This window comes from Polyangium jinanense (assembly GCF_028435265.1).
Lineage (GTDB): Bacteria > Myxococcota_A > Polyangia > Polyangiales > Polyangiaceae > Polyangium > Polyangium jinanense.
Genome location: NZ_JAGTJK010000039.1, coordinates 57672 through 100252, shown reverse-complemented (window position 1 = coordinate 100252; position 42581 = coordinate 57672). Strand labels below are relative to the sequence as shown.

At 69.5% G+C, this 42581-nt stretch carries 31 protein-coding genes and 4 tRNA genes (1 of these 35 only partly in view); 21 read left to right on the top strand and 14 right to left on the bottom strand.

All coding sequences use genetic code 11. The annotated features are described in order from the left end of the window. From KEG38_RS40560 to KEG38_RS40540, 5 genes are all read right to left on the bottom strand, one after another. On the bottom strand, positions 1 to 386 hold a 386-nt coding region (locus KEG38_RS40560), incomplete at its 3' end, for a GTP-binding protein (protein WP_272425196.1). 64 nt (positions 387 to 450) lie between these two features. Continuing rightward, positions 451 to 526 (bottom strand) — tRNA-Thr (locus KEG38_RS40555). Between the two features lie 18 nt (positions 527 to 544). Beyond that, a tRNA-Gly gene (locus KEG38_RS40550) sits at positions 545 to 617 on the bottom strand. 88 nt (positions 618 to 705) lie between these two features. Next, positions 706 to 788 (bottom strand) — tRNA-Tyr (locus KEG38_RS40545). A gap of 121 nt (positions 789 to 909) precedes the next feature. Then, positions 910 to 985 (bottom strand) — tRNA-Thr (locus tag KEG38_RS40540). 283 nt (positions 986 to 1268) lie between these two features. Here KEG38_RS40540 and KEG38_RS40535 point away from each other — a divergent pair. After that, positions 1269 to 3164, top strand: coding sequence for a serine/threonine-protein kinase (locus tag KEG38_RS40535; RefSeq protein WP_272425833.1), 1896 nt, complete (start codon positions 1269 to 1271; stop codon positions 3162 to 3164). A 282-nt stretch (positions 3165 to 3446) separates the two neighbouring features. Further along, positions 3447 to 3713, top strand: coding sequence for a hypothetical protein (locus KEG38_RS40530; protein ID WP_272425832.1), 267 nt, complete (start codon positions 3447 to 3449; stop codon positions 3711 to 3713). A gap of 107 nt (positions 3714 to 3820) precedes the next feature. On the opposite strand, the gene KEG38_RS40525 is transcribed toward KEG38_RS40530, so the two are convergent. Further along, a complete protein-coding gene (locus tag KEG38_RS40525; RefSeq protein ID WP_272425831.1) occupies positions 3821 to 5578 on the bottom strand; it encodes an MXAN_5187 C-terminal domain-containing protein in 1758 nt (585 codons plus the stop codon). A 4-nt stretch (positions 5579 to 5582) separates the two neighbouring features. Next, the gene (locus KEG38_RS40520) at positions 5583 to 6344 is read right to left on the bottom strand and encodes a hypothetical protein (protein ID WP_272425830.1); all 762 of its coding nucleotides are present in this window, start codon (positions 6342 to 6344) and stop codon (positions 5583 to 5585) included. A 96-nt stretch (positions 6345 to 6440) separates the two neighbouring features. On the opposite strand from KEG38_RS40520, the gene KEG38_RS40515 reads away from it, so the two are divergent. The 6 genes from KEG38_RS40515 to KEG38_RS40490 all read left to right on the top strand — a co-directional run bounded on the left by KEG38_RS40515 (position 6441) and on the right by KEG38_RS40490 (position 13777). After that, a complete protein-coding gene (locus tag KEG38_RS40515) occupies positions 6441 to 7952 on the top strand; it encodes a prolipoprotein diacylglyceryl transferase (RefSeq protein ID WP_272425829.1) in 1512 nt (503 codons plus the stop codon). A 3-nt stretch (positions 7953 to 7955) separates the two neighbouring features. Next, the gene (gene hisIE, locus KEG38_RS40510; RefSeq protein WP_272425828.1) at positions 7956 to 8618 is read left to right on the top strand and encodes a bifunctional phosphoribosyl-AMP cyclohydrolase/phosphoribosyl-ATP diphosphatase HisIE; all 663 of its coding nucleotides are present in this window, start codon (positions 7956 to 7958) and stop codon (positions 8616 to 8618) included. Positions 8619 to 8683: 65 nt separating this feature from the next. Continuing rightward, entirely contained in the window at positions 8684 to 9580 is an 897-nt protein-coding gene (locus KEG38_RS40505) for a hypothetical protein (protein WP_272425827.1), read from the top strand. 45 nt (positions 9581 to 9625) lie between these two features. After that, a complete protein-coding gene (locus tag KEG38_RS40500; protein ID WP_272425826.1) occupies positions 9626 to 11563 on the top strand; it encodes a hypothetical protein in 1938 nt (645 codons plus the stop codon). Between the two features lie 40 nt (positions 11564 to 11603). Continuing rightward, positions 11604 to 13097 (top strand): BamA/TamA family outer membrane protein, encoded by a 1494-nt coding sequence (locus KEG38_RS40495; RefSeq protein WP_272425825.1) that lies wholly within the window; start codon positions 11604 to 11606, stop codon positions 13095 to 13097. Then, positions 13094 to 13777, top strand: a complete 684-nt coding sequence (locus KEG38_RS40490) for a hypothetical protein (RefSeq protein WP_272425824.1) — start codon at positions 13094 to 13096, stop codon at positions 13775 to 13777. The genes KEG38_RS40495 and KEG38_RS40490 overlap by 4 nt, the downstream gene beginning before the upstream one ends. Positions 13778 to 13784: 7 nt before the next feature. Here the strand turns inward: KEG38_RS40490 and KEG38_RS40485 are convergent, their stop codons facing one another. After that, positions 13785 to 16019, bottom strand: a complete 2235-nt coding sequence (locus KEG38_RS40485) for a sigma-70 family RNA polymerase sigma factor (RefSeq protein WP_272425834.1) — start codon at positions 16017 to 16019, stop codon at positions 13785 to 13787. A gap of 202 nt (positions 16020 to 16221) precedes the next feature. On the opposite strand from KEG38_RS40485, the gene KEG38_RS40480 reads away from it, so the two are divergent. The 3 genes from KEG38_RS40480 (at position 16222) to KEG38_RS40470 (ending at position 19222) form a co-directional block, all read left to right on the top strand. After that, entirely contained in the window at positions 16222 to 16827 is a 606-nt protein-coding gene (locus KEG38_RS40480; RefSeq protein WP_272425823.1) for a precorrin-2 dehydrogenase/sirohydrochlorin ferrochelatase family protein, read from the top strand. 122 nt (positions 16828 to 16949) lie between these two features. Next, complete coding sequence (locus KEG38_RS40475) at positions 16950 to 18233, top strand: PEGA domain-containing protein (protein WP_272425822.1); 1284 nt, start codon at positions 16950 to 16952, stop codon at positions 18231 to 18233. Positions 18234 to 18244: 11 nt separating this feature from the next. Then, positions 18245 to 19222, top strand: coding sequence for a hypothetical protein (locus KEG38_RS40470; protein ID WP_272425821.1), 978 nt, complete (start codon positions 18245 to 18247; stop codon positions 19220 to 19222). Between the two features lie 56 nt (positions 19223 to 19278). Here KEG38_RS40470 and hflX read toward each other — a convergent pair whose 3' ends face one another. Further along, positions 19279 to 21102 (bottom strand): GTPase HflX, encoded by a 1824-nt coding sequence (gene hflX, locus KEG38_RS40465; protein WP_272425820.1) that lies wholly within the window; start codon positions 21100 to 21102, stop codon positions 19279 to 19281. Positions 21103 to 21221: 119 nt separating this feature from the next. On the opposite strand from hflX, the gene KEG38_RS40460 reads away from it, so the two are divergent. The 6 genes from KEG38_RS40460 to thiL all read left to right on the top strand — a co-directional run bounded on the left by KEG38_RS40460 (position 21222) and on the right by thiL (position 28159). Further along, entirely contained in the window at positions 21222 to 22205 is a 984-nt protein-coding gene (locus tag KEG38_RS40460; RefSeq protein ID WP_272425819.1) for a homoserine kinase, read from the top strand. Positions 22206 to 22291: 86 nt separating this feature from the next. Beyond that, positions 22292 to 23185 (top strand): M48 family metallopeptidase, encoded by an 894-nt coding sequence (locus tag KEG38_RS40455; RefSeq protein ID WP_272425818.1) that lies wholly within the window; start codon positions 22292 to 22294, stop codon positions 23183 to 23185. 13 nt (positions 23186 to 23198) lie between these two features. Next, complete coding sequence (locus tag KEG38_RS40450) at positions 23199 to 24968, top strand: dynamin family protein (RefSeq protein ID WP_272425817.1); 1770 nt, start codon at positions 23199 to 23201, stop codon at positions 24966 to 24968. Positions 24969 to 25013: 45 nt separating this feature from the next. Continuing rightward, entirely contained in the window at positions 25014 to 25745 is a 732-nt protein-coding gene (locus KEG38_RS40445) for a GTP-binding protein (RefSeq protein ID WP_272425816.1), read from the top strand. After that, entirely contained in the window at positions 25742 to 27190 is a 1449-nt protein-coding gene (locus KEG38_RS40440; RefSeq protein WP_272425815.1) for an ATP-binding protein, read from the top strand. The genes KEG38_RS40445 and KEG38_RS40440 overlap by 4 nt, the downstream gene beginning before the upstream one ends. 9 nt (positions 27191 to 27199) lie before the next feature. Beyond that, positions 27200 to 28159: a thiamine-phosphate kinase gene (thiL, locus tag KEG38_RS40435; RefSeq protein ID WP_272425814.1), complete on the top strand. Its 960-nt coding sequence runs from the start codon at positions 27200 to 27202 to the stop codon at positions 28157 to 28159. 15 nt (positions 28160 to 28174) lie between these two features. Here thiL and KEG38_RS40430 read toward each other — a convergent pair whose 3' ends face one another. The 3 genes from KEG38_RS40430 to sppA all read right to left on the bottom strand — a co-directional run bounded on the left by KEG38_RS40430 (position 28175) and on the right by sppA (position 34470). Continuing rightward, on the bottom strand, positions 28175 to 28639 hold the full coding sequence (locus KEG38_RS40430) for a hypothetical protein (RefSeq protein WP_272425813.1): 465 nt from the start codon (positions 28637 to 28639) through the stop codon (positions 28175 to 28177). Between the two features lie 166 nt (positions 28640 to 28805). After that, entirely contained in the window at positions 28806 to 32150 is a 3345-nt protein-coding gene (locus KEG38_RS40425; RefSeq protein ID WP_272425812.1) for a vitamin B12-dependent ribonucleotide reductase, read from the bottom strand. Between the two features lie 589 nt (positions 32151 to 32739). After that, entirely contained in the window at positions 32740 to 34470 is a 1731-nt protein-coding gene (gene sppA / locus KEG38_RS40420; RefSeq protein WP_272425811.1) for a signal peptide peptidase SppA, read from the bottom strand. 199 nt (positions 34471 to 34669) lie between these two features. On the opposite strand from sppA, the gene KEG38_RS40415 reads away from it, so the two are divergent. The 3 genes from KEG38_RS40415 to KEG38_RS40405 all read left to right on the top strand — a co-directional run bounded on the left by KEG38_RS40415 (position 34670) and on the right by KEG38_RS40405 (position 38459). After that, a complete protein-coding gene (locus tag KEG38_RS40415; RefSeq protein ID WP_272425810.1) occupies positions 34670 to 36367 on the top strand; it encodes a ribonuclease J in 1698 nt (565 codons plus the stop codon). Continuing rightward, on the top strand, positions 36364 to 37302 hold the full coding sequence (locus KEG38_RS40410; protein WP_272425809.1) for a CHAD domain-containing protein: 939 nt from the start codon (positions 36364 to 36366) through the stop codon (positions 37300 to 37302). The genes KEG38_RS40415 and KEG38_RS40410 overlap by 4 nt, the downstream gene beginning before the upstream one ends. 89 nt (positions 37303 to 37391) lie before the next feature. After that, complete coding sequence (locus KEG38_RS40405) at positions 37392 to 38459, top strand: hypothetical protein (protein WP_272425808.1); 1068 nt, start codon at positions 37392 to 37394, stop codon at positions 38457 to 38459. Between the two features lie 55 nt (positions 38460 to 38514). Here the strand turns inward: KEG38_RS40405 and KEG38_RS40400 are convergent, their stop codons facing one another. Together KEG38_RS40400 and KEG38_RS40395 are read right to left on the bottom strand one after the other, a co-directional pair. Beyond that, positions 38515 to 39084, bottom strand: a complete 570-nt coding sequence (locus KEG38_RS40400; RefSeq protein ID WP_272425807.1) for a peptidylprolyl isomerase — start codon at positions 39082 to 39084, stop codon at positions 38515 to 38517. A 44-nt stretch (positions 39085 to 39128) separates the two neighbouring features. Next, positions 39129 to 40352, bottom strand: coding sequence for a thiolase family protein (locus KEG38_RS40395; RefSeq protein WP_272425806.1), 1224 nt, complete (start codon positions 40350 to 40352; stop codon positions 39129 to 39131). A 289-nt stretch (positions 40353 to 40641) separates the two neighbouring features. On the opposite strand from KEG38_RS40395, the gene KEG38_RS40390 reads away from it, so the two are divergent. Beyond that, positions 40642 to 42581 carry the 5' portion of a GAF domain-containing protein gene (locus KEG38_RS40390; protein WP_272425805.1) on the top strand. Its footprint extends 1384 nt past the window's final position, so only the first 1940 of its 3324 coding nucleotides appear in the window; it begins with the start codon at positions 40642 to 40644; the stop codon falls past the right edge of the window.

Genomic DNA, 42581 nt, shown 5'->3' with positions numbered 1-42581 from the left:
CCGACCTGGCGCGCGAGAAGCACGTGCTCGCGGGTCTGCGGCATGACGCTGTCGAGCGAGCTGACCACGAGGATCGCGCCGTCCATCTGCGCGGCGCCCGTGATCATGTTCTTGATGTAGTCGGCGTGGCCGGGGCAGTCGACGTGCGCGTAGTGGCGCTTCGGCGACTCGTACTCCACGTGCGCAGCCGCGATCGTCACCGTCTTGGTCTCGTCGCGAACGGTGCCGCCCTTGGCGATGTCGGCGTACTTGATCTCTTTCGCAAGCTTCTGCTTGGACTGGACCTTAACGATGGCCGCCGTGAGCGTCGTCTTACCGTGATCGATGTGACCGATCGTGCCGACGTTCACGTGGGGCTTGGTTCGACTGAATTTCTCCTTGGCCATCGTTCTGTCTCCTGACGGTTGCCGACCGGAACGGTCGCGCGCGCTGTCCTTTCCTTACGGTTGCTGGAGCCCACCATCGGGATTGAACCGACGACCTCGTCCTTACCAAGGACGTGCTCTACCAACTGAGCTAGGTGGGCATGGAGCCGGTCCGGCGGAGCGGGCGACCGGGTTCGAACCGGCGACGTTCAGCTTGGAAGGCTGACGCTCTACCAACTGAGCTACGCCCGCAGATAAAGGTCGGGAGGTGATCCCCCCGATCTCGTCTACGAACCGACTTTCCGGCTCCGCGGGTCGAGACGCCTCATCGGCGTCTCGGTGGAGGGTGATGGATTCGAACCATCGAAGGCAATTGCCGGCAGATTTACAGTCTGCTCCCTTTGGCCACTCGGGCAACCCTCCAGATTGTCAACGTCTCGCGAGATCCAAGGGCTCGCGGGTCCCCTCTCTACTCTGTTTCGGTCGGTTCGTCTCCTGAGATTTTACTCTCGTTCGTCCGAGCCTTCCGCCCCTGACAGTCCGGTGGAGCTGACGAGGGGACTTGAACCCCTAACCCCCTGCTTACAAGGCAGGTGCTCTACCGGTTGAGCTACGCCAGCGAGTTCCTCCCTCGAAGACAGACGTGTCCCGTCAAAGGGGAGCAGGCTCTTAGCCCCTTGCTTTTGACATGTCAAGCCGGATGGAAGGTTTTGTGTTTGGAGCGGGCCGGACGCCGCGCTCCGAAGGCCGGAATCTCCGGCATCCCCGGCAGGGGCCCCTCCCCCGGCAGGCTGGATCGCGAACCCGCATGTGAGAAGACAGGCCGGGCACGATCCTCGCGAGGAGTCCTTCCGCAACTTCTTGCACCACCCGCGCGCCTCTTGCGATGCTCCGCGCCGCATCATGGAGTGTCCCGCCTGTCACCACGCGAATGTCGATGGAGCTCGCTTCTGCGCCAAGTGCGGAGCGCCGCTGCCGTCGGCGCCTTCCGAAGAAGACCCGTTGATCGGCTCGATCGTGGGCGGTCGTTACCGCATCACGGGCGTGCTCGGCGAAGGCGGCATGGGCCGCGTCTACACCGCCGAGCAGCAGATGGGCACGACGGTCCGAAAGGCCGCAGTCAAGACGCTCCTCGCGCAGTACGCGAAGGATCCGCAAGTGCTCGCGCGCTTCAACCGCGAGTGCGGCACCGTCGCCGAGCTCAAGCACCCGAACACGATCCAGGTCTGGGACTTCGGGCAAACGAATACCGGCGAGCTCTACATCGCGATGGAGCTGCTCGAAGGAAGTCCGCTCGAGGACGAGCTCGTGCAGCGAGGGCCGATGCCGCCCGAGCGCGTCGACAAGATCATCGGGCAGGCCGCAGGCTCGCTCCAGGAGGCGCACAGCAAGGGGATCGTGCATCGCGATCTCAAGCCCGCGAACCTCTTCCTCACGAAGATCGACGGTGACGACTTCGTGAAGGTGCTCGACTTCGGCATCGCCAAACGCGGCGAGCGGCCCGACTCGAAGGAGCAGAAGCTCACGCAGCAAGGCACGGTGCTCGGAACGCCGCCGTACATGAGCCCCGAGCAGTTCCGCGGGCAGGAGCTCGACTCGCGCAGCGACGTCTACTCGCTCGCGATCGTCGCCTACGAGATGCTCACCGGACGCTTGCCGTTCGAGGCAGACACGCCGTGGGCCTGGGCCACGCAGCACCTCACCGCGCAGCCCTCGCCCTTCGAGGTGACGCAGCTCGGCGCGCAGGTGCCGCCGAAGATGAAGGCCGCGATCATGCGCGCGCTCGAGAAGGACAAGAACAAGCGCCAGTCGTCCGTGCGCGAGTTCTACGAGGAGCTCTCGATCGGAGCCGGGCGCGCGTCGATCGTTGGTGGTGCGACGGGTCAGCAACAGATCGCTGGCACCGCGGCGATGCCAGGCCTGCCGAGCGGGCAATACGGGATGCCGAGCGGGCAATACGGGATGCCGAGCGGGCAGATGCAAGGCATGCCGAGCGGGCCGATGCCCGCACGTCCCGGCGGGACGCAGATCGGCGAGCCGCTCTTCACGCAGGGAGCGCCGAGCGCGCCGGGCGGGCGAACGATGGTCGACACGGGGCCGAGCGCGGCCGCGATGACGCCCGGCCCGATGCCCATCGTGCCGATGCCCCCGCAGCACGGCCACGCGCCCGTGCCGATGGGCGGACCGGCCTACCCCGCGCCGCCGCCTCCGCCGATGGGCGGCAGGCAGCAGCAGAAGAGCAGCCCGATGCCGATCATCGCGGGCATCGGCGTGCTCGTCGTGCTCGGGATCGTCATCGCGATCTTCGCGACCCGAGGCGGCAAGAGCGGCGGCGACGGCGAGGTCATCCTCATGCCGTCCGCGGCTCCGACGACCGTCGTGGTCGCCTCCGATCCGACGGCCACGCCGGCCGACAGCGCGGGCACCGCGGGGACGGCCTCGTCGGCAGGCGGCTCGACGCAGTCCGGACAAACCGCGGGCACGAACACCGGATCGGGCTCCGGGTCGGCGGCCACGACGGCCTCGGGCTCGGGCGGCGGCGGTACGAAGGTCGACGCCGCGGGCGACAAGGCCTGCGACGCGGCGATCACGTATGCGTACGGCGGCAACACGACGATGGCGATCAGCCAGTACCGCTCGTGCACCGGGCCGAAGCGCAGCAAGGCGCTCTCGGCGATCGACGCCTCGGCCGCGCGCGAGGTGAAGTCGAAGGGCTGCGCGGGCAAGCCCATCGCCGACGCGGCTGCGGCGATCGGCGCCAGCAGCGGAAAGGCCGCGCTCCCTCCGCGTTGCAAGTAGCGCGGCGCGTCTTGCGCGGCCCCCTCGACATGCACGAGCGACGGCCCTAGATGGGAATTCGCTCGTGTGTCACCGCGTTTTGACGCGCTTGACGCCCGTTCGACGCGGGTGCTAGATGGACCTTGCGAGCGATGACGCTCGGTCGCAGAAGCCTCTGCTCGACGGTACGGCGCAGCGTGTCAAAGGTCACGAGCTGCACTTCGCAGCCCACGTCGGCGCCGATGCCAGAGGTGCAGAGGAGAAGGTCGTTCACGGGCAATGGGCAGTAGACGCCGCGAAGCCATGCGGATGACGTGGCTCGATATGTGCCGCTCCGACGAGTATCGGGGGCGGTGGGTCGCACTGGACAACATCGATTACGAGGACGGCTCGTCCCAACCCCAGCAGGCGGATGTCGTCGACAGCGACGAGGACCTCGGGGAGTTATGCAGCCGGATGCGCGAGTCCGACAGGACGGCATGCGCGATCCTGTACTGCGAGGATGACTCGTTCGCGCCGCCCGTCGCCAGGCGGGCCGCGATGCCGACGCGAGGTGCCGTGCACCGCTAGCAAGCTCGGCGCCGTTCCCGCCTCGATTCCCCCTCTTTCTTCCCCACGAAATCAGCCGCCACGAAGGACGCGACCGAAGCCGCGCCTCGGGCCGATGCTTTGAGCTCCTAGCGAAGGATCGGCTTGAGCGTGGGTTTGCCGTCCTTCATCACCACGTTGTAATCGACCGATTTTTGCGGGTGAGAGGCCTTGAGCTTCTCGGCCTGCTGGCGGAGCTGCTTGGCGAGCGCCTCGTACGTGACGCCCGCGGTCGACTCCTTCGCGGCGCGCTTGGCCTCGACGTACTGCGCGTAAATCTGGCGGATTCGCGCGTCGGAAAGGTCCTCGGACGAACCTTGTGACGGGCGAGGTCGCGCGGGTTGCAGGCGTGGCTCGGGCTGCGGGCGCGGCTCGGGGGAGGCCGCAGCGTCCGTGTCCGGAGGCGACGGCGCCTCGGTCGGAGGATCGGGCGGCGGCGTCGGTGTGACGACCGCGCGCATGTTTCGGCTGCTCTTTCGTCGCGAGGGCGGCGCAGGCACGCTCGGCGCGGGTTCGTCGGACACGTTCGGGACGTGGACGGCCCGCGTGCGTGTGCTCGAAGGCCTGCGTCGCGAGGGCGGCGCTTGCTTCGCGTCGAGGTCGAGGTCGAGGTCCAGCGGGCGCGCCGAGGCCGGGCCGCTCGGGCCGGTTTTGCCTTGTTTCGCCTGGGCTGCGAGCTCGGCGACGCGGCGCTTGCCGAGGTCGGGCGAGGAAGCCTGCGGGCGTTGCGCAGCCGGCGCTTCCTCCCGCGGAAAAACCTCGGCGGGCTTCGTTTCGGCGGGTTTTGGGTCCGCGGGCTTCGCAACCGAGGCCTCGACCGGCCGGCGCATCATCATCATCAGCGGCACGGGTTCCGGCTTCTTGGCGGGCTCCGGCTTGGCAGGCGGCGGCGCGGGCTCGGCCGATTTTGCTGCAGGCGCAGGCTCGGGCGGAAGCGCGGACGAACGATCGATCGGCGTCGAAGGGAGCGGCGGGCGCGGCGGCGGCGGCGGGGCCTTCGCGGCGAGCGGAGGCGGCGGCGCAGCGGGTTTGCCCGCGGGAGGCGGAGGCGGCGCGGCGGGTTTGCCCGCGGGAGGCGGAGGCGGAGGTGCGGCCGGTTTCGTGGCCGCAGGCGGCGGAGGCGGCGCCGTGGGTTTGCCCGCGGGCGGCGGCGGAGGCGCTGGCGGTTTTCCGATCGCCGGCGGCGGCGGAGGCAGCGCGGAGATCCGTCCTGGATTCGAAGGCGCCGGCGGAGGCGGCGCAGCCGGCTTCGTGGCCGCGGGCGGCGGCGGCGGGGCCGCGGGCTTCGGGGGCGGCGGCGGCGGGGGCGCGGCCTTGGCCGGCGGCGGCTCTGCGGTCGTGAATTCGAGCGCGTCGTCGGCGAGCTCCTCGTCGGCGAAATCCTCGACGTCGTCGGCGAGGAGATCCTCGTCGGCGAGCGTCTCTTCGTCGATCGTCAGCGCTTGTTTGCGGATGCGGGCGCGGCGCTCTTCCTGCGCGGCGGCGAGCTTCGCGTACTTCTCTTTTTGCTTCTTGCCGACGATCGTCAGCGCGTCCTTCGCGCCGAAACGCGCGGCCGCGCGGAGCACGTCGCGCTGGTAGGTGCCGTTCTCGATCTCGCGCGCGACCCGGCCCCAGTACTGCTGGAACGTGTTGTAGCGCTGGATCAGCGTCTGAAACTTGAAGCGCAGCGCCGTGTTCCGGATCTGCTCGCGGCGCAGGAGCATGATGCGCCGCTCGAGCTCCTTGCGCGGCACCAGCGGCTCGAGCCTTTCGATGCCGAGGAAGTACTGCTCGTAGAGCGCCCGCAGCCGTTCGATTCGGCTGTCGAGATCCTCCAGGGCGCGTTCGACCTCGGCGTGTTCCATGCGGTCAGAGCGGCGTGACCTTCAGGTTGTCGAAGCAAACCGGGACTTCCCAATCGTTGAAGCCGAAGTGCTCGTGCCCAGGACCCGCGAGTGGATCGGGGTCGGTGAGCGTGAAGTACTCGACCCCGTTGATGGACCAAACGATCGTCTTTCCGTCCGCGCGCTCGATGCGGAATCGATAGGCCTGACCCACGGAGACGGGGCGCTCGCGCTCGTCGTCGCTCTTCGGATCGACGTCGATCTCCAGCCGATCGTCGCCGTGCTCGTCGAGGCGCGCGAGGACGTGCTTGGAGTTGCGCCAGCCGCCGAAGATCGCGATGTAGCTCGTGGCGTTCGTGTAGGACGTGCTCGTGGCGCCGCTCTGCCCGTCGCCCCAGAGCTCGACCTTGAGGTCGCCGATCGCGTTCTCGGCATAAGCGTCGAACTCGATGCGCGCGTTCACGGGGAGCCGGCGGCGCAGCCAGACGCCGCGGTTTCGCGCGTTCTTGCCGCAGAGGCGGCCGTTTTCGATGCGCCAGCCGGGCGAGAGCGCGTTCCAGTCCTCGCCGAGAACGGCGCGGTCGAAGGTGTCCTCGAAGGGCGCGAGGATCGGGGGGCCGGGCGGGACCAGGGGGGCGGTCGGGGCCGTGGTTTGTGGGCGCGGGGCCGCCGGGCGGGCGGGCTGCGCGGGGCCGGCGTCTGCCGTGGGCGGTCCCTCGGGCACACACGAAACGAGCGTGAGCGAGAGGAGGGCGCACGCGCCGATCGTGGTCGCTCGTCTGAGCACGCCCGCATCGTAGCAGCAGGTGCCCCTCGACCAAAAGGGCCGCGATCAGCGGCGACGCTTGCCCGGCCCTTGGGGCAAGCGTAAGGAAGGGCGGCCATGCATCCGATCCTGTTCCGCGTGCCGCTCCCGCGCACGACGCTGCCGCTGCTCTGGGTCCTCTGCGCGCTCGCAGGGATCGCGGCGATCGTCGCGATCTACCAGTTCGTGACGAAGAACAGGTCGTTTGCGATCGGCGCCGCCGTCGCCACAGCGGCCCTCGGCGCCGCGGCGTTCGTGTTCCGCGCGAGCACGGTGCCCGTCGGCCCGCTGCCCATCTACAGCTACGGCGTGATGCTCGGCCTGTCGCTCGTCGTGGGCTGGTATCTGACGCTCGGGCTCGCGGAGCGTGATGGCCTGCCGAAGGAGCTGATGGCGAACAACTACGTGGTCACGGCCGTGGCCGCGGTGGTGGGCTCGCGCATCCTGTACATCGTTACGAACCTGAACGAGTTCGAGTCGTTCGGCGCGATGCTCGACGTGCGCAAGGGCGGGCTCGTGGCGTACGGCGGCTTCCTCGGCGGGTTCGTCGGCTCGCTGGTGTTCCTGCGGCGGCACGGGATCCCGCTCCTTCCGTGGGCGGACGTGGCGGTGCCGAGCCTGGCCTCGGGCCTGATGATCACGCGCGTCGGCTGCTACCTCTTCGGCTGTGATTTCGGCCAGCCGCTCGAGAAGACGGCGCCCGCGTGGCTGCAGAAGCTCGGCACGTTCCCGCGTTGGGATCCCTCGCTGATCGAGACGCCGAGCGGCGCGCCGGGCGGCTCGCCGGCGTGGATCCAGCACGTGAAGAAGCACCTCATCGAGGACGACGCGACGGCGTCGCTCCCGGTGCACCCGACGCAGATCTACGAATCGCTCGTGGGCGTGACGCTGCTCGTGATCCTGCTCGTCTCGCGGCGGTACCAGAAGTTTCGTGGTCAAATCTTTTTGATCTTCACGTTCGCCTACGGCGTCGGCCGCTTCCTGCTGGAGATGCTGCGCGCGGACGACGAGCGCGGCTGGATCCCGCCGTCGCTGCCCGAGCACATTCTCCTGCCGCTCGCGCTCGTGCTCTTCGGGGTCGGTTACGTGGTCGGCATCTCGAAGATGGTCGAGAACCCCACGATGCGGCGCCTGTCGCAAATCCTCGCGTTCGTCCCGGCCGTGGTGCTGTTCCTCGCGCTCCGGCCCGAGTCGTTCGGGACCTCGGCGACGATCCAGCTCTCGACGTCGCAAGCGGTGGCGCTCAGCACGGGCGTCGCGGCGGCGTTCGCGTTCTCCGTGTATCACCACGCCGCGCTCGCTCATCCCGAAGCGGCGATGGCGATCCCGCTGCCGACCCTGGTCGACGACGAAGCGGAGGAGAAGAAGGCCGAGAGCAACGTCGCCGACGAGGACGAGGACGAGGACAGCGAGCCCGCCGCGGCGAAGAAGGATGCAGCGGCGGAGGCGGACGAGGACGAGGACGAAGCGCCGCGCGAGGTGAAGAAGAAGCCCGCGAAGAAGGCGCAGAAGGCCGTCGCAGCGAAGAAGACCAAGAAGCCAGTAGAGGAAAAGCGGACGAGCGAGCCGCCTCCGTCCGAGGAGAGCTGACGCGTGGAGCTCGCCTGGGGCGAGGCGGGGCTCTTGCCCGCGATCGTGCAGGACAGGCTGACGGGTCAGGTGCGCATGCTCGCGTACATGAACCGCGCGTCGCTGGAACGAACGATCGAGACGGGGCGAGCAACGTTCTTCAGCCGATCCCGAGGCGCGCTCTGGGAGAAGGGCGAGACGAGCGGAAACACGCTCGCCGTCGCAGCGATCGTCGCGGATTGCGACGCCGATGCGTTGCTGTTGCTCGTCGATCCGGTCGGGCCGACGTGCCACACGGGCAAACCCGCGTGTTTCTTCCGTCGCGTGGACGAGACCGGGATCGCCGCGGACTCCGGCGTGGATGCGGCCGCGTTCCTCGAGGTGCTCGAGCGCGAGATCGAGGTGCGGCGCACGTCGAGCGCGGAGAAGAGTTACACGCGGTCGCTGCTCGACGGAGGTCCGGCGAAGATCGGCGCGAAGATCCGCGAGGAAGCGGACGAGCTCGTCCGTGCGATCGAAGGCGAAGACGATTCGCGCGTCGCCAGCGAGGCCGCGGATCTCGTGTACCACGTGCTCGTGGGGCTCGCGTCGCGCGGCGTGCCCCTGCGCGAGGTGGTGCGTGTGCTCGCCGCGCGCGCAGGAACGAGCGGGCACGAGGAAAAAGCGAAACGAGGCGGGCCTCGCTGACACACGCGCCGAGCGGATCGGGCGCGTTCCGGAAGAGGCCGATGCTCTGGTAGTGTCGGTCGACGATGACCGGCGTTCGGCGCGCGGGGGCGCCGCAATCCCCCTTCCGCGAACCTCCGAAGCTGGAGCTCGGTCCGCTGTCGGTCGGGCTGCATCAGGCCGCGTCACGCGCGATGAAGCGTCTGCCGAGCGGGGGGCGCCTCGTGCGGCAAGGGCCGACGCGGCGCATCGCGCACACCCAAGGCGCGCTCGGCTGCACGGGGCTCGTGCTCGCCGCGAGCGCGGCGTTCGTCGCCCTGACGACGGGGTGGGTGCCTCGATCCCACGCCGAGGTCGCGATGGTGATGGTCACGGTCGTCGTAGCCGGCGCGTGCCTCGCGGCCGTGCTGCTCGCGTTCGATTACGCGAGGCCTCTGCCCACGTGCGACGCGGAGCCCGTGGGGCACGCGGCGCGGATCGTGGCGCAAAGGCTCTCGCGGCTCGCGACGTGCGCGGCTGAGGACGCGGCGCGCTTCGGCACGAGGCGGATCAATGCGCTGCGGCGCGCGCTCTCGGCGGCCGCGGATCCCGCGCTCGCGACGTGGATTCCGGACGATGTACGCGGTCGCGCCGAGCTCTTGCTGGCGCGGGCGATCGTGGCGCAAGCGCGTCCCGGATGGACGCGTGACGCGGCCGTGCGCGCCGAGGTGCGGCGGCTGCTCGTGCGGGCGGCGGAGCACCTCGACGAGCCCGCCGTGGCCGAGGCGGATCTCGTGCGGCTCGACGCGGCGCCGCTCCCGCCGGCGGAGGAATCGGCCGGCGCGCGTGGCCGGGAGCCGCTCCGGAGGCGGCTCAGGCAACGATTCGCGCGTGATCCGCACGCCGCTGCGGACGAGCACGCGGCCGAAGAAGAGGCCCAGAGCGAAGAGATGCACCCCCGAGCGAGGCGACGGAGGGAACGGCGGGCCGACGTGTTACCCTGAGCCGGCGTTTTCGCGTCGCCTTCCTTCTGCCGGCAAAGGTGCACGATGAAGCAGAACCGCTTGCGCTCGTTCGGCCTCGGGCTCTCGTTCCTCACAGCTGCCGCGGTCCTTCCGCTGGCCTGCTCGCCCGACTCCGGGATCAAGCCCGGCGGATGGAACGTGAGCGGAAGCGGCGGCGGCATGTCGTCCTCCGGCGCTGCGGGCGCAGGCGGCGACGGAGGCTCGCTCTTCATCGACTCCGGCGGGACCTGCGGCGACCCGACGGACAAGGACAAGGACCTCATCGCCGACTTCCTCGAGCTCGGCCCGGACAAGGACACGGACGGCGACGGCACACCCGACGCGCTCGACAACGACAGCGACGGCGACGGCGTACTCGACGCGGACGAAGCCGCGAACCCGTTTCTGTTGAACGATGAACCGGGACAAACGCGCGACGATGCCTGCGATTTGCTCGCGGATTCGGACGGCGACGGAGATCCCGACGTGCGGGATCTCGACAGCGACAACGACGGCGTGTCGGACACGCAGGAGACGACGTACGACGCGAACGGCGCGAAGGGCTGCCGCGTGCGTGTCGACTGCGACGAGGACGGCGTCATCGATCTCGTCGAGCTCGCGGCCGGCTCGAACCCGACCGACAAGGGCTCGGTGCCCGCGGACGCAGGGCTCTACTTCGTCCTGCCGTACCAGGGCGGCGAGCAAACGAAAGATTTTACGTTTTCCACCGGTGTCGCGAAGGCGGACATCTACTTCCTGATCGACACGACCGCGTCGATGCAGCCCGCGATCGACAACCTGAAGGCGTCGATCGACACGGAGATCATCCCGACGATCCTGAACGGCGATCCCGCGGCGAGCCCGCCCATCCCGGCGATCGGCGACGCGTGGATCGGCGTGGGCGAAGTGCGCGACGTGCCCTGGCTGCCGTACGGGCAGGATGGAGACGCACTCTATCGGTATCGCTTCCAGGTTGGTGCTCAAACGATCTCCGGGGATCTCGCGCCGCCGGTGTTCGATGGGCAGAAGTACACGGCGCCCGTCGCGACGAAGCAGATCCTCGGCACGCTCACGGCGGGAGGCGGCGGCGACGCGCCCGAGGGGACGTCGCAGGCGCTCTGGCTCGCCGCGACGAACCCGAACAACTACGCGCTCACGATCGGCGGGATCTGGAACTATCCGCAGCACGCCTGTCCGCTCGCCGGCAGCATCGGCGCGCCGTGCTTCCGGCCCGAGTCGCTGCCGATCTTCGTGCTCATCACGGACGCCGCGTTCCACAACGGGCCGAACGTCACGCACCAGTACGACGGGGCCAAGGTCGGCGGGTCGGTGAAGACGTATGCCGACGCAGTGACGGCGCTGAACAACATCAACGCGAAGGTCGTCGGCGTGCCCGTTGCGACGGGCAGCCCGGGCGCGGCGCGCGCGGATCTCACGGATCTCGCCACGCAGACGGGCAGCCTCTACCACGACCCAGCGTTTGGCGGGAAAGACTACCCGCTCGTCCCGAAGACGGACGTCGGCAGCGGTTCGGTGTCGAAGGAGGTCGTGCGATTGCTCGGCCTGCTCGCGGGATCGGGCCTGCACGACGTGACCACCGCGCACGAGAACTACGCGTGCGACGGCGGCATCGACTGCACGGGCGACGGCGTGCCGGACCTCGCGTACCAGAACCCGCCGGTCGATCAGGGGATGATGCCGTTCGACGCGAGCACGCTCATCACGAAGATCGAGACGCTCGAGAGCCCGGCAACTCCCCTGCCCTACGCGAGCCGCACGGAGACCACGTTCTACGGCCTGCAGGGCGACGCGCCCGTGACCTTCCGCGTGCACGCCGTAAACAACACGATCAAGCCCGCGACGCTGCTCGTGATGCGCGCCTTGATCCGCGTGCGTACACCCGACGGGCAGGTCCTCGGCGGCAAGAACGGGATCAAGCTCGTGTACTTCGTCCTCCCGCAATACATCCCCAAGGTGAAGTGAGCGCACGCCGAGCGATGTCGCGGGGCAGCGGACGAAACACGTGATCGGCGCGCGCTCGCTCGTCTGGCTCTCCGCCCTCGCCGCCCTGGCGATGCCGGCCGTCGCTTCGGCCGCCGATCCGCCGTCGGCGAGCACGACCGCGCCGCCGGAGGCACCGCAGCGGGCCCGCATTCGCTACACGCTCGAAGGAATCGAGCTGCGCGGCAACGTCCGCACCGCGGGGCGCGTGGTGCTCCGTTACGTGAAGTTTCGCGCGGGGGATCTGCTCGACGTCGACGACCCGGAGCTCGAGCTCACGCGCTACCGGCTCCTCGGAACGGGATTTTTCGCGCAGGTGGATCTCAGCCTGCGTAAGGGTTCGCGGCGCGGCGCGGCCGTGCTCATCATCGAGGTCGTCGAGCGCAACACGCTCGTCGTGCAGAACCTCTGGGCCGGCGTCGCCGCGGACGAAGACACGGCCGGGAACGCTCGTCCGCTCTCGGCCTTCCTCGGCGTGCAGGTGGCCGAGACGAACCTCGCGGGCACGGGCATCACGCTCGGCGCGGGCATCGCGCTCGCCGCGGATCAGTACGCGCTGCGCACGAGCTTCGTCGATCCCTCGTTCGTCGGGACGGGCTGGTCGGCCGCGCTGACCGTGCTCTACAACGACGCGCGCGACTTCTTCGGCAACCGCGACGTCCTCTTCGAGGCGCCGCTCATCGCGCAGCGCGAGGTGACGGACTACGCGGTCGTCGCCTATCGCCGCTTCGGCGCCACGATTGGAACAGGCCACGATCTCGGCGTCTCGTCGTCCTTCGCGCTCGACTACCACCTCGAACAGATCGACGCGACCGTGCCCGTCGCGGCCTCGCACATGCGCGGGCTCTCGCGCGAGCCGATCGATTTCTCGATCCGGCCGGGCCGCAGCGTGCTCTCGACCGTGCGCGGCGCGCTCACGTACGACACGCGCGATGCGCCGTTCCTGACCGCGCGCGGCACGCTCGCGCAGGCGTCCGTGACGATCGGGATCCCGGGCAGCGATTACAGCTTCCAGAAGTTCGAGGCGACGCTCAGGCGCTGGTGGCGCCTGCCCTGGCGGCACGTCGTGCGGTTCGATGCGTACGCAGGCGCGATCGCGGGCGACGCGCCCTTCTTCGAGCAGTTCTACGTCGGAGATTTCACCGACCTCTTGCCCGATCGTCTGCTCGCGCTCGCGCCGGATCGGAGGCAGCCACCGAACCTGCTCGGCACCGACATCATCGAGGTTCGATACGGCGATTTCGCCGCGAAGATCGAGGGCGAGTACCGCATCCCGCTCTACACGGGGCGCGAGTCGGTTTACGGCGTGGATCTCTTCGCGTCGGCGGGCTTCTACTCGGTGGCGACGCGCCGCGAGTTCACGGATCCGCCGACGGGATACGGGGGTTGGTCGCGTCTTCCGGTCGACGTCACCGGCAACATCGGCTTGCGCCTCGACACGAAGCTCGGCGGCGTGACGCTCGCGTTCTCGAACATGTTCGGGCTCGTCGCCGCGCGCAACGGTGAACGCAAATGACCCCGCGGGCGGCGCTCTTCGCGCTGGCCCTCGCCGCCCTGTCCGCCCCGGCAATGACCGCGCGCGCGGAGCCGCCGAAAACCCCGGCGGCGCTGCCGACGAGGAACGCAGCCGTCGCGCTGGACGGCAAGCAGGCCGTGATCAGCGTGCCGTTTCGCGACGTGGTCGACGCCGAGATCGAGAAGAAGCTCTCGAGCGGTTTGCCCACGGTGATCGTGCTCCGCGCGTGGGTGTTCCGCGAAGGCGGCACCGAGCCCGTCGCGCTCACGGCGAAGACGTGCCGCGTCGTCTACGATCTCTGGGACGAGGTGTTCCGGCTCCAGATCACGCAGCCGGGCGGGCTCGTCGACACGGTCGCCGTCAACATCGAGGGCGTGCTGCGCCAGTGCGCCGAGGCCCGAAAACTCCGCTTGATCGAGCGATCGCAGCTCGACGACAACGTGCGGTACTTCGTCGCCGCGCTCGTCGAGGTGAACCCGATCAGCCAGGAGACGCAGGATCGCATCAAGCGCTGGGTGACGCGTCCGAGCGGCTCGGCCGCGATCGGACCGGGCGACTCGCTCTTCGGATCGTTCGTGGGTCTGTTCGTCGCGCGGATCGGGGATGCGGATCGGAAGCTCGCGTTCCGGACGCAGGTGTTTGCCCCGCCGAACCCGCCGCCGCCCGAGAAGAAGCCTTGAAGGGCGCTCAGGCGCAGAGCGCTTCGATCTCGGGCTCGGGTTGCATGGTAGGAGGCGGGACCTCGGCGACCTCGCCGCCTTCACGCACCACGGCCTCGAACGCGCTGCGGAGCTTCGACTTCGTGCGCGCTTCGAGCTGTCGCACGCGCTCGCGCGAGACGCCGAGGCGGCGGCCGAGATCCGCGAGGCTCACCTCGTCATCCCTGGAGAGCAGCCGCTCCTCCACGATGAGCCGCTCGCGCGGATCGAGCGCCTTCCACACGCGGCCCACCACGCCGCGAACGAATGCGTCGCGCTCCGCGCTCGCTGTGAGGTGCTCCGGATCCGACGACGGATCACGCAGCGTCTCGAGCAGCGTTGGCCCGTCTTCGTGGTACGCCCGCACGTCGAGGGACGTGTCGCGCGACGCGACCCGCAGCGACATCGAGCGGATCGCGTCCTCGGTCGTCTGGAACCGGGTCGCAAGCAGCGTGTCGATCGAGGCGTCGCCCTCGCCGAGCTGCATCTCGAGCTTCGCCCGCTCGCGCCGAAGCCGGAAGAACGTACGCGACACGAGGGGCCCCGTCCCGCCGCCGACGATGCTCCACTCGCGGAGCAGGTGGTCCACGATATACGCGCGGATCCAGTAGATCGCGTACGTCTTGAAGCGGAGGTTGCGTGACGGCTCGAAGCGGCGAACCGCTTCGAGCAGGCCCAGGTTCCCCTCCTCCACGAGGTCGGCGAGCTGCATGCCGTAGCCTCGGTACTGCGAGGCCACCTTCACCACGAATTGCAGGTGGCTCTCGACGAGGGCGTTCGCGGCCGCGTGATCCCCCTCGCGCCGGTAACGCCAGGCGAGCTCGAGCTCGGTCGCGCGATCGAGCGCCTGGTAGCGCTGGATCGCCGCGCGGTAGGCCCCGAACGGCGACTGCGAAAGGCTCGCGCCGAGGCTCTCCGGGCGCGGCTTGCGCGGCGCCGCTTCAGGGCTCGACGCTTTTGGGGCGAGGCGGCTCCGCGGGCTCGTCTCGGCATCGGCAGGTGGATCCACGGAGGGTGGAGGCTCGGTCGAGCGATCGCGCGGCGCGCCGAAGACGTGTTCCGTGGGCACGCGCGTGGGCGCGGCGCCGTCGAGGTGGAGCAGGGCGCGGTAGATGAAGCCTCGCGTCTTTTTCTTGTGACCACCAAGGATCGGCTGGATCGTGTTCGGGCTCGTCGCGTAGCCGAGCGCCTCGACCTCTCGCGAGAGCTGGATCGCGAGCTTGCGCATCGTCATGCCGGGGTTGTCGGCCACGTGCTTGCGGGCGAGCTCGGCGATAGGCGCGGCCTTCACCCAGGCGAGATCGAGCTCGGCGCCGGAGGGCTGTCCGTCCTTCACGACGGGCGCTTCGATCGCGGCGCTTGAGGCGTCTCCGCGCAGGATCGACTCGATCGCCTTCGCCATCGCGTGTCGCACGCGGCGCGCGCGCCCGTCGACGAGCTTCTGCACGTGCGGCAGCCCGATCGCGATGCCTCGCTCGGCGAGCCGCTGCTTGAGCAGGATCGCGAGCCTGCGTGACGAAGGCTCCTTGTGCTCGATCTTCCAGGCCTTCGCGAGCTCGTGGATCGTCCGCGCGCTCTCGAAGGCCCGGCCCTCCTGCGCGCCGCGGATCTCGCGGGACATCGCCTCGATGCGCGCCTCGGCGTCGGCCGCCGAGGTCACGCCGGCGTGGCGGAGGAGCGCGAAGAGCGCGTCCTGGATCTCGCGCCGCACGAGCCGCTGCTTGCCGGCGAGGATGCTCTGGAGCGAGTCGACGTTGAGGCGGATGCCGACCCGCTCGAGCTCCTCGCGCAGGCGGAAAGCCAGCGCGCGCTTCGATCGCTCGGGGTGCAGGTAAAGCCAGAGCTGTGCGAGCGGCAGCATGCGCTCGCAGGCGATGTACGTGGGCGTCGTGGCCGCGGACTCGCCCGAAAGGCCCGCTTCGACGAGCGCCTGCTCGATCGCCGCGATCGCGTCCGCGCCTCCCGCGTCGGCGATCACGTCGCGCAGCGCGTGTTCGACCTCGGGCGGCACCGTCGCGACCGCGCCCGAGAGCTGCCGCTTCAGCGTGCGCAGGTGATAGCCGATGCCGCGCCGCGCAAGCCGCTCGCGCAGCTCCCGCGCCAGTGACTCGCGCGAGAGGTGCGGATTTCTTTGAAGGTGAAGGGTTGCCGCAGCTCGGAACGCGGCGCCCGGGATCCGTTCGGGCGTCTCTGCCATCGCCGCCGCCGGCATCGTCACGCTCATTTCCACGACCGACCTCCCTGCTCTCGCCGCGCCAACGCAACGATCGTTGCCGCGCATAACACTAGACAAACATCATCATGTTACGACAACGTTGTACAAAGGCTGATGAATTTTGGGGGTGGATGTCAAGGCAGAATTTGTAGAACATTACCAAACGTTGTACAAACAATTGACATCAGAAGACCTGTGGTACACGGAATTCGTGCGGTACTTGCCGATCGAGCTGGATGTGCAGGGTCGCGAGGCCCTCGTGGTCGGGGCGAGCGCGGAGGTCGTGGCCAAGGTGGAACGGCTGCTCGCGGCGGGGGCGCGGGTCGTGGTCGTCGCGCCGGGGGAGGTCGATCCGGTGATCGAGGCGATGGCTGCCGACGGGCGGCTTGCCCTCGCGCGGAGGGAGCCATTGGCGGGCGACGTCGACGGCAAGGCGATCGTCTTCGTGGCGACCACGGAAGAAGGCCGCGCCGCGGCGTTTCACGCCCGCGGGCTCGCGGAAGGGCGGCTCGTGTGCACGCTCGATAGGCCCGAGCTGTCGACCTTCGTGAACCCGGCTGTCGCGCGGGCCGCGGGCCTTTCGATGACGTTCGCGACCGGCGGCACGAGCCCGGGGGCGGTGCGGCGGATCCGCGAGGACCTCGAGGCGCTGTTCGGCGATCCGCGGTTCGCGCGGTTCCTGGAGGGGCTCGCCGGCCTCCGGGCCCGGCTGCCGCGGGGAGAACGCGCGGTCCGGATGGCCGAGGCCGTGAAGGGGTTTGCCGTGGAGGCGAGGCTTCGTTTCCCCGCGTGGGTCGAGCGGGGCGAGGAGCCCTGACGTCCGCGGGTGGGGGAGCACGCGGAAGCGCGCTGCTCAAACCTCTTGTGTCGCGCGCGCCGCGCGAGTTAATTCAGCGAAACTCAGAGAGTCGAGCAGAGACGAGTGAGGAGGGCTTAGATATGCGATCGAGTTCGGGCCGGCTGACGTCGTTGCACACGGCAGCAGTGCTCACGAGTCTGTTGGCGCTCACGGCGTCTCCGGCGGCGTACGCGCAGGCGAAGGCCCCTGCCGCCGCGCCCGCCGCCCCCGCCGCGGACAAGAAGCCTGCGGCGGCGCCGGCCAAGAAGGACGAGAAGGCCGCAGCGCCCGCAGCGCCCGCGGCGCCCGCGAAGAAGGACGAGAAGGCCGCCGCTGCACCTGCGAAGAAGGACGAGAAGGCCGCCGCTGCACCTGCGAAGAAGGACGAGAAGGTCGCCGCGAAGGACGACAAGAAGCCGGCGAAGCCTCTCACCGACAAGCAGAAGAAGGATCTCGCGACGAAGTCCATGAAGGACGGCGACACCGCCTTCGAGAAGGGCGAGTACCAGGTCGCCCTCGACGCATACAAGCTCGCCGACGAGACGCTCCCGGGCCTCAACGCGAAGTTCAAGGTCGCGGTCACGTACGAGAAGCTCAACAAGGCGCAGGAGGCCGTCGCGGCCTACCAGGGCTTCCTCGCGGCGATCGACGAGCAGGCCGCCGACAAGAAGAAGAAGTTCGATCCCAAGAAGTGGGAGGATCGCGTCAACGAGGCGAAGGCCAAGATCGAGGCGCTGAAGAAGACGCCCGCGACGGTCAAGATCGCCTCGACGCCGGAGACGGCCCCGGGCCTCCTCGTCGCGGTCGACGGCAAGGAGCCCGCGCCCGCCGGCGAGCTGAAGCTCGAGCCCGGCAAGCACACGCTCGTGTATTCGGCGAAGGGCTTCATCACCTCGCAGCCGCAAGAGGTCGAGGTTGCCTTCGGCGAGACGAAGGAGCTGTCGGCGCCGAAGCTCGAAGCCGAGCCGCCGCCTCCGCCGCCTCCGCCGCCCCCGCCGCCCCCGCCGCCTCCGCCGCCTCCGCCGGCTCCGGCAGAGCCGCCGCCCGCGCCGAAGTCGTACGTCCCCGCGTACGTGACGCTCGGCCTCGCAGGCGTGGGCGCCGTCGTCGGCACGATCTTCGGTGTCTCGGCCCTCAGCGCGAAGAGCGACTTCGAGGCGAACCCGACGGTCGACAACGCCGACCGCACCGATCGCAACGCGCTCATCGCGGACATGTCGTTCGCCGTGGCGCTCACGTTCGGCGTGACGGGCGCGGTGCTGCTCTTCGGCGGTGACGACAAGCCCGCGCAGCAGCAGGCGGCGAAGACGAAGCTCTACAAGCCGGTTGTCGCGCCCTTCGTGGGCCCGACGGGCGGCGGCGGCGTCGTGTCGTTCAAGTTCTGATCGGAAGAGCGATGAAGGCACGGAGCACTCGAAGCTGGGCAGCGCTCGTGATCTGCACGGGCGTTGCCCTCTCCGTCGGCGCGGGCTGCGAGCTCGTCGCGTCGGTCGATCGGGATGCGATCCCGATCGGCAACGGCGGATCGGGCGGTACCGGCGGCCAAGGCGGCCAAGGTGGCGCTGGCGGCCAAGGCGGTCAGGGCGGCCAAGGTGGCCAAGGTGGCCAAGGTGGCGCGGGTGGAGTCGGTGGCGCGGGCGGCCAAGGTGGCCAAGGCGGCGCGGGTGGAGTCGGTGGCAGCGCCGGCAACTGCGTCGATCCTGCGACCGACTGCCCTGCGGCGTCGGGCCCGTGCGTCAACGCGATCTGCGACGCGAACAAGAACTGCGGCGAAGAGCCGAAGGCGCAAGGCACGCCGTCCTCGAACGAGGTGGCGGGCGATTGCAAGCAGCACACGTGCGACGCCGCAGGCGCCGAGCAGGTGACGGACGACGTCGCGGGAACGGCGTGCGGAGACGCGACGGCGAGCTGCACGAACGGCGTCGCGAACCAGCCCGACACCTGCGACGGCGCCGGCACGTGCCAGGCGAACGACAACGTCGCGTGCGCGCCGTACATCTGCGGCGCGACGGCCTGCGCCACGACGTGCGCGCAGGACGCGGACTGCGCCGCGGGCAACTACTGCAACGGCACCACGTGCGTGCCGAAGGTCGCGAACGGCGCGGTGTGCGCGTCGTCGAACGCGTGCCAGAGCGGCTTCTGCACGGACGGCGTCTGCTGCAACAGCGCGTGCAACGGGACCTGCCTCGCCTGCAACAACGCAGGCTCGGTGGGCACGTGCACGCCGGTCGTGGCGGGCACGGCCGATCCCGCGTGCGGCGCGGGTGAGGCATGCAGCGACGCGGCGACTTGCCTCAAGGTCGCCGGCACGCCCTGCGGTCTGCCGGACGAGTGCATCTCCAACGTGTGCACGAACGGCGAATGCGCGCCGTGATCTGACGAACGCGCGGGGCCCGCTCCGATGAAGCGGATCCCCGCGCGTTTTTCCTTTCAAACCCGAAGCGTCGTCCGCCGATACCGCTTGCCCGCCGTGAGCTCGGCGAGCGTCGTGAGCTCCGGCTCGGCCGACGCGTCCGCGGCGTCGCCTTCGCTCGCCTGCTCCGACGCTTCGTCCTCGTCCACGTCGTAGGCCGGCACCGTCCTCGCCTGCTCCCAGCGATCCTTCAGCCGATCGGCGATCGTCGCGAGAAGCGCGCGTGTCGTCTCGCGGTTCGTCGCGGACACGAGCACGGCGTTCTTGTTGCCGAAGAGCAGCCTTCGCGCTTCGGCCTTGTCGACGAGGTCGACCTTGTTGAAGACCAGGATCCGCGGGATCGACGAGAGCCCGAGCTCGCCGAGCAGCTCCTCGGTCGTCGCGATGTGCTGGTCGTGGGCCGGGTCGCTCGCGTCGACCACGTGCAGGATGAGGTCCGCGTCCGCGGCCTCCTCGAACGTGGCGCGGAACGCGGCGAACAGATCCTTCGGCAGCTCGCGGATGAAGCCGACGGTGTCCGTGATGATCACCTCGCGCTCCTCGGGAAAACGGATCCGACGCGAGCGCGTGTCGAGCGTGGCGAACAGCTTGTTCTCCGCGATCGTGTCCGAGCCCGTGAGCGTGTTGAGGAGCGTGCTCTTCCCTGCGTTCGTGTAGCCGACGATGCTCACGATCGGCACGTCCTTGCGCGCGCGCTTGCGGCGCCGCTGCTCACGTTGACGCGAGAGCTTCTTGAGCTGCGCTTCGAGGAACGAGACGCGCTCCTTGGCGCGGCGGCGTCCGATCTCGAGCTTCGTTTCGCCGGGGCCACGTCCGCCGATGCCGCCGGTGAGGCGCGAGAGCGAGTCGTCCTTCATCGCGAGGCGCGGCAGGGCGTACTTGAGCTGCGCGAGCTCGACCTGGAGCTTGCCGTCCGCGGACTCGGCGCGTTGCGCGAAGATGTCGAGGATGAGCTGGGTCCGATCGATCACCTTGAGATCTGCGTGCTTGGAGATCGCCGACGCCTGCGAGGGCGTGAGGTTGCGATCGAAGACCAGCGTCGCTGCGTCGAGCTCGGCCGCTCGCAGCACGATGTCGTCGAGTTTGCCCTTCCCGACGATGAGGCGCGGGTCGATCTTGTCGCGGAGCTGAATGACGGTGTCGACGACCTCGACGCCCGCGGTGCGCGAGAGCTCGGCGAGCTCGCGCAGGCTGTCCTCGGCCTCCGCGTACGCGCCTTGCTTCGACTTCTCCGCGACGTGCACGAGGATGGCCCGGCCATCCTTCGCGTGCGTGAAGATACGCGACCGACGGGCGAACTCGTCTTCGAGCGCGGTGATGAGCTCGCCGAAATGGATGTCGATGCGGCCGACGGGTAGCGGTCCCACGCGCCGATAGGGCAAACCATTTCGCGGGTCCTCCCCTTCCGCGACGGGCGACGGCGGCGTGTTGTACGCGAGATCCATCGACTTCGCCTCGCCTTCGGGCGAGAGCTGGATCGCGGCCACGAGGTCGAGGCGCAGGCGTACGAGGTCGACGATGTCGTCGCGCGTGAGCTGCTCGTTGTAGAGGTGCGTGTGGACGAGGCGGAGCGCGCGGAAGCGGCCCTCGGCGGCGCGCAGGCGGCCGATGTCGGGGAGCATGAGCTTCGTCGCGTCACCGACGATCACGTAGTCGATCTCGCCCGATCGATGCACGAGCGCGCCGACCTGGCGGCCCGTCACGTGCGAGGCCTCGGCGAGAGATTTGACGAGCTCCGGCGTGGCCACGTGATCGAGGGGCACCTTGCGCCGGTAGATACGCTCCAGAAGTCGAACCGCGTGCGGGCTGAGGCCCGTGGTGTTTCCGTAGATCTGTTGCATTCGGACGGTGGTTTGAGGGCCAAGCTCCGCTCGCCGGAGCGCCTCCCCCAAGCATGGATTCGTGCCTCCCTTTCATAACGCACGGATCCCCGGGGCGCGAGAGGCGGCGCCTTGGTACCGTGCAGCCGGACATGGGCATCTTCACGGCACTCTCGATCGACGAAGCTCGGGCGCTCGGCGCGCGCTTCGGCCTCGTGATCACGGGCGCGCACGGTCTCGACGCGGGCAGCGTGAACACGAGCTACGAGCTCACGATCGAAGGCGGAAGCCGGGTCTTTTTGCGGATTTACGAGGGCGCGGATGCGGCCTCGGCCGAGCGGGAGGCGCGCCTGCTCGCGCACCTCGCCGCGCGCGGCGTACCTACCCCGAAGCCGCTTCCACTCGCCTCGGGAGGCGGCTCGTTCGTGGCCGAGCACGCGGGCAAACCCGCGGTCGTGTTCCCGTGGATCGAAGGCGAGGTCGTCTGTCAGCGCGGCGTGACCGAGGCGCACGCGCGCGCCGTGGGGGAAGGGCTCGCGCGGGTGCACCTCGCGGGCGCGTCATTCGGCGAGCCGCTCGTGACGCGGTTCGGCCCTGAGGATCTCGCGGCGCGGCTCGCGCATCTTCGCGAGCGGACGAACGTCCCGGAGCACATTCGAAACCTCCTGCCCGAGCTCGAACGGCAGCTCGACCGTCTCTCGCGGGTGAGCCTCGGCCCGACGCTCCCGGTGATCCATGCGGATCTCTTTCGGGACAACGTCCTGTTCAGGGACGGCGCGCTCACCGCGCTCCTCGATTTCGAGAGCTCGTCGAGCGGCTCGGCCGCGTTCGATCTCATGGTCACGGTGCTCGCGTGGTGCTTCGGAGACGGCCTCGATCGAGGCCTCGCGCGGGCCCTCGCGGGCGGATATTCCGCGGTCCGCGCCCTCGCGGACGACGAGCGAGCGGCACTCCACGACGCGGCGCTCTTCGCGACGCTCCGCTTCACGATCACGCGCGTCACGGACTATGAATTGCGTCCACGCGGCGTGGTCGCCTTCAAGGATTACCGGCGCTTCGTGGCGCGCACGGCGGCGCTCGAAGCGCTCTCCGCGCGTGGTCTCGTCGAAATGCTCGGCGTGTGAAGGCCGCGTGAAGGAGTTTTGATTTTCGTGGTGGATCCTGGGCCGACGGTTGCGCCGTGGGGGGCACACCGTTACCTTCGAGGACCATGGCACAAGTCGGGACGCTCGATTTCAAAGGCTTCATCGAGAACCGCAAAGAACAGCGCGCAGGCGGCGTGGACGGGGGTGGACACGCGTATGCGTACGTCTCCGATCGGACGACGCGCGCCGCGTTCGACAAGATGAAGCCGGTCGAGCTGGCCGTCGCCGCCTCCGTCCGGTTCTTCAAGGCCGTCGGCAAAAGTGACCTGCTCGGCCACGCGGTGAAGGTCGGGACGAACCAGTTCCCGCGCGTGCACGGCATCGCCGCTGAGTGCGCGCAGACGCTCGGCATCGCCACGCCCACCGTCTACATCCTCAACAACCCGCAGATGAACGCGGCGACGTACGGGACGAACGACGATTCGTTCATCATGGTCCACTCCGCGCTCGTCGATCACTTCTCCGACGAGGAGCTGCGCAACGTCATCGGCCACGAGTGCGGCCACATCCACAACAGCCACGTCGTCTACCTGACGGCGATGCACTACCTCAAGGTCATGGCGTCTCGGTGGCTCGGCCCGCTGGTCGAGCCGGCGATGATCGCGCTCTCGAGCTGGTCGCGCCGCGCCGAGGTGACGTGTGATCGCGCGGGCCTGCTCTGCTGCAAGAGCCTCGACGTCTCGCAGCGGACGTTCGCCAAGCTCGCGCTCGGATCGGCCAAGCTCTACGCCGAGCTCAACATGGAGGCGTTCCTCGCGCAGTACGAGGAGGGCCGGGAAGGCGTGGGCCGCTACCGCGAGCTGCTCGCGAGCCACCCCTACCTGCCGAAGCGCGTGATGGCCCTGCGCACGTTCGCCGAGAGCGAGCTCTACAAGAAGCACATCGGCCACGATGGCCCCGGCCTCTCGATGGAAGAGGTCGACGAGAAGGTGCACGACATCATCAAGGTGGTCGGCTAGGAGCGCACGCACGATGCTCGAGACATTCCGCACGAGACAGGTCGAAGTCACCACGGCGCTACGCGAGCTGCTCTCGATCGCCGGCCGCGTCGGCGCGAAATCGCTGACGCGCCGCATCGGCAGCGACGTCGTCGACAAACTCGCGGCCGACCGCTTCCATCTCGTCGTCGTCGGCGAGTTCAACCACGGCAAGACGACGTTCGTGAACGCGCTGCTCGGCGCCGAGGTCCTGCCCGTCGGCGTGACCCCGACGACGGCCGTCATTCATCACCTCGAATACGCGCCCGAGCCCCGCGCGGAGCTCGTGCGCGCCTCGGGCGAGCGCACGACGATGCCGTTCGAGGAGGTGCGCAAGTTCGCCGTCGGCCAGGAAAAAGGCTCCGAGAGCGCGACGAGCGAGGTGAAGCACCTCGAGGTCTTCTACCCGGCGGAGCTGCTCCGCGAGCGCATCGTGCTCGTCGACACGCCAGGCGTGAACGACCTCTCGCTCCAGCGCGCGGACATCACCTACAGCTACATCCCGCGCTCCGACGCCGTGCTCTTCCTCATCGACGCGGGCCAGCCGCTCAAGGAGAGCGAGCGCGTCTTCCTCAACGAGAAGCTGCTCGGCCAGTCGCGCGACAAGATCATCTTCGTCGTCACCAAGAAGGACATCTGGAGCGACGACGAAGAGGAAGAGGCGCTCGCGTACATCCGCACCGAGCTCGCGAAGCTCATCCGCACGCCCGTGGTCTTCCCCGTGAGCGCGAAGCGCGCGGCCGAAGGTCACCCCGAGGAGAGCGGCATGCCCGAGCTGCTTTCGCACATGACGAAGTTCCTCGCCGAGGAGCGAGGCCGCATCCTGCTCGACAACGCGCTCGGCGAGGGCCTCGAAGCCGCGCGCATGCTCGTGAAGGGCATCGACGCGCGCAGGCGCGCCGCGCAGATGTCGAGCGAGGAGCTCACGCGTCGCATCGACCTCCTGGAGAAGGATCTCGCGGGCCAGTCGCGCACGATCGAGGAGCGTCGCGCGGGCATTCGCGAGGAGGTCGCCGCGATCCGCGCCTGGGTGCAGCGAGATCTCGCTCACTTCGTCGACGACGTGACCCGGCAGATCCCGGACCTCGTCGACAACCACTCGGCCGACGACATCAAGGTGTGGCTCGGCCCCTTCCTCGAGAAGACGTTCGCCGACTGGGCGCAAGCCGAGACGAAGGAGATCGCGAACGCGCTCGAAGCGCTGGCCGAGAAGACGATCGCGCTCGTCCGCGAGGACGCGCACGACGTGGCCAAGCGCGTCGGGCAAGCGCTCGGTTCGGACGTCCGCTCGCCCAGCGTGGAGGTCGACACGCTCGGCTACGACGTGGGCGTCTTCGCGCTCTTCACGCTCGGGCTCGGCGTGATGTTCACGAACGTCCTGCTCGGCGGCCTGCTTCTGCTCGCCTCCCCGGTCCTCGCCGTCTACGTGAAGGACAAGGTCGAGGCCGAGACGAAGAAGCGCGCCAAGGAGCTCGCGCCGAACGCGCTGCGTGAGGCCGGCGCGCGCGTGGGGCCCAAGCTCGACGAGATGATCCAGGAGTTCGCGCAGCGGCTCGACCAGTGGGTCGTGACCGCAGGCGAGGAACTTCACCGCGAGGTCATCGAGGTGCTGGAAGCCGCGCGCTCCGAGCGAGCGGGCAAGGCGCCGGGCGTGGAGGCCGCGACGCAGGCTTGCGACGCGGAAGCGAAGGAGCTCACGGGCGTGGTGGAGCGTCTCGAATCCATGCGCCGCTCGCTCTGGACCACGGACGCGGCCGCGAAGTGACGATCCCGGGGGACGTGCGCCCTCGGCCCATGCGATAGTGCAAGCGTGCAGCTCGATTTCGCATCACGCGAGATCTCGATCAAGCTCGTCTATTACGGTCCTGCGCTGAGCGGAAAGACCACGAACCTGGTCGCTCTGCACGGCCGCGCCGGCGCCGACGCGCGCGGGCGGCTCATGACGCTCGAGACGCAAGACGACCGCACGCTCTTCTTCGATCTCCTGCCGCTCACGTTCCGCTCGAAAGACGGCGACGTCTCGCTCCGCATCAAGCTCTTCACCGTCCCCGGCCAGCCGATCCACGCCGCGACGCGCAGGCTCGTCTTGCAAGGCGCCGACGGCGTCGCGCTCATCGCCGACTCGCGCGTCTCCGAGACACAACGCAACGCCGACGCGTTCCTCGATCTGCGCCAGAACCTGCGCGACAACGGGATCGAGATCTCGAAGATGCCGCTCGTGATCCAGTTCAACAAACGGGATCTGCCGGACATCCGCAGCGACGAGGAGCTCGCGCGGCTCGCGGCGCGCGGCAAGGAGCCGGTGTTCCGCGCGGTCGCGACGCGCGGGATCGGTGTCGTCGAGACGTTCGTCTGCCTGCTCTGGCTCACGTGGCGGTCGCTCGATCAGAGCCATCAGCTCGCGCGCAAGCTCTCGATCGACGGCGACGACCTCGTCTCGACCGCGGCGCAGCAGCTCGGCGTGACCACGCCGTTCCGCGAGCTCATCGCCGCGCGGATGGGCGGCCGGGCGGCCGGCGCTGCGCCCGGAGGCGCTCCTTGAGCGACGAGCGCTCGACCGACGTCGACGCGCTCGGCCTCGGACTCGGACCTCTCAGGCTCGAGGACCTCGTCGACCGCGAGGCGATGCGCGGCATGGTCGGCTCGATCGAGCAGGTCTTCGGCATGCCCGTGCGTATCGTCTCGAACTCGGGCGTGAGCCTGGCGAGCTCGTCACGCGAGGCCCCGCTCTGCGCGATGATCAACGAGGAGCCCGCGGGCCGCCGCGCCTGCGGCGCCATCGTCTCCGAGGTCAAACGCCTCCGCGTCACGTCGAGCGAAGGCGCCACGCACGGCTGCTTCACCGGCGCGCGTTACCGCGTCGTCCCGATCGAATACGAGGGCGGCACCATCGGCCGCGCGATCCTCGGCCCCTACCTCCCGCCTTCGGTCGAGAGCGTGCCCGACACGCTGCTCGCGATCGAAGGCATCGATCCGGCGCGCGCGGCGGAGCTTTTGCCGCACATGGCGCGCGCGACCGAGGCGACGGCCGAGATCGTCTCGAAGCATCTCGTCGCCGTGCTCGACGTGATCCTCTGGAGCGGGCACAAGGCCCTGCTCACGTCGAAGATGCACATCGCGTCGATCCGCGAGAGCTACCGCGAGCTCTCCGAAAAGAACGCGGCGCTCGAGCAGGCTTACGAGCGGCAGCAGGAGCTCGACAAGCTGAAGTCGAACTTCCTCGCGACGATCTCGCACGAGCTCCGGACGCCGCTCACCTCGATCCTCGGCTACAGCGAGATGCTCGTGGGCGGCATCGCCGGCGAGCTGACGGGGCCGCAGCTCGACTTCGTGCAGATCATCCAGGCGAAGAGTGATCAGCTCCTGAAGCTCATCATGAGCCTGCTCGACCTGTCGAAGCTCGAGAGCGGCACCGTGATGATGCGCCGGAGCGACGTGGCGATCGGCGTGGTGCTCGCAGAAGCAGCCTCGACAGTCGCGCCCGTGGCCACGAAAAAGGGCGTCACGCTCACCGTGGACGCGCCGGGAGATCTGCCGCTCGTGCTCGGTGATCCGGAGCGCCTCAGGCAGGTGTTCGTGAACCTCGGCGAGAACGCCATCAAGTTCACACCGCCGGGCGGCACGGTGCAGATGGTCGCGCGGCAGATGGCGACCGAGGCGGACGTTAGCGACGAGCCCGGCATGGTGCTGCTCGCGCCGCTTCGGCAGATGGTCGAGGTGCGCGTGGCCGACACGGGCATCGGCATCCCGGAGGCCGAGCGCGACAAGGTCTTTGATCCGTTTTACCAGGTGGATCAGTCGTCGACGCGCGAGCACGGCGGCACGGGGCTCGGCCTCTCGATCGTGAAGCGGCTCGTCGAAGCGCACCACGGCACCGTGCACATCGAGGGCCACGAGCCGACAGGCGCCGTCTTCGTCGTGCGTTTGCCCGCGTCGCGTCCGTCGGCGCCGCCTTCGAAGGCGGCGATCTCGGTGCGGTTCGCGTAAAGTCGGGGCATGACAGCTCGGAGCTCGGAGCGCGCGCGGATCGACATGCTCGCGCGCGTGTTCGGCGCGGATGGCTCGGGCCGGACGATCGTGGGCATCGGCGACGACGCAGCCGTGATCGGGCCGGGCAAGGAGCCCCTCGTCTGGACCATCGACGCGCAGGTCGAAGGCATCCACTTCCGGCGCGACCTCGTCTCGATGGCGGATCTCGGCTACCGCGCGACGATGGCCGCGACGAGCGACCTCGCAGCGATGGGCGCGACGCCGCTCGGCATCCTCGCAGGCCTCGTGCTGCCGGAGGACGTGACCGACGAAGACCTGCGCGCCATCGCGGAAGGACAACACGAGGCGGCAAAGGAAGTTGGTACTCAAATCATCGGCGGGAACCTCGCGCGCGGGCGGGAAATCTCGATCACGACGACCGCGCTCGGCGAGACGCCGCGCCCGCTCGGTCGGTCAGGCGCAAAGCCCGGGGAGGTCGTGGCGATCGCCGGGCCCCTCGGGCTCTCGGCAGCAGGGCTCGTGCTGATCGAGCGAGGGCGCGCGGAGGAAGCCGACGCAGCGCCGGCCGTGCGCGCCTACCGGAGGCCCGTGGCGCGCATCGCGGCAGGGCTCGCGGCGCGGGACGTGGCCAGCGCGGCGATCGACGTGTCGGACGGGCTCGCCCGGGACGTGGGGCACGTGGCGCGGGCGAGCCGCGTGCTCGTGGTGCTCGACCCGGCAGCACTCGTGACGGCCGAGCTCACGCGAGCGGCAGCGCTCCTCGGGGCAGATCCGCTCGCACTCGCACTCCACGGCGGCGAGGACTACGCCGTCGTGGTGACCGTGCCGGAGGACGCGTTGCCTCCAGGTTTCACGCGAATCGGGAAGGTGTTCCCGGCCGAGGGCCGCTCGAGCGGCGTCGCACTCGAACAGGAAGGCGGCACGCGCGTCCCCGTGGAAGAGCGCGGCTACGACCACTTCGGCTGATCGTTCGACCCCGAACTAATTGCAGGCAGAAGGCGCGCTCCCGGCCATGGTGGCGCGAATCTGCGTGAGCGCAGTCGAGCGCGGAGCCTTGCCCTCCTTGACGAGCTTCGACGTGCTGGCGCACATCGCAGCCGCGGAGGCAGCCTTCGATTTGACGGTCGCGTTCGCCTTCGGGTCCTTCGCCAGGGCCTGAAGCGCCGAGCAGCACCCATCAATCGAAGGCGCAGCCACGGCCTTCGGCTGTTCCGTGGGCGTAGGCGCAGCCGACGGCGTAGGCGCAGCCTCGGTGGGCGCAGCGCTGCCGGCCGCCGACCCTTGCGCCGCCTGCGGCGCATCTTCCGTGGCCTTGACCGGCGCAGGAGCCGCCGAGGGAATCGGAACGGCCTGGGGTGCCTCTTCTTCCTTCTTGCAGCCGGTGAAGAGCAGCGCGCCGAGGGCAAACGTGAGCAGGGCGGAACACGCGCGAGCAGAAGTGAGCATGAATGCCGTTTACCTGTGTTTCAGGGCGGCGGCTACTTCCGAGGCGGTGGCGGGGAGCCGGGGTTTCACCCCGGGCCCGACCAGGGGTTGTCCACCCCTGGACCCGGACCAGGCACGGCCTGGACCGAGGGTGCATCGACCGCGATGCGGTCGATGCATCGGGAATTTAGCTGCAGCCCATGCTGTTGCCGCAGTTCAGGCACTTGTAGCAAGCGCCGTTGCGGACCGTGATGTGGCCGCAACCGTCGCAAACCGGGGCGTCGCCCATCATGTCCTCGAGCTGCGCATCGAGGGCACTCGTGACGCGCTCCTGCGCCTCGACGCGGGCCGGCGCGGCAGGCAGCGCCGGCGAGGCCGACGAGCTCTCCTGCGCCCGCGTCTCGGTCGGATCCTGGATCGTCGCCGCCGGCTGCGGCTGCACGTGCGCAAGGTCGTACCGGTGCAGGTACTCGATGCCGAGCACACGGAAGATGTAGTCGACGATCGACGTCGACAGCTTCACGTAGTCATGCCCCTCGACCACACCCTGCGGCTCGAAGCGCGTGAACGTGAACTGATCGACGAAGGTCTCGAGCGGCACGCCGTACTGCAGGCCGACCGACACGCTCATGGCAAAGCAGTTCATGAGCGAGCGGAAGGCCGCGCCCTCCTTGTGCATGTCGATGAAGATCTCGCCAAGCGTGCCGTCGACGTACTCGCCGGTGCGGACGAAGATCTTATGCCCACCAACGGTCGCCTCCTGCGTGAAGCCCGTGCGCTTCTTCGGCAGGCGCACCCGCGCACCGGTCGGCCGGAGCGCAGGCACCGCGGGCGCCTGCGTCGCCGCCACGACCTCGGCCCTCGCCTCGGTCTTCTCGGCCTTCTCCGCCTTCTCCTCCTTCGAATCACCCGACGCGGAGAGCGGCTGCGACGCCTTGCAGCCGTCGCGGTAGAGCGCGACCGCCTTCAGGCCGAGGCGCCAACCCTCCTCGTAGATCTTCTGCACCTCCTCGACGGTCGCCTCATTCGGCAGGTTCACCGTCTTCGAGATGGCGCCCGAGAGGAACGGCTGCGCCGCCGCCATCATGCGCACGTGCGACATCGGCGCGAGGAACCGCTTGCCAATCTTCCCGCACCGGTTCGCGCAGTCGAACACCGCGTAGTGCTCTTCGCGCAGGTGCGGAGCGCCCTCGACCGTCATGCGACCGACGATCACCTCGTTCGCCTCGGCAATCTCCGACGACGAGAACCCGAGCGCGCGCAGGAGCGAGAAGCCCGGCGTCTGGCGCTGCTCGGGTGTAATGCCGAGCCGCACGTACGTCTCTTCGCCGAGCACCCACGGGCTGAAGGCGAGGCCGAGGTCGAAGACGCCCGGGATGGCCGCCTCGATCTTCGCGAGGTCGTCGTTCGTGAAGCCACGCTGCTTGAGCGACGCCCGGTTCACGTTCGGCGCCGCGAGCAGCGTGTTCGTGCCCGAGACGTAAGCGACGATTTCCTGCACCTCGTGCTCGCTGTAGCCGAGCCGGCGCAGCGCCTCCGGCACCGACTGGTTCACGATCTTGAAGTACCCGCCGCCCGCGAGCTTCTTGAACTTCACGAGGGCGAAGTCGGGCTCGATGCCCGTCGTGTCGCAGTCCATGAGCAGGCCGATCGTCCCCGTCGGCGCGAGCACCGTCGCCTGCGCGTTGCGGTAGCCGTTCTGCTGGCCGATGCGCACCGCCTCGTCCCAGTCCGCGCACGCCGCGCGCCAGAGCGGCTCCGGGCACTTCTCCCGATCGATCGCGTACGCCGCGTCGCGGTGCAGGCCCATCACCCGCAGCATCGGCTCGCGGTTCTTCGCGTAGCCCGGGAACGGCCCGCGTGAACCGGCCATCTCGGCCGAAACCTTGTACGCATGGCCGCACATGATCGCCGTGATGGCGCCGGCCACCGCGCGACCCTGGTCCGAGTCGTACGGGATGCCGAGGAGCATGAGCAGCGTGCCGAGGTTGGCGTACCCGAGCCCGAGCGGACGGTAGTCGTGCGAGTTCCGCGCGATGGGCTTCGTCGGGTAGGACGAGAAGTCCACGAGGATCTCCTGCGCCACGAAGAAGACGCGCGTCGCGTGGCGGAAGCCCTCGATGTCGAAGGAGCCGTCGGCGCGGAGGAACTTCGTGAGGTTCAGGCTCGCGAGGTTACAAGCCGTGTCATCGAGGAACATGTACTCGGAGCACGGGTTCGAGGCGTTGATCCGGCCCGAGTTCGGGCAGGTGTGCCAGCGGTTGATCGTCGAGTCGTACTGCACGCCGGGGTCGGCGCAGGCCCACGCCGCGTCGGCGACCAAACGCCAGAGGTCCTTCGCATTCAGGGTCTCGACGACCTCGCCGGTGGTCCGAGCCCGCGTCTCCCAGGTCCCGCCGGTGGACACGGCCCGCATAAAATCGTCGGTGACGCGGACCGAGTTGTTCGAGTTCTGGCCGCTGACCGTGTGGTAGGCCTCGCCGTTGAAGTCCGAGGACATGCCGGCGCCGATGAGCATCTGCGCCTTGCGCTCCTCGCGGACCTTCCACTGGATGAAGTCGACGATCTCCGGGTGGTCCATGTCGAGGCAGACCATCTTCGCGGCGCGGCGCGTCGTGCCGCCGCTCTTCGTCGCGCCGGCCGCGCGGTCGAAGACCTCGAGGAAGCTCATGAGCCCCGAGCTCGTCCCGCCGCCCGAGAGCTTCTCCTGCTTGCCCCGGATCGTGCTGAAGTTCGTGCCCGTGCCCGACCCGTACTTGAAGAGCCGCGCCTCGCTCTTCACGAGGTCGTAGATGCTCATCAGGTCGTCGTTGATCGACTGGATGAAGCAAGCCGAGCACTGCGGACGCTCGTACGCGTTCGAGAGCTCGACGATCGACCCGTCCCCCTCCTCGCGGTCGAAGGGCTGCTTCTGCTCGGTCCAGGCGTAGTTGCCGCCGGCCCCGACGATGCCGTAGCGGTGGTAGAGGCCGCAGTTGAACCAGACGGGCGAGTTGAAGGCGCCGTACTGGTTCACGAGGAGGAAGGTGAGCTCCGCCTCGAAGACCTCCGCTTCCTTGGTGCTGGCGAAGTAGCCGCCGAAGTTCTCGCCCGCCTCGCGGATCGTCTTGGCCAGGCGCTCGACCACCTGGCGCACGCTGGTCTCGCCGAGCTCCTTCTTCCCGTGGAGACCGGCCTTGCGGAAGTACTTGGAGACGACGATGTCCGTCGCGAGCTGCGACCAGCCCGCCGGCACCTCGGCCCCCTCCATCTTGAAGACCACGGAGCCGTCGGGGTTGTTGATGACGCTCGAACGGCGCTCCCAGGTGACCTCGTCGAGCGGGTTCGCCCCCCGGTGCGTGAAGACCCGGTCGAAGGTGAGGCCACGCGGACGCGCCGCCTTCTTCGCCTCCTTCGCGGAGACCGCGGCCCCGGCCGCCGCGGCTGCCGCGGTCTTGCCCGGCTTGTCCGAGGTGCGGGCCGCGCGCTTCGTGGCCTCCCCTGACGCCTTCGCCACCTTCCCGCCTTCCTCACCGATCGTCGGCTGCGCCATCTACATGTCTCCCAAGATGGAAAACGTCGCCTGTCCGTACGAACCGCTCCGAGAATCGTACAGTGGCGACGCTGCATTGGCAGGCCCGCGGCACTGCCTCTGCTTTTGTTCAGGAGTTATTCGAATTCGTTTGCCGCGCCGGGCTCGACTCACCCCGGCGGGCGACCCACCGCCGACGGGCGAACCCCACCGGCAGTGTCCAGGTCGCCGTCGTACCCCAACCCCTAGCGTACAGGCAAGCCCTCAAGAGCAAGATGAGGGTTCAGCACACCAAACCACATGAACCACTGCACCCCTGTGGATTTGTCCCGCCCTACCCTGGTTTTTCTGAACAAAGACCGAGATATGGAGCGCCTCGGGCAAACTCCGGTAACCTCGCTTGGCAGGAAAATTCCGTTTATCATCCCACACCATTTTCAATTCGGTCGAATTGTGTGGACTCGCCAAATGTAAGGAAACAACGCATTGACAACACGAGGCGTGACGGATCAGGCGTCGCCGCCGTCGCGCGGGTGCGTAGCGTCGTTCCCACCACGCGCCACAAAAAAGGACGGAGAGCGCGGATCCTGCGGGATCTGTTGGGAAAACGTTACCTGAGGTCCAGCCAGGTTCGTCCACCCGAACCCCACGGCTCGTAGACGAGCACGCGCTCGCTCGGCCCGAGGTTCAGCCCGAGCAAGACGCGCTCGGCCCACGGCGAGAGGCCAAGCGCCCCGAGCGCCGAGAGCGCCGCCCGGGCCACGCGCGCCGCAGCCGGCGGCGGCCCCTCCCCCCGCGGCGGCGCAACGAGCCGAGGCTCAAGCGGCCCAAGCCCCGCAAGCGTCGACGCCCGAGCGACCGCGTCCGCAAGGCCGCCGAGCTCGTCGACGAGCCCCCGCGCCTGCGCCTCGGTCCCGCTGTAGATGCGGCCCTGCGCGAGCTTGTCGATGTCCTCGAAGGGTCGGCCCCGCCCGCGCGCGACCACGCCCACGAAGGTCCGGTAGAAGGCGTCGGCCTCGGACTCGAGCACCGCGCGCTCGGACGCCTCGAGCGGCCGGACGGGTGAGAACAGATCGGCGCGCGCCCCCCGCTTGACCACGTCCGTCGAGACGCCGAGCTTCTCGAGGAGCCCACGCAAGACGAAGTGCGCCGACACGACGCCGATGGAGCCGGTGATGACCTGGGGCTCGGCGATGATGACGCGCGCCGCCGCCGCCACGTAGTAGCCGCCGCTCGCCGCGACGTTCGAGAGGTACGCGACGACCGGCTTCTCCTTCGCGAGGAGCTCGACCTCATGGTGGATGCGGTCCGAGGCGACGGCGCTGCCGCCAGGCGAGTCGATGTGCAGCACGACGGCCGCGATGCGTCGGCTGCTACGCGCCGCGCGGAGCGCCCGGACGACGCGCTCCTCGACGGCGAGCTTGCCGAGCGAGAAGCGGCTGCGCGAGACGATGGGCCCGTGCACCTCGACCAGGCCCACGACCGGCCGCGGGAGGAGTGGCCGGAAGCCACGATTTCGACGCGCCGCGAAGTAGTGGCCCGCCGGCACCCAGCGCGCCGTCGGGGCCGGCTCCTTGCCGAGCAGCGTCGTGACCTCGTCCTCGTAGGCGACGGCGTCGACGAGCCCGAGCTCGGCGGCGCGGCTCGCTCGGTACGGCGCCTCGTCGATCCAGCGTGACGCGACGCCCAGGTCTCCGCCGCACCGCTCCGCGAGCGCCCGGACGAGCGCGTCGTGCCGCGCGCCGAGCACCTCGCCGAGCTGCTCGCGTTGCGCCTCGCTCATCGCGTCGCGCACGAGCGGCTCGGCGGCGGACTTGTACGTGCCGCGCGCAAAAACTTCGGGCTCGACCCCGATCTCGGCGAGCGCCCGGCGCAGATACTGTCCCGTCGCCGCGTAGCCGATCGGCGCGACGAGCGTCTCCGGCCCGACCACGACGCGGCGCCCCGCCGACGCGAGGTACATCGTGTCGTTGTCCCCGCCCATGGGCAGGTAGAAGACGACCTCCTTGCCCGCGTCCCTCAGGCTCGCGAACACCTTGCGCAGCGAGGCGAGCACGCTCGGACCGGCCGCGAATCCGTCGAGCCGAACGAAGAGGCCCGCCGCCCGGTCGTCGCCGGCGATGAGCTCGCAGAGCTCCCGCACCCGCGTCACCGAGAGCGGCGGGCGCACGCGGCGCAGGATTCGGACGAGCCCGCGGGGCCTCGAAGGCAGGTTGTCGACGACGGGGCCGTCGAGGTCGAGCACGACGTAGCCGCCCTTCGGGATGGCGAACGAGCGGCGCAGCCACCGGAGGGGCATCACGAGGAGGAGGAGGAGATTCGTGAGGACGGAGCGGAGCAAGGGAGCCTTTGGATGCTGGAGAGCAGCGGGCGCAACGTAGACCCTCGGAGGCGAGGGCGGTAGATCGGGCCGTTCCCTCCTCGTGAAGGGCGCCATACCGCCCAGGCCGCGTTATGCTCCGGAGAACGAGCGGGCCGATGACGGCGCTCGAACGCGACAAGGAGCGCTGTTGTCCTCGTTGAACGACTCGCAGAGCGGCATGTCCCCCCTTCCCCCGCGCGGCCCTTCGAACGGGCGCTCCCCCTTGCGGATCGTCCCCCTCGGCGGGCTCGGCGAGATCGGGATGAACTGCATGGCGCTCGAACAAGGCGACGACGTCGTGCTCGTCGACTGTGGCGTCACGTTCCCGACGACCGACCTCGGCATCGACACGTACCACCCGCGCTTCGACTACGTCGTCGGGCACAAGGACCGCGTGCGCGCCGTCGTGCTGACCCACGGACACGAGGACCACATCGGGGGGCTGCCCTATCTGCTCGCGCACCTCGATGAGGACGTCCCGGTCTACGGGCCGGCCCACGCGCTCGAGCTCGTCAAGCACAGGCTCGCCGAGCACGGCTACGGCGACGACGAGGTCGAGCTCATCCCGGTCGCGCCGCGCAAGACGTACGAGGCCGGATCGTTCTCGTTCGAACCCATCCGCGTCACGCACTCGATCGTCGACGCGGTGGCCCTCGCGTTCCGGACGTCCGCGGGCATCGTGGTGCACACGGGTGACTTCAAGCTCGACCCCACGCCGCCCGACGGCGAGCTGACCGACGAGGCGCGCCTCGCCGAGCTCGGCGACGAGGGCGTCTCGCTCTTGCTCTCCGACAGCACGAACGTGGACTCACCCGGCCGCTCGACGAGTGAGCTTTCCGTGGGCCAGACGCTGGAGGAGATCGTCACGCGCGCGAAGACCCGCGTCATCATCGGGATGTTCGCCTCGAACGTGCAACGGCTCGCCATGCTGGCGAAGGTCGCCATGGCCACGCGGCGGCGGCTCTGCTTGCTCGGTCGCAGCGTGCAGGCCCACGTCCGCGCCGCCGAGATCTGCGGCCGGCTCAAGTTCCCGAGTGATCTGCTCGTGCCGCCCGAGCACCTCGGCTCGATGCCGCGCGACCGCGTCCTCATCATCGCGAGCGGCACGCAGGCCGAACGCATGAGCGCGCTCGTGCGCCTCGCCGCCGGCACGCACCCGCTCCTAAGGCTCGACCCGGGCGACGTCGTCGTGCTGTCGAGCCGCATCATCCCGGGCAACGACCGGCCGGTCTTCGAGATGATGGGCGATTTGCTGCGCATGGGGATCGACCTGAAGACGTGGCTCACGGACCGGGGCGTGCACGCGAGCGGCCACGCGCACCGCGAGGAGCAGACGCGCATGATCGAGCTCTGCCGGCCGCGCTCGTTCGTGCCCGTGCACGGGACCTTGCACCACCTCATGCGGCACGCCGCGCTCGCTCGCGAGGTCGGCGTCTCGGACGTGCTCGTCGCCGAGAACGGCGAGGTGGTCGAGCTCCCGCGCGGGCAGGGCGACAAGCTCGCGAAGGCCGCGCGCGTGACCGTCGGCAAGGTCGCGACGTACGGCGGCGACGAGCTGCCCGACGAGGTCATCCGCGAGCGCGCGCAGCTCGGACGGTCGGGCGTGGTGATGGTGTCGCTCGTGCTCGACCGGCGTGGCGCGGTCGCCGCCCCGCCGCGCATCGTGCAGCGCGGCGTCGTCGATCAAGAGGAGGGCGCCTCCGAGGTGATGCGCGCCGCGGCGATCGCTGTGTCGCGCGCGGTCGCGGACACGGACGGGCGGACGCGGACCAGTGACGAGGGCGTGACCGAGGTGGTGCGCCTCGCCGCGCGACGCGTCATCGAGGCGAAGACGGGACGCAGGCCGATCGTCATGGTGGCGCTGTCGCGGATATGAACACGCATAACTTCGCTCACGAGCTCGTCGCCGCGGCGCTCCACGCGCTCATGACGGACGCGCGCGCCGCGCGGGAGCGGGTCCTCGTGGTCTCGTCGTCCGCGCTCGTCGACACGCCGGGCGGCCCCACCGACGAGGAGGCGCTCCACGATTTCCGCGTGGCGCTCCGGCGGATGCGGACGATCCTCCGCGTCGCGCGCGAGCTCTGGCGGCGCAAGCGGCTCGCGCGGATCGAGGGCGAGATCCGCTACCACGCCCAGGCCACGGGCGATCTCCGCGACGAGGAGGTGCTGCGCGAGACGCTCGCCGCGCTCGACCTACCCGAAGAGGCGCACGACGAGCTCGGCGGCTGGCTCGTCCGCCGCGACCTCGCCGTCCGGAAAGAGCACGCCGAGGTGACACGCCTCCTCCGGGACGGCCCTCCCCATCGCGCTCCGACCTTGCCGGGCGGCAAGCGCATCAGGCCTCTCGAGCGCTCCTTCCAGGCGCTCGCCGCGCGCCTCTACGGCGACACGCCGCGACGCATGTCCGCCGTCGATCTCGGTCACCAGGTCCTCGATCACGCCGCGCGTGACGTCGTGACGTGGGCCATGCGGGACGTCGGCGACGTCGAGGCGATGCACGAGCTCCGCATTCGTTACAAGCGCCTGCGGTACACCGCCGACCTCTTCGCCGCGCCGCTCGGCGCCAAGGCGATGCACTTCGCCAAGCACGCGACGCGCATGCAGCGGCACCTCGGGGAGCTGCACGACATCGACCAGGCGATCCTCACGCTCTCTCGCGCGCGGGGCCTCGGCGCGACCACGAAAGACGCGGTCCTCGCGGCGCTTCGTGCTTCCCGCGTGACCCGTGCATCGAAGGTCGAGCCGCACCTCGTGGAGGCGCGCCACCTCATGGATCGTGGGCCGGACGACGAGCCACCCACGGTCGTGTGAGCGCTCGCCGGTCTCCTGCGATCGCCCTCGACGTGATACCTTCGGGCATCCTTTCCAGTCGGGCCCGCGCGCCCGAGCGAGGTGATGCCGTGAAGCGCTCCGCCATCTTGACCGCAACTCTTCTGTCGGCCCTGGGCCTCACGTACGTGGGCTGTACCCAAGACTTCAACCAGTTCGAGCCCACGGGCGGCACCGGCGGCCTCGGGGGTGGGGCGAGCTCGTCGAACACCGGCGGCGCGGGCGGAATCGGCGGCGCGGGCGGCATGGGCGGCGTCGGCGGGATCGGCGGCGCCGGGGGCATGGGCGGCGTCGGCGGAGGCGGCTCGGGCGGCATGGGCGGCACGCCTTGCGAGAACCCCACGGACTGCCCGGCGGACACGGCTTGCCGCGCGTGGGACTGCGTTCAGGGGATGTGCGAGGCGACCGACGCGCCCGACGGTATGGGCCTGCCCGACCCGACGAACGGCGACTGCAAGGACCTCGAGTGCGACGGCATGGGTGGCGAGAGGGAGACCGTCGACGAGTCCGACACGCCGCCCGGCGACGGCAACCCCTGCACGGACTCGGCCTGCGTGAACGGCGCGCCCATGCACGTGCCGACCCCCGGTGACGCCTGCCAGGGCGGCGTGTGCAACGACGCCGGCATGTGCGTCGAGTGCATGGACGACGGCGACTGCAACGATCCGACGCCGAAATGCGACATGAACACGTGCGTGGCCTGTGTCGCCGACGCCGACTGCACGGGCGCGAACGCGACGTGCCTGCCCGACCACACGTGCGTCGCCTGCGACGACGGCGTGATGAACGGCACGGAGACCGGCGTCGATTGCGGCGGAACTTGCCCCGACAAGTGCATCGCGGCGGCGTGCGCGACCAACGACGAGTGCGCGAGCGGCTTCTGCGCGGACGGCGTCTGTTGCGACACCGATTGCACCGGGACGTGCAAGGCGTGCAACGTCACGGGCCAGGAGGGCACGTGCTCGAACGTGCCGGTCAACCAGGACGACACGAACGCCACGACGACCTGCATGGGCAACAAGGCCTGCGACGGGGCCGGCGTCTGCAAGGGCGAGGTCGGCGCCCCGTGCGCCGTGAACGCCGATTGTTTGACCAACAAGTGCATGGGCGCGGGCGCGAACAAGACCTGCGCGCCCTGATCGAAGCTGCGCGCCGGGTCTCCGTGGAGGCCCGGCGCCGCTTCGCCCGCTCCGGCTACTGCCGGTAGATCTCCACCCGCTCGAGCACCACGTCCACATTCGGCCGATCCCGCGAGGTCTGGACGTTCGCGATCTTGTTGACCACGTCCTGACCGGTCACGACCTTGCCGAAGACCGAATGCTTGTTGTTGAGGTGCGGCGTCGGCCCCTCCGTGATGAACCACTGCGACCCGTTCGACCCCGGGCCGCTGTTCGCCATCGAGAGCACGCCCGGCCCGTCGTGCCGGAGCTCCGGGTGGAACTCGTCGGCGAACTTGTAGCCCGGCCCGCCCGTGCCCCAGCGCGACGCCGTGTCCGTGTAACGCGTGAGCGGATCGCCGCACTGGATCATGAACCTCGGGATCACGCGGTGGAAGCGGACGCCGTTGTACAGCGGGTTGTTCTTCTGGGCCTCCCCGGTCTTCGGGTCCCGCCACTCGATCGCGCCGGTCGCGAGGCCGACGAAGTTCTTCACGGTGTTCGGCGCGCGCTCCTCCTCGAGCCGGACGATGATGTCGCCGAGTGTCGTGACGAGCCGTGCGTAAAGCTGCCCTTGGCCGGGCACGTTGATGGCCGGAAATTGCATGTCTCTTCCTTCCTTTTACCTGGGGCCGTTTGGCCCCGACCCCCTCAGACTTTTTCGAACAGAGCCGCGATCCCTTGCCCCACGCCGATGCAAAGCGACGCGAGGCCGAGCTTCTTTTCACGCGCCTTCATCGCGTGCACGAGCGTGCAGGCGATACGCGCGCCCGACGAGCCGATCGGGTGGCCGAGCGCGATGGCGCCGCCGTTCACGTTGACCCGCGACGGATCGATCTCGAGCGTACGCACACACGCGAGCGCCTGCGCCGCGAACGCCTCGTTCAGCTCGACGAGGTCCACGTCCGACGCCGAGAGGCCCGCGCGGGTGAGCAACTTTCGGACGGCGGGGATCGGCCCCTCGCCCATGAAGCTCGGATCCACGCCGGCCGTCTGGCTGCCGAGCACACGCGCGAGCGGCGTCACGCCCGTCGCCGCGACGACCTCCGCCGACGCGAGCAGCAGCCCCGAGGCGCCGTCGTTGATCGGTGACGAGTTGCCTGCCGTCACGCTGCCGCCCTTCTTGAACACCGCCGGCAGCTTCGCGAGCGCGTCGAGCGTCGTGCCTTCGCGCACGGACTCGTCGCGGTCGAACAGCACGGGATCGCCTTTCTTCTGCGGGATCGGCACGGGCACGACCTCGGCTGCGAAGGCCCCGCTCTTCCACGCCTCGGCGGCCCGGCGCTGCGACTCGACCGCGAAGCGATCCTGATCTTCTCGGGAAACGCCGTACTTCTCGGCCACGTTCTCGGCCGTCTCGCCCATCGAGATCAGCGGGAAACGCGCCTTCATCCGTGTGTTCTCGTACCGCCAGCCGAGCGTCGTGTCGTAGACCGGCGGCGGCGTGCGATCGAAGGCGCTGGCCTGCTTCGGCATGGAGAACGGCGCGCGCGTCATGCTCTCGACCCCGCCCGCGATCACGCACGACGCCTCACCCACGGCGATCATCCGCGCCGCGTCCGCGACCGCCTCGAGGCCCGAGCCGCAGAGCCGGTTCACCGTCACCGCCGGCACCTCGTACGGCAGGCCCGCGATGAGGAGCGCCATGCGCGCGACGTTGCGGTTGTCCTCGCCCGCCTGGTTCGTCGCGCCGAACACCACGTGATCGAGCCGCGGGGCGAGCGCCTCGTTGCGTTTCGCCAGCGCCGACACGACGTGCGCCGCGAGGTCGTCGGGCCGCACACTCGCGAGCCCTCCGGCGTAACGTCCGATCGGCGTGCGAACGGCGTCGACGACGTAGACCTCGCGAGGCAAAAGAGACTGTCGCGTGCTCATGCGAAGGGACTCTAGTCCCAGCCCCCGAGCCTTCGCAAAGCTTCGTTTTTTTCACCCTCCGCGGCGCGCGACGTGAGCCTTCATGCGCATCGGATCACCTGCGTTCGATGCGGCCGCGCACGCGCGCAAATCCTGCGCGCGTGATGCGTTCGGAGGAACGTCGCAGACGGACCAGGACGCCGCACGTTTTCTCCGGCGAGGCCTTTTTGTCGCGTATCACGACGAAAATGAAGGTACGCTTCGGAGACGTCATCGCGTGGGGGGGAGCGCCGCGCACCGACGGGACGCCATGAAAAGCACCGAGCACCGAGCGCGCGAGCCCGGTCCTACCGAGGAGCAACTCGCCTTCCTGGCGCGAGCCGGCGAGCGCCTGGCAAGTTCTCTCGATCTGCGCACGACCCTCGCGAATCTGGCCCGACTGAGCGTGCCGACGCTCTGCGACTACTGCGTCATCGACCTGCTCGAAGAAGACGGACGCCTGCACCGCGTCGAGGCCGCGCACGTCGACCCCGCCAAGGAGCACCTGCTCACGCCCCAAGCGTCGCCGCGCGAGAGCGGCATGTGGCTCGCCGAGATCGGCCCGCGCCTGCTCGCGCGTGGCGAGCCCCTGCTCACGCCGAGCAACGACGCCGTCCCTACCCCGCGGAGCCACCCGTTCTGGCCCGCAGCCGTGCTCGGCACGATCTCGTCCATCAGCGCGCCCCTCGTCGCCTCGGGCCGCACGATCGGCGTGCTCACGCTGGCCACGGCCGACTCGGGCCGAAGGTACGGTCACGCCGATCTCACGATCGCCCAGGACCTCGCCCGGCGCGCCGCGCTCGCGATCGACAACGCGCGCCTGCACGCCGCCGAGCAGCGCGCCCGCGAGGCCGCCGAACGCGCCGCCGCCCGCACCTCGCGGCTGCAAGCCCTCACGTCGAGCCTGGCCGCGGCCCTCACGCCCGCGCAGGTCGCCGACGCCGTGCTGCAACAAGGCCTCGTCGCCGTCGAGGCACGCGCCGCCGCGCTCGCGCGGTGCACGCAGGACGGGAGCCTCGAGATCATCGGCGCCCTCGGGTTCGTGCTCGGCCAGCTCTCGCGCGGCGCCCGCATCGCCGAAGATGCTCCGGGTCCGCTCGCCGAGGCCGTGCGCCGCAAGCAGCCGCTCTGGCTCGAATCCGAGACCGCCGTCGCCGAAGCGCGGGCCCTCGCCGAGCTCGATCCGGAGGGCCAGGCCCCGCCGAAGTCGCTCGCCTGCTTGCCCCTCATGCTCGACGACCGGGCCACGGGCGTGATCCTCTTCTCCTTCCGCGAGCCCCGCGTCCTCTCGCACGAGGACCGCTCGTTTTTGCTCACGCTCGCGCGCCAATCGTCGCAGGCCATCGAGCGCGCGCGCCTCTACGAGGCCACCGAGCGCGCCCGCGCCGCCGCCGAGCTCGCGACGATGCGCCTCGTCGCCCTGCAGCGCATGACGGCCGCGCTCTCCGACACGATGAGCCGCATCAAGGTCGCCGAGACGATCGTCGACCACGTGCGCGACATGCTGCCGAGCTGCAAGGCCATCGTCGCCACCGTCTCCGCCGACGGCGAGCACCTCGACCTCGTCCGCGCCATCGGCCACACGCGCGAGACGCTCGACCGCTACGACTCCACGAAGCTCACCTTCGCCTCGCCGCTCACGGACGCCGTCCGCAACCAGACGCCTCTCTTCTTCGACGACGAGGAGGCCTTCCGCGCGCGTTACCCGCACCTCGCGCACGGCAGCTCCGACGTGCCGTACTGCGTCGCCGCCGTGCCGTTCCTCGTCGAGGATCGCGCCATCGGCGGGCTCGTGCTGCGCTACCACCGCTCGAGCCAGCGCGCGAGCGAGGACAATGCGTTCATCCTGCACCTCGCCCGCACCTGCACGCAGTCGCTCGAGCGCGCCTACCTCTACGAGGCCGAGCGCAAGGCCCGCGCCGAGGCCGACATCGAGCGAAGGCGCCTCGCCCTGCTCGCCGAGGCGAGCGCCCTGCTCAACGCCTCGCTCGATTCGACGGCCATCTCCGAGGCGCTCTCGCGCGTCGCCGTGCCGAGCTTCGCGGGCTACTGCATCGTCTGCAGCCTCGACGACGACGGCACCCCGCAATTCATGAGCGCCCTGCACGAGGATCCCGAAAAGGAAGCGATCCTGCGCGACATGCGCTCGCGTTACCCCTTCGGCAAGAACCACCCGATCAGCGAGGCCGCGCGCTCGGGCAAGGCGAAGCT

Coding starts and splice junctions, on each gene's coding strand:
- KEG38_RS40395 (WP_272425806.1), bottom strand. CDS start 40,352: ATGAGCACGCGACAGTCTCTTTTGCCTCGCGAGGTCTACGTCGTCGAC.
- KEG38_RS40505 (WP_272425827.1), top strand. CDS start 8,684: ATGACCGGCGTTCGGCGCGCGGGGGCGCCGCAATCCCCCTTCCGCGAA.
- KEG38_RS40455 (WP_272425818.1), top strand. CDS start 22,292: ATGGCACAAGTCGGGACGCTCGATTTCAAAGGCTTCATCGAGAACCGC.
- KEG38_RS40400 (WP_272425807.1), bottom strand. CDS start 39,084: ATGCAATTTCCGGCCATCAACGTGCCCGGCCAAGGGCAGCTTTACGCA.
- hflX (WP_272425820.1), bottom strand. CDS start 21,102: ATGCAACAGATCTACGGAAACACCACGGGCCTCAGCCCGCACGCGGTT.
- KEG38_RS40515 (WP_272425829.1), top strand. CDS start 6,441: ATGCATCCGATCCTGTTCCGCGTGCCGCTCCCGCGCACGACGCTGCCG.
- KEG38_RS40535 (WP_272425833.1), top strand. CDS start 1,269: ATGGAGTGTCCCGCCTGTCACCACGCGAATGTCGATGGAGCTCGCTTC.
- KEG38_RS40485 (WP_272425834.1), bottom strand. CDS start 16,019: ATGAGCGTGACGATGCCGGCGGCGGCGATGGCAGAGACGCCCGAACGG.
- KEG38_RS40410 (WP_272425809.1), top strand. CDS start 36,364: ATGAACACGCATAACTTCGCTCACGAGCTCGTCGCCGCGGCGCTCCAC.
- KEG38_RS40500 (WP_272425826.1), top strand. CDS start 9,626: ATGAAGCAGAACCGCTTGCGCTCGTTCGGCCTCGGGCTCTCGTTCCTC.
- thiL (WP_272425814.1), top strand. CDS start 27,200: ATGACAGCTCGGAGCTCGGAGCGCGCGCGGATCGACATGCTCGCGCGC.
- KEG38_RS40470 (WP_272425821.1), top strand. CDS start 18,245: ATGAAGGCACGGAGCACTCGAAGCTGGGCAGCGCTCGTGATCTGCACG.
- KEG38_RS40490 (WP_272425824.1), top strand. CDS start 13,094: ATGACCCCGCGGGCGGCGCTCTTCGCGCTGGCCCTCGCCGCCCTGTCC.
- KEG38_RS40450 (WP_272425817.1), top strand. CDS start 23,199: ATGCTCGAGACATTCCGCACGAGACAGGTCGAAGTCACCACGGCGCTA.
- KEG38_RS40525 (WP_272425831.1), bottom strand. CDS start 5,578: ATGGAACACGCCGAGGTCGAACGCGCCCTGGAGGATCTCGACAGCCGA.
- KEG38_RS40430 (WP_272425813.1), bottom strand. CDS start 28,639: ATGCTCACTTCTGCTCGCGCGTGTTCCGCCCTGCTCACGTTTGCCCTC.
- KEG38_RS40530 (WP_272425832.1), top strand. CDS start 3,447: ATGCGGATGACGTGGCTCGATATGTGCCGCTCCGACGAGTATCGGGGG.
- KEG38_RS40415 (WP_272425810.1), top strand. CDS start 34,670: ATGTCCCCCCTTCCCCCGCGCGGCCCTTCGAACGGGCGCTCCCCCTTG.
- KEG38_RS40425 (WP_272425812.1), bottom strand. CDS start 32,150: ATGGCGCAGCCGACGATCGGTGAGGAAGGCGGGAAGGTGGCGAAGGCG.
- KEG38_RS40475 (WP_272425822.1), top strand. CDS start 16,950: ATGCGATCGAGTTCGGGCCGGCTGACGTCGTTGCACACGGCAGCAGTG.